Here is a 56,388-nt window from a genome sequence, read left to right as displayed (position 1 = left end):
AGCCACTCGATCGCCGCGGCGTACGGCTATGCCGACGGTGAGAACATCCCCGTCGAGCTCATGATCGAGGCCGTCGGCGGCATCGTCGCGGCCACCGACCTGCCCGTCACGGCAGACCTCGAGGCCGGCTACGGCAACCCCCGCGAGACGACGCTCAAGGCCATCGGCGTCGGCGTCGTGGGCGCCAACCTCGAGGACCAGCTGAAGCCGATCAACGAGGCGGCCGCCGCGGTCGAGGCCGTGCTCGACGCGGCACAGCAGGAGGGCATCGACTTCGTGCTCAACGCTCGCACGGACGCGTTCCTCAAGGCCGGCGACAAGCCGCACGACGAGGTGCTGGCCGACGCCATCGAGCGCGGCCGCGTCTACCTCGCCACCGGTGCCCCGGTCGTGTTCGTCCCCGGCAAGGTGTCCGAGGACGACATCAAGGCGTTCGTCGACGCGTGGGGCCCGCAGAAGCTGACCCTGATCGGCGCTCCGGGCTCGGTGCCGCTGGCACGCATGGAGGAGCTCGGCGTCGCCCGGGTGTCGTTCGGGCCGTTCAGCCAGTCCGTCGCCCTCATGGCGCTGCAGGACCTGACGACCGACATCGTCGCCGGTGGCGGCCTGCCCGCCGACTTCCGCGTCCTGAACTGACGGTGGTGGTTTACCAGGAGAACCTGGTAAACCACCACTTCACCAGGCACATTTGCCCGGAGGGGTGACTGTTTACCAGGTTCTCCTGGTAAACAGTCACCCCGTCAGGTCGTTGGCCTTGCGGATCTCGTCGACGATGCGGTCCATGATCGTGGTCATGCCGAAGTCCTTCGGCGTGAACACGGCGGCCACGCCGGCGGCCTCCATCTTGCGGGCGTCGGACTCGGGGATGATGCCGCCGACGATCAGCGGCACATCGCCGATGCCGGCCTCGGCCATCGCCTTCTGCACGTCCGGGACGAGCTCCATGTGCGAGCCCGACAGGATCGACAGACCCACGCAGTGCACGTCCTCCGCGACAGCCGCGGCGACGATCTGCGCAGGCGTCAGGCGGATGCCCTGGTAGATGACCTCGAACCCGGCATCGCGCGCCCGCACCGCGATCTGCTCGGCGCCGTTGGAGTGCCCGTCGAGGCCGGGCTTGCCCACGAGAAAGCGCAGCCGGGTGCCGAGCTCCTCCCCCGTGCGCTGCACCTTCTCGCGTACGGCTGACAGCTCGGCGCCTGCCTCGGCGACGCTGCCGACGCCGCTGACGCCGGTGGGTGCGCGGTACTCGCCGAACACCTCGCGCAGCGCACCGGCCCACTCCCCCACGGTCGCTCCCGCGCGTACGGCCTCGAGGGTCGCCGCCATCAAGTTGGTGTCGGACTTGGCCTCGCGCTGCAGCCGGTTGAGCGCCTCGTCGACGGCGGCCTGGTCGCGCTGCTCGCGCCATGCCTTCACGTCCGCGATGGCATTGGCCTCGGCCTCGGGATCAGCGGTCATGATCGCGGTGTCGAGATCGGCGGTCAGAGGTGACGGCTCGGTGCTGGTGAACGAGTTGACGCCGACGACCTTCATCTCGCCGGCCTCGATGCGGGCCCGTCGCTCGGAGTGCGAGGACACCATGGCCTGCTTCATGTAGCCCGACTCGACGGCCGCCACAGCACCGCCCATCGCCTGGACCCGGTCCATCTCGGCCTTGGCGCCGTCGATCAGCTCGGCGACCTTCGCCTCGATGACGACCGAGCCCTCGAAGATGTCGTCGTACTCCAGGAGATCGGACTCGAAGGCAAGCACCTGCTGCAGGCGCAGCGACCACTGCTGGTCCCACGGCCGCGGCAGGCCCAGCGCCTCGTTCCACGCGGGCAGCTGCACGGCACGAGCCCGGGCGTCCTTGCTGAGGGTCACGCCGAGCATCTCGAGCACGATGCGCTGCACGTTGTTCTCGGGCTGCGCCTCGGTCAGGCCGAGCGAGTTGACCTGCACGCCGTAGCGGAACCGGCGCATCTTGGGGTTCTGCACGCCGTAGCGCTCGCGGGTGATCTCGTCCCAGAGCCGGCCGAAGGCGCGCATCTTGCACGTCTCCTCGATGAAGCGGACGCCGGCGTTGACGAAGAACGAGATGCGCCCGACGACGTTCTCGAACTCGTCCGCCGGTACCTGGCCGGAGTCGCGGACCGCGTCGAGCACCGCGATCGCGGTCGTCAGTGCGTACGCGAGCTCCTGCGTCGGCGTCGCGCCGGCCTCCTGCAGGTGATAGCTGCAGATGTTGAGCGGGTTCCACTTCGGGATCGTGCCGACCGTGTAGGCGATCATGTCAGTCGTCAGGCGCAGCGACGGCGCGGGACCGAAGACGTACGTGCCGCGGGAGAGGTACTCCTTGATGATGTCGTTCTGCGTCGTGCCCGACAGTGCTGCCGGGTCGACGCCCTGCTCCTCGGCGGCGACCTGGTACATCGCGAGCAGCCACATCGCGGTGGCGTTGATCGTCATCGACGTGTTCATCTCGTCGAGCGGGATGTCGTGGAAGAGCTGCCGCATCGCGCCGAGGTGCGCAATTGGTACTCCGACTTTGCCCACTTCTCCTCTAGAGAGGGGGTGATCGGGGTCGTAGCCGGTCTGCGTCGGCAGGTCGAAGGCCACCGAGAGTCCGGTCTGGCCCTTCGACAGGTTGCGACGGTAGAGAGCGTTCGACTCCGCGGCCGAGCTGTGGCCGGCGTACGTACGCATCACCCAGGGCTTGTCAGGCACGTCCTTGTCTGGCATTTCGTCAGGTTACCTCCCCGTAACCTTTGGGGTCACTGCCTCCAGAGGGCGTTCCTGCTCACACTCGTAGAGTGTGGTCATGGTCAATCTGACGCGGATATACACGCGAACCGGCGACGACGGCACCACCAACCTGGGCGACATGAGCAAGACCAGCAAGCTCGACCTGCGCCTCGCCGCGTACGCCGATGTCGACGAGGCCAACAGCCACATCGGCTTCGCGATCTCCCTCGGCACGCTCGACGAGGACGTCGTCGCGGTCCTCACGCACATCCAGAACGACCTGTTCGACGTCGGCGCCGACCTGTCGTGCCCCGTCGTGGACAACCCGGAATACCCGCCGCTGCGGGTCGAGCCGGACTACATCGACCGGCTCGAGGGCTGGTGCGACCACTACAACGAGCAGCTGCCCAAGCTCCGGTCGTTCATCCTCCGGGGCGGCACGCCGGCGGCCGCGGCGGTGCACATCGCCTGCACCGTGACCCGCCGTGCGGAGCGCTCCGCGTGGGCGGCCCTCGAGGAGCACGGCGAGACCGTGAACGTGCTGACCGCGAAGTACCTCAACCGGCTCAGCGACCTGCTGTTCATCCTCGGCCGGTACGCCAACCACGAAGCCGGAGACGTGCTGTGGGTCCCGGGCGGTCCTGAGAGAGAGGCCGCCAGCGGCCGAACCTCGAAGGATGCTAGCGAAGCGGGAGCGTGACGCGGCGAAGCCGCCACCTGCGAAGCATGGTGACGTGACTTCCCACCGCGACCGAGGAGCGTTACGCCCCTTCGCTCGCAGAGCTCGCTCCCGGTCGGCCGCAGGCGGCCTCCCTAGGGGACGGGTGGAGTGCTGAGGGCATGCCAATGGCACTCACCGAGGTGAGTGCCATCAGAACCTATGTGGTCAGTCCCAGTCGATCGCGTGCTGAACGACGCGGGATCCGTGGTGCCCACCAGCAGCGCTCGCGGCTGGGGCAACTCCCACCACCGCCAGAATCGACACGCATGCTGCGGCTACTAGACGCTTGATCACGATGCACCTGCTCCCTGTAGAAACGGGAATCCGTTCCTTGTTCCCGATTCTCTCCCGGCCTCACGGACGCGTCAACCAGAACGGAAGAACCTGTACAGATGCCTCAAAGCACGTTGTTGACCCGTTGCCCCGGGGGCGAGGACTCGAGCCACGACAGCAGCCCGGTCAGCGCGTTGGCACTCATCGCGAACTGACGGACGCCCGCAGCGTTCTCGGTGGCCACGATCAGGTGGCCCGAATGGATCGCATGCACCTCGTGGCCGACCGGCTCACGGCGCCCGTCAATGATGACGTCGCCGCGGGTGAACCGGTAGGTCGGGCGCGGTGACAGCGAGAACGTGCGGAACCACTCGAGCTCGGTGTCCTTGTAGACCGCCAGGCCCAGCATCCAGCCCTTGGCCTGCGCCTCGGTCGACCGGTTGACGCTCATCTCGAAGGTGCCGCCGGAGCGCGCCAGGAAACGGCGGCGCACCAACAGCCCGACGATCAGCAGGACGAGCAGGGCGAAGACGAACACAAGGGAGTCGACGAACCACATCCACAGTGGCATCACGATCTCCCTCCGTTCGTCAGGACGCCTTGTCGATGAGGCGCAGCTTGGCCTCTGCGCGCAGGACTGCGTCCTGGTCGCCGTCGGACTGCGCCGCCTCGAGCTCGGCCCGCGTCGCACTCGCATCGACTTCCGATGCCAGGAACGCGTCCTCGCTCAGGATAGACACGTGGTTGTCGGCCACGGAGAGGAAGCCCTCCGCGACCGCAGCACGTACGACCTCGCCATCCGGCGGCTTGATCTCGACGACGCCCGGCACGAGCAGCGACAGCAGCGGCGCGTGACCGGACAGGACGCCGAGGTCACCCTCGACCGTACGGGCGATGACCTGGCTCGCCTGCCCCGACCACACCACGCGGTCGGCGGCGACGAGCTCGATCTGCAAGAGGTCTGCCATCAGAGGCTCTTCTGGATTTCTTCCCACTTCTTGTCGACGTCTTCGAGACCGCCGCACATGAAGAAGGCCTGCTCAGCCACGTGGTCGTAGTCACCGTCGCAGATCTTGGTGAAGCCGTCGATCGTCTCGTCGATGGAGACGGTCGAGCCCTCGATGCCGGTGAACTGCTTGGCCACGTAGGTGTTCTGGGACAGGAAGCGCTGGATGCGACGCGCGCGGGACACGAGCGTCTTGTCCTCTTCGCTGAGCTCGTCGACACCGAGGATCGCGATGATGTCCTGCAGCTCCTTGTTGCGCTGCAGGATGCTCTTGACCCGGTTGGCGGTCGTGTAGTGCTCCGCGCTGATGTAACGGGGGTCCAAGATGCGCGACGTCGAGGTCAGCGGGTCCACGGCCGGGTAGATGCCCATCGACGCGATCTCACGGTTGAGCTCGGTCGTCGCGTCGAGGTGGGCGAAAGTGGTGGCCGGGGCCGGGTCGGTGTAGTCATCCGCAGGCACGTAGATGGCCTGCAGCGACGTGATCGAGTGACCGCGGGTCGAGGTGATGCGCTCCTGCAGCACGCCCATCTCGTCGGCCAGCGTCGGCTGGTAGCCCACGGCGGACGGCATGCGGCCGAGCAGCGTGGAGACCTCGGAGCCGGCCTGCGTGAAGCGGAAGATGTTGTCGATGAACAACAGCACGTCCTGGTTCTGGACGTCGCGGAAGTACTCGGCCATCGTCAGGGCCGACAGGGCGACGCGAAGACGCGCTCCCGGCGGCTCGTCCATCTGGCCGAAGACGAGGGCGGTCTGTCCGAGGACGCCGGCCTCCTCCATCTCGGCGATGAGGTCGTTGCCCTCACGCGTGCGCTCGCCGACGCCGGCGAACACCGACACACCACCGTGGTCGCGAGCGACTCGGGCGATCATCTCCTGGATCAGCACGGTCTTGCCGACACCGGCACCACCGAACAGGCCAATCTTGCCGCCCAGCACGTAGGGCGTCAGGAGGTCGATGACCTTGATGCCGGTCTGGAACATCTCGGTCTTGGACTCGAGCTGGTCGAAGGCAGGAGCCTTGGCGTGGATGCCACGGCGCTCCTTGACCTCCCACTTCTCGCCCTCCTTGAGGTTCATGACGTCGCCGGTGGTGTTGAACACCTTGCCGAGCGTCTGGTCACCGACGGGGACCGAGATGGGCCCACCGGTGTTGGTGACCTTGGCGCCGCGCACGATGCCGTCGGTCGGACGGAGGCTGATCGCGCGGACCAGTCCGTCGCCGATGTGCAGGGCGACCTCGAGGGTCAGCGTCTCCGTGACGCCGTCCAGCTCGGTGTCGACCGTGAGCGCGTTGTACATCTCGGGGATCGCGTCGCTCGGGAACTCGATGTCGAGCACCGGGCCGATGACGCGCGCGACCCGGCCGTCGGCCAGGTTCTGGTCCGACGTGTCGGACTTCTGGGTGTCTGCGGTCTTCTTGGCGGTTGGCATCTCTCTCACTCACTCCCAGCGGTGGCGTCGGCAAGCGCGTTGGCGCCGCCCACGATCTCGCTGATCTCCTGGGTAATACCGGCCTGGCGGGCCTGGTTGGCGGTTCGGGTGTACTTCTGGATCAGGTCTTCGGCGTTGTCCGTTGCGGACTTCATCGCCTTCTGCCGTGAGGCAAGCTCCGAGGCGGAGGCCTGCAGCAGGCAGTAGTAGATCCGGCTGTGGATGTACTTCGGCAGCAGCGCGTCGAGCACCTCGTGGGCCGAGGGCTCGAACTCGTAGAGCGGAAGCACCTCGTGCTCGGTCGGCTCCTCGGTGCCCTCGACGACCTCCAGCGGAAGCAGCCGGATGACGTCGGGCTCCTGCACCAGCATCGACTTGAAGCGGGTGAACACCACGTGGAGCTCGTCGACCGCACGCTCGGGGTCGATGGCCTCCTCGTTGGTCTCGTCGGTGTTGAACGTCTTGACGAGGGTGTTGCCGATCGTACGGGCGTGCTGGTACTCGGGCTTGTCGGAGAAACCGGTCCACGACTCGACGAACTCGCGGCCGCGGAAGTTGTAGTAGGCCTCCGCCTTGCGACCAGAGAGGTAGAGGTCGACCTCCTTGCCCTCGCTACGGAGCTTCTCGACGAGCCGCTCAGCCTCCTTCATCACGGAGGACGAGTAGGCCCCCGCGAGCCCGCGATCGCTGGCGATCACCAGGATCGCCGCCTTCGTCGGGTTGTCCTTCTCGGTCGTCAACGGGTGGTCGACGTTGGAGAAGGTCGCGACGGCGGAGACGGCACGGGTCAGCTCGCGGGCGTACGGCGCTGCCGCCGCTGCCTTCTGCTGCGCCTTGATGATGCGCGACGCAGCGATCAGCTCCATGGCGCGCGTGATCTTCTTGGTCGCCTGTGTCGACCTGATCTTCGCGCGAAGCTCGCGTACGGACGCTGCCATCGTCAGCCCCGCTTCTGCTTGACGATCTGCTCCTGCTCGACGTCTTCGTCGGCCAGGGCCTCGAACTCTTCGTGACCCGCCTTGACGATGATCTGCTCACCCTCGTGGGTCTCGAACTGCTTGAGGAACTCGGTGTAGGCACCCTCGAGCGCCTGCTCGTTGTCGTCCTCGAACTTGCCCGACTCACGGATCGCGTCGAGCACGGGACCGTGCGAACGCTTGAGGAAGTCGAGGAACTCGGTCTCGAAGCGGCTCACGTCCTGCAGCGGCACGGGATCGAGCTTGCCGGTCGTGGCGGCCCAGATCGAGACGACCTGGTTCTCGGTCGGGAACGGCGCGTACTGGCCCTGCTTGAACAGCTCCATGATGCGCTGACCACGGGCGAGCTGCTGCTTGGACGCGGCGTCGAGGTCGGAGGCGAACATCGCGAACGCCTCCATCGCGCGGTACTGCGCGAGCTCGACCTTGAGCGAACCGGTGACGGCCTTCATCGACTTGGTCATCGCGGCACCACCGACGCGCGACACCGAGATGCCGACGTCGACGGCGGGACGCTGGTTGGCGTTGAACAGATCGGACTGCAGGAAGATCTGGCCGTCGGTGATCGAGATGACGTTGGTCGGGATGTAGGCCGACACGTCGTTGGCCTTGGTCTCGACGATCGGCAGGCCCGTCATCGAGCCGGCACCCAGCTCGTCGCTGAGCTTGGCGCAACGCTCGAGCAGACGCGAGTGCAGGTAGAAGACGTCACCGGGGTATGCCTCACGGCCCGGCGGGCGGCGGAGCAGCAGCGACACGGCGCGGTAGGCCTCGGCCTGCTTGGAGAGGTCGTCGAACACGATCAGGACGTGCTTGCCGGCGTACATCCAGTGCTGGCCGATGGCCGAGCCGGTGTAGGGCGCGAGGTACTTGAAGCCGGCCGAGTCGGACGCGGGAGCCGCGACGATCGTCGTGTACTCCAGGGCGCCGGCCTCCTCGAGCGCACCGCGGATGCCCGCGATGGTCGAACCCTTCTGGCCGATGCCGACGTAGATGCAGCGAACCTGCTTGTCGGGATCGCCCGACGCCCAGAACTCCTTCTGGTTGATGATCGTGTCGATCGCGATCGCGGTCTTGCCGGTCTGGCGGTCACCGATGATCAGCTGGCGCTGGCCGCGGCCGATCGGCGTCAGCGAGTCGATCGACTTCAGGCCGGTCATCATGGGCTCGTGCACGCTCTTGCGCTGCATGACGTTGGGAGCCTGGAGCTCGAGCGCACGGCGCTCGGTGGTCTCGATGTCGCCGAGGCCGTCGATCGGGTTGCCGAGCGGGTCGACGACGCGGCCGAGGTAGTTGTCGCCGACGGGGACCGAGAGCACCTCACCGGTGCGGCGTACGGTCTGGCCCTCTTCGATGCCGGAGAACTCACCGAGGATGACGACACCGATCTCACGGACGTCGAGGTTGAGCGCGAGGCCCAGCGTGCCGTCCTCGAACTCGAGCAGCTCGTTGGCCATCGCCGAGGGCAGTCCCTCGACGCGCGCGATGCCGTCACCGGCCTCGGCGACGACGCCGACCTCTTCGGTCGCAGCGGCGCTGGGCTTGTAGTCGGCCACGAACTTCTGCAATGCGTCGCGGATCTCGTCCGGACGGATCGTGAGTTCCGCCATGTTATTGCCTGCCTTCTTGGAGTTGAGGGGGTGCTGTCGGTGGGTGATCTAGCCTGCAAGTCGCCGACGGGCGACTTCGAGGCGAGTGGACATGGTGCCGTCGACGACCTCGTCACCGACGGAGACGGCAATGCCTCCGACGACCGAGGGATCGACGACGATGTTGAGGTGGACGTCGCGTCCGTACTTCTTGGCCAGGGCCTTGGCGAGACGGGTCTTCTCCGCATCCGCGAGCTCGTAGGCGACCCGCACCTCGGCGAGCAGCCGGCTGCGACGGGCGGCGACGGTGTCACCGAAGCCCGACAGGACCTTCTCGAACGATCCGGTCCGCGCTGCCGCTGCCTGGGTGGCCAGCGCCAGTGTCGACGCGGTGACCTTGCCCTCGAGCAGGGTCGCCAGCAGGCTGCCCTTGGCGTCGGCCGGGATGCCCCGGTCGGACACGATCTGGCGCAGGTCGGCGTCGGAACGCACGATCCGCTCGACCTCGAACAGCTCGGTCTCGAGCGCGTCGAGCTCACCGGCCGCATCAGCGGCGGCGACCTCGGCGGCGACACCGGCGGTCTCCAGTCCGTCGGTCAGGTCGCGCATCGACGCCCAACGCCCACTGACGGCGGCGTTGAGCACCGCGAGGGTGTCGGCACTGACCTGACCGCCGAAGACCTGCTTGGCAAGCCCCACCTTGGCCGAGGCCTCGGTGGACGGGTCGGTCAGCACCCGGCGAAGCGCCGGAGCGCCGTCCAGCGTCGAGACGACGCCGAACAGCTCGGCTCCGAGGTCGCCGGCCTTGCCCTTCGCCGCATCTACTGCGGCGAGGACGTCGACCAGGGACTTCGCTGAAATGCCACGCATCAGTTGGCCGACTCCTCGAGCTCGGCGATGAAGCGCTCGACCGTACGCTTCTGGCGGGCGTCGTCATCGAGGGACTCGCCCACGATGCGCCCGGCCAGCTGCGTGGCCATCGAGCCGACCTCGCCCTTGAGCTGCGCGAGCACCTGAGCACGCTCGGCCTCGACCTGCGCGTGCGCCGTCGAGGTGATGCGCTCGGCCTCGGCCTGCGCCTGCGCGCGGAGCTCGGCGATGATCTGCGCGCCCTGCTCCTTGGCCTCTTCGCGGATCGCCGCAGCCTCGTGACGGGCTCCGGCGAGCTGCTCGTTGTACTGGTCGAGAGCGGCCTTGGCTTCCTTCTGGGCTGCCTGGGCCTCCTCGATACCGCCCTCGATCGCGGCGGTGCGCTCGGCATAGGCCTTCTCGAACGCCGGGATGACGAGCTTCTTCAGGAGGAAGAAGATCAACCCGAAGACGATCAGACTGATGACGATCTCGGGCGTGTGCGGGATCAGAGGGTTGGTGTCCTCCGGTTCCGCCGCCGCGAGAGCGAGACGTGACGTGATCATGGGCGTGCCTTCTGTCGAGGTGTCGGGATCAGGTGTTCGTCGACTTGAGGACGAACGCCAGGGCCAGGCCGATGATGAAGAACTGCTCGGCGAGGACGAAGCCCAGGATGGCGATCTGGCGCAGCTTGCCCTCAGCCTCGGGCTGACGGGCGACACCGGTGACGAACGCGGCGAAGATCAGGCCGACGCCGATACCGGGGCCGATCGCGGCGAGGCCGAGACCGACCATGTTCAGAGTGCCGATGGACTCCACGGCATTTCCTTTCGTTGTGACGCTCTGGTGAGCATCGCTGGTGGGGCGTAACTGGTGAATCGTGTGGAACGTATGAAGTTGTGGGTCTGGGGTTTGCTCAGTGCTCGTCAGCGAGCGCTTCGCCGATGTACATCGACGAGAGCAGCGTGAAGACGTACGCCTGGAGGAACATGATCAAGATCTCCAGGAAGCTGATCGCGATCGCCAGCAGCGACGACACCAGGCCTGCCGGCAGGGCGAGCGAGTTGTCGGAGTGCAGCAGCAGGTAGGAGCCGCCGAGCGAGAACAGGATCAGCAGCAGGTGGCCGGCGAACATCGTGGCGAACAGACGCAGCGTCAGCGTGATGGGACGCAGCAGGATGTTGGACAGGAACTCCAGCGGGACGAGCAGGATGAGGATCGGGCCCTTCATGCCGCCGGGCACGGTCTCGTGCTTGAGGTAGCCGAGGAAGCCCTTCTTCTTGATGCCGGCGCCGTTGTAGACCAGCCAGCTCAGGATCGCGATCGCCAGCGGGTAGCCGATGTGGGACATCGACGGGAACTGGAGGAACGGGAAGAGGCCGTAGAAGTTGTTGACCAGCACGAACAGGAAGATCGTGAACAGGTAGGGCACGAACCGCATGAACTCGGCCGAGCCGATGTTCTCGCGAGCGATGCCGTTGCGGACGAAGCCGTAGACAAGCTCACCGGCGAACTGCATGCGACCGGGCACGACCGCGGCCGGGCGGGCCATGGTGCTGAACAGCCCCACGATCACGAACAGCGACAGGACCACGAGCAGCATCGGCTTGGTCACGCCGAACTCACCGATGTGGAAGACCGCGGGCAGATCGAAATCAGCGGGTCCTGGGCTGGGCGGCTCAGCCGATGCGGCAAAAGCGGTCAAGGCGAGAGTCACTCGGTCACCTTCGTGTCATGGCGTGGTCGCCTGCGACATAGCGTCGAGTCAGGCATAACGGCCAGCGTCATTGTCGTGCGACATGTTCTCCGGCCTCGAGGGCTGGATGGTTGGTCGCAATCCAGAGGTTATCAGGGCTACCTCACTCGTTGTTACCCAGGTCATAGGTGGGCACCCGCTCACGCTTGAATGCCCTGATCTGGAGCAGGGTCCAGGCGAGTGACGCGGCGATCGCGGCGATGCCGAACCAGCGCGAGTCGATGTGCGTCGCGACCCCGCCGACGTCGAACAGCAGCAGCAGGACGATCAACATCGCGACGGCCTTGGTCGTGAAGAAGCCGAGCGCCACGGGCAGCGACAGCGTCGCGCTGGCCTTGACCAGCGGGCTGAGCACGACCGGTGTCGAGCCGAGGAAGAGGATCACGACGAGCCCGCCGACAACGGCACCGAGCACGCCCTCCCAGCCGGCGAAGATGCCGGCGGCGATCGCCACGACAGCAGTCACCGCCAGCACGGGCAGGAGCACGGGGCGTAGCGCTTTCATGAGGACCAGACCTTCTCTTCGAGCTTGGGCAGCAGGAACACCGCTGCGATCGTGATGACGGCGAGGGTGGCGAACCCGGCGATCGACTGCCAGCCGCTGAACAGGCTGATGACGACGCTGCCGAACGCGACGAGGCCCGCGAAGGCGTACATCAGCAGGACGGCACGGCGGTGCGAGTGGCCGATCTCGAGGAGCCTGTGGTGGATGTGCATCTTGTCGGGGCTGAACGGCGACCGGCCCGCTCGGGTGCGACGGACCACGGCGAGGGCCAGGTCGACGAACGGCACGACGAGGATCGCGAACGGCAGGATCAGCGGGAGCAGTGATGGCAGGAAGCTGTTCTGCGCTCCCCCGATGCCCTCGGAGATGCTGGTCGCCGGGAACTGGCCCGTGAGGCTGATCGACGAGCAGGCCAGCACGAAGCCGATCAGCATCGAGCCGGAGTCGCCGATGAACATACGGGCCGGGAAGAAGTTGTGCGGCAGGATGCCGATGCACGCGCCGGCCAGCGCCGCGGTGAGCAGCGCGGCGGCGATCGCACGGGTCTCGCCGTTCTCGACCGCGAGCACGAACGCGTACGCGAAGAAGGCCACGGCACCGATGGCGACCATGCCGGCGGCGAGCCCGTCGAGGCCGTCGACGAAGTTGACCGCGTTGGCGGTGCCGACGATCAGCAGCACCGTGAAGATCAGGGCCTGTGCCTGGTCGAGCCCGATGTAGTTGCCGTAGAGCGGGAGGTAGACGAACTGCACGCCCTGCGCCACGACGATGACGCCGGCCAGCACCTGACCGGCGAACTTGCTCAGCGCGTCGAGCTCGTAGAGGTCGTCGACGATGCCCACGATGCAGACCACGGTGCCGCCCAGCACCACGGCTCGGGCGTCCTTGAACACCCCGTCGTCGGCGAGCGAGAGGAACGGCAGGTGGGTCGCCACCAGGTAGGCGGCGATCAGGCCGCCCAGCATCGCGGGCCCGCCGAAGTAGGGCGTCGGGATCGCGTGCACGTCACGGTCGCGGACCCGGGCCACGGCGCCGAAGCGGTAGGCCAGCATGCGGGCGATCGACGCGAGGAGATACGTCACCCCCAGGGCGATGCCGAAGACGACAAGATACTCGCGCACTAAGCGTCCTCGTCCGGCTCGTCGGGCGGCTCGATCGTGTTGTTGAACGCGTGGAGCTGCTCGAGCGTGATGGAGCCGGCGCGCAGCAGGCGCGGGGTCGATCCGGTGGCATCGAGGATCGTGGACGGTACGCCCGACGCACTGGGTCCGCCGTCGAGGTAGACCGCGACCCGCCCACCGAGCATGTCCTCGGCCTCGTCGATCGTCGTCGCCGCCGGGTCGCCGGTCGTGTTGGCGCTGCTGACCGCCAGCGGCCCGGTCTGCTTGAGCAGCGCGAGGGCGCGCGGGTCGGCCGGCATGCGTACGGCGACGGTGTTGTGGGTCTCGCCGAGGTCCCAGGTCAGTGAGGGCTGCTGGCGGCAGATCACCGTCAACGGACCGGGCCACAGCGCCTCGACGGTCGACCGGAGCCACGACGGGATGTCGATCGCGAGGGCGTCGAGCGTCGTGGGCGCGCCGACCAGCACGGGCGGCGGCATCTGGCGGCCGCGACCCTTGGCGTCGAGGAGGTTCTGCACGGCGCGGGGGTTGAAGGCGTCAGCCGCGATGCCGTAGACGGTGTCGGTCGGCAGGACGACGAGCTTGCCCTCCTCGAGGGCTGCCTGCGCCGCCGCGAGCCCGCGATCGAACTCCTCGTCCACGCTGCAGTCGAACTTCACCCGGTCATACTAGGCGGCGCGCTCAGAACCACGAGACTTGGTGGAGGAGGAACGCGATCGCGAGGAACTGGATCAACCGGCCGATGAACACCATCGTCAGGAACAGCCACTGCGGCTGCTTCGAGGCGCCGGCCAGGATCGTGACGATCGCCAGCGGCGGGACGCCGATCAGAGACGACATGAAGGCCGTCAGCCCTCCGGAGTACGGGCGGTCCAGCAGTGTGAGCAGCCAGTCGCTGCCCTTCTTGATCCACTTGGCGAACCGCGTCTGGGCAAACCTGTGCCCCACCTGCCGGGACATCGCCGTCACGCGATTGCGCGGCGGCTTGGGATTGACCATCCGGATCTTGTTGGTCCCTCGCCTGGCCAGCTGGAAGACGAATGCCTTGCCGACCGTCGTGGCCGCCACATGGATGAGGATCAGGAGGGCGAGGAACGGCCTGCTGTTGACCGTGGCGCCCATCGTGACGACGTAGACCTCGGCGTTGACGAAGACCGGCAGCAGAGCGGCGCCGATCCCGACGGCGATCGCAGCACCGATCAGTGCCAGTTCTTCGCCGCCCATGATGAGTGAGAGCCTATCCGCGTGGCTTGGCAGCCGTGACGTAACGGGGGCGCTGGGCGAGGTCGAGGTTGTCCTTGACGCCGTCCCAACGCGCGCGGAACACCTCGGGCGCAGACTCGCCCTGCACGTCCGCGTGCTCCGCCCCCACCACGCCACCGGGCCTGAGCAGCCGCCAGGCGACCTGCTCGACGACACGCATCGCGTCGAGACCGTCGTCCCCGGACCACAGGGCAAGCGCCGGATCGTGGTCGCGGGCCTCGGGCGCCACGCTCTCCCAGGCGTCGAGCGGGATGTAGGGCGGGTTGGCCACGACGACGTCGACCGTGCCGTCGAGGTCGCCGAACGCGTCGGCCATGTCGCCGAGTCGCAGGTCCACGCCCGTGCCGGCCAGGTTGCGCTGGGCCCACTCGTACGCCTTCTCGTCGAGCTCGACGGCATGCACCGACGCGCCGGGCACCTCGTGGACGACCGACAGCGCAATGGCTCCGGCACCGGCGCACAGCTCCACGACGACGGGCGAAGGGATCGTCTTGGCGTGGTCGATCGCCCACCCCGCGAGGACCTCGGTCTCGGGCCGCGGCACGAAGACGCCGGGGCCCACCTCGATGTCGACGTAGCGGAAGCCGGTCGACCCGGTCAGGTGCTGCAACGGGAACCGCCGGGCGCGAGCATCGACGAGTTCGAGGAACGCGTCACGCTGGAGTCCGTTGGGCTTCGCCCGGCTGACCAGGGAGGCTCGTGGCACCCCGGTGATGTGGCTCAGCAGTGACTCTGCGTCGTGGCGCGGCGAGCTGACACCGGCGGCCTCGAGCTTCTCAGTGGCCTCGGCAAGCAGCCGCTCGGCCAGCGTACGTACCGCGCTCACGCCGTCGCCTTCGAGGAGAAGCAACGGTACAAAGGCGACGGCATGAGTGCCCCATTGTTCACTCCCTGGCGCTCGCTCATTCACCCGACTCGACGGCGGCGAGGCGGTCGGCCAGCTCGGCATCGACGAGCGACTTGATGACGTCCTCGAGGGCACCGTCCATGACCTGGTCGAGGTTGTAGGCCTTGTAGCCCGTGCGGTGGTCGGAGATGCGGTTCTCCGGGAAGTTGTAGGTGCGTACTCGTTCAGATCTGTCCACAGTTCGGATTTGCGATTTTCGGGCCTGAGAAGCTTCCTCATCTGCAGTTGCCTGGGCCGCCTCGAGGAGCCGGGCGCGAAGGATGCGCATCGCCTGCTCCTTGTTCTGCAGCTGACTCTTCTCGTTCTGGCAGCTCGCGACGATGCCGGTCGGCAGGTGCGTGATGCGTACGGCCGAGTCGGTCGTGTTGACGCTCTGGCCGCCAGGACCCGACGAGCGGTAGACGTCGATGCGAAGGTCACTGTCGTGGATCTCGATGTCGATGTCCTCGGCCTCGGCCAGCACCAGGACGCCCGCCGCGGACGTGTGGATGCGGCCCTGCGACTCGGTGACCGGGACGCGCTGCACCCGGTGCACGCCGCCCTCGAACTTCAGCAGTGCGTGGGGCGCCTCGCCCGGCTCGGGCGTCCCCTTGGCCTTGACCGCCATCGTGACGGACTTGTAGCCGCCGAGGGCCGACTCGGTCGCGTCGAGGATCTCGGTCTTCCAGCCGCGGTGCTCCGCGTAGCGCGTGTACATCCGCAGCAGGTCTCCGGCGAACAGCGCCGACTCCTCGCCGCCCTCGCCGCCCTTGATCTCCATGATGACGTCCTTGGAGTCGGCCGGGTCGCGAGGCACGAGGAGGCGCTGCAGCCGCTCGCTCAGCTCGTGCAGGCGGGGCTCGAGCGTCTCGATCTCCGCGGCGAACGAGTCATCCTCGGCGGCGAGCTCACGTGCGGCCTCGAGGTCGTCCGTAACCTGCTGGTAGTCGCGGTACGTCTTGACGATCGCGGTCAGCTCGGCGTAGCGCTGCCCCAGCTTCTTGGCCAAGCCCTGGTCGGAGTGCACCGCGGGGTCGGACATGCGGACCTCGAGCTCGGCATGCTCGGCGACGAGCGTGTCGACGGCTTCGAACACGATGGCTCCTCGGACTCGGTGCGGGCAACGACTGGTGCGGACACGACAACGGCACCGACCCGTACGGCAGGCGTACGGGTCGGTGCCGGAGTGGAGCTACTTGCTCTCGGTCTTCTTGGCGTAGCGCTTCTCGAAGCGGGCGACGCGGCCGCCGGTGTCGAGGATCTTCTGCTTGCCGGTGTAGAACGGGTGGCACGCGGCGCACACATCGGCACGGAGGGTGCCGTCGGTGGCGGTGCTACGGGTGGTGAACGAGTTGCCACAGGTGCAGGTGACCTGGGTCTCGACGTACGCGGGGTGGATGCCTTGCTTCATGATGTCCTCTCGGCGGTCGCTGGGTCGTCTCGCGGGATGCGATCCGTGAACCAGAACCAAGGATTGATTGTGCCAGTCGGCAGTACGTATAAGGAAATCGAGGCGGGATAAATTCCCTGCCTGTCACAGGCTCCCCCCACGCTGACGGGTCACTTTTCACCCATCCGCGGGTCACTTGTGGACCTGGTCCTGCGCAGCTTCTGACCCGTCGGTGAGCAAGAAGTGACCCCTCAGCGGGCGAAAAGTGACCCGTCAGCGGAGGGCTACGCGGGCAGGAGGGCTTCGATGTCCGACTTGATGTCCTCAGGAGCCGTCGTCGAGCCGTAGCGCTTGACGACCTCACCGTCGGCGTTGATCAGGAACTTGGTGAAGTTCCACTTGATCTTGGTGCTGCCGAGCAGGCCGGACTTCTCGGACTTGAGCCACTGGTAGAGCGGGTGCGCATTGTCGCCGTTGACCTCGATCTCCGAGAACAGCGGGAACGTCACACCGAAGTTGCGCTCGCAGAACACCGCGGTGTCCTCGTCCGACTCCGGGTTCTGGTGGCCGAACTGGTCGCACGGGAACCCGAGCACGACGAGGCCACGGTCGACGTACTCCTGGTAGACCTTCTCGAGCCCCTTGAACTGCGGGGTGAAGCCGCACTGCGTCGCGGTGTTGACCACGAGCAGGACCTTCCCCTTGTAGTCGGCCAGCAGCCGCTCGGTGCCGTCGATCGCCGTCGCGGAGAAGTCAAATGCAGTCGTCATGACGCCAACCCTAGTTGCGAGCCACAACGACGGCTGGGTGAGTCCCGGACACCCGCTGTCATCCACGCCAAGGAGTCAGTCGCGGCCACCACCCCGGCACCGCGTCGCAGTACGCCTCGTAGCCCGCGCCGTACGTCCGTCGGAGGGTCGGTTGCTCGTACGCCGTGACGAACGCGAGGACCAGGACCATGAACCCCAGCAACCACACGAGGACGGCGGAGCTCTCGAAGATCAGAGCCTGTCCCCCGATGACGGCCGCAACGGCGAGGTACATCGGATTGCGGACATACCGGTAGAGCCCACCGACGACGAGCTGCTCGGTCGGCGCGATCGGGGCCGGCGTCCCTCGACCCTCACGCACGAACTGTGCGAACGCCGCGATCACGACCGCAAGGCCGATCGCGACGAGCCCGCCGCCGAGCACATCCGCGACTCGGAGCCCACCTGCAGGTCGGTCCCAGTGGGTGAGCAACCACGGCACGAGACCGGCGACCGTGCCGGGCGCAGCGAAGAAGAACGCTGTGGTGCCGAGCGTCGCTCGCCTCATGCCGCCAGAATATCAACGACTGTTGAATTCGGTCCAGCCCCGACGCGAAGCGCCCGCCGACCGCGAGGTCGACGGGCGCTCACTGACGGCGCTGGACTACTTGCCGTTGTTGGTGCCGTCCTGCGGCAGCGTCGTGTTGATCTGCATCAGGAACTCGACGTTGCTGGTGGTCTTCTTGAGCTTGTCGAGGATCAGCTCGAGGCCCTGCTGGCTCTCGAGGCCCGAGAGGACCCGGCGCAGCTTCCAGACGACAGCGAGCTCGTCCTTGCCCATGAGCAGCTCCTCGCGGCGCGTGCTCGAGGCGTCGACGTCGACCGCGGGGAAGATGCGCTTGTCGGCAAGGTCGCGACGCAGGCGGAGCTCCCAGTTGCCGGTGCCCTTGAACTCCTCGAAGATGACCTCGTCCATGCGCGAACCGGTCTCGACGAGCGCCGTCGCGAGGATCGTCAGCGAGCCGCCGTCCTCGATGTTGCGGGCAGCGCCGAAGAACTTCTTCGGCGGGTAGAGCGCCGACGAGTCGACACCACCGGACATGATGCGTCCGCTGGTCGGGGCCGCGAGGTTGTAGGCACGGCCGAGGCGCGTGATGCCGTCGAGCAGCAGCACGACGTCATGACCCAGCTCGACGAGACGCTTGGCGCGCTCGATGGCCAGCTCGGCCACGGTCGTGTGGTCGGTCGCCGGACGGTCGAACGTCGAGGCGATGACCTCACCCTTGACGGTGCGCTGGAAGTCGGTGACCTCTTCAGGACGCTCGTCGACGAGGACGATCATCAGGTGGCACTCGGGGTTGTTCTCGGTGATCGCGTTGGCGACCTGCTGCATGATCATGGTCTTGCCGGCCTTGGGCGGCGACACGATCAGGCCGCGCTGGCCCTTGCCGATCGGCGCGACCAGGTCGACGACGCGGCCAGTGAGTCCGCCGGCCTCGCCCTCGAGGCGCAGGCGCTCCGAGGGGTAGAGCGGCGTCAGCTTGGCGAACTCGACCCGCTTGAGGCTCTCGTCGAGGGTCATGCCGTTGACCGACTCGATCTTGACCATCGGGTTGAACTTCTCCTTGCGCTCGCCCTCGCGGGGCTGGCGCACCTGGCCGATGACGGCGTCGCCGCGGCGAAGCCCCCACTTGCGGACCATGGAGAGGGAGACGTAGACGTCGTTCTCGCTGGGCAGGTAGCCCGTGGTGCGGACGAACGCGTAGTTGTCGAGGATGTCGAGGATGCCGGCTGCGGGCACGAGGACGTCGTCCTCGGTGTAGGTCGTGTCGACCTCGGAGCCGCGTCCGCCGGAGTTGCGATTGCGTCCGCGGCGGTTGCGGCGGCGACCCATGCCGTTGTCGTCGTCGTCCTCGAACGAGCCGCCCTGGTTGCGGTTGCCGGCCTGGCCCTGGTTCTGGCCCTGGTTGCGGTTGCCACCGTCGTTGTCGCGGTTCTGGTTCTGGTTGCGATTGCGGTTGCCGGCCTGGCCCTGGTTGCGGTTGCCACCGTCGTTGTCGCGGTTCTGGTTCTGGTTCTGGTTGCGGTTGCGGCCGCCCTGGCCGCGGCCCGACTCGTCGTCGGAGGAGTCGTCGCCACGCGAGTCGCCCCGCGAATCGGCCTTGTCGGACGTGTCCGACTCGGTCCCGGGCTGGTCGTTCTTGTTGTCCTGGTCGTTCTTGGAGTCGCCGGCCGACTGGTTGCGGCTCCTGCGGGAGCCGGTCTTGGGCTCGGCCGCGGCGGGCGCCTCAGTGGGCTGCTCGGCCTTGGCTGCCGCAGTGGCGTCACCCTTGGAGGTGTCGACCTTGCTGGGCGCGGCCGCGGCGACCGCGGCCTTGGTGGAGGTGCCGGCGTCTCCGCGGGCGATCTTGATGGCGTCGATGAGGGCGCCCTTGCGCATCTTCTCGGCGCCGCTGATGCCCAGCTCGCCGGCAATCGCCTGGAGCTCGGCGAGGACCTTTCCGCCCAGTCCTCCCCCGGTCTTCCTGGGGGCGGTTGCCGCGGCGTCTGCCGCAGGCGTGGAGGATTCAGGTGTGGTGGTTTCAGTCACGTAGGTTCCTTTTGGATGAGGCCACAAGGCCTGATGTCCGGAGAGATCCGGATCGCATAAAGGCTTGCCCGTATCCGACGGGCGACTTGAATGGCACTGCTACTTGTCACTGTCGGGGAGTTTCGCACTCGACTCCGACTCGCCCACTGTAACACCAGAGGGTCATCCGGCATTCCCCTCGGGTTCATGTCGACAGGGTGTTCAGAGCGGGCGAGCACCCTCGACATCGACGTCGAGCTCGTGCACGGCCCAGCCGGCCGGGGCCCACTCACCGATGCCCCGCGCGAAGGACAGGACCGTGGGTCCGGCACCCGAGATGATCGTCGGAATGCCCTCGACCCGCAGCTGCCGCAGGAGCTTGTAGGACTCCGGCATCGCCTCGGCCCGGTACGTCTGGTGGATCCGGTCCTCGGTCGCCCAGATGAGCCGCTCGGGCGCCGTCGTGAGGGCGGCGACCAGCAGCGCGGCGCGACCGGCGTTGACCGCCGCGTCACGGTGCGGGACGGTCTCGGGCAGCAGGCCACGCGCCTTCTCGGTCGAGACCGCGTCGGGCGGCACGAATGCCGTGACCTGCACCCCGGTGCCGAGCCGCTCGACCTCTGCGGAGGCGCCGTCGATCCAGGCGATCGTCAGTCCGCCGAACATCGCGGCGGCGACGTTGTCGGGGTGCCCCTCGAGGTCGACCGCGAGCTGGAACGCGGCCCGGTCGTCGAGCCGCTCGTCGCCGTTCTCGACGAGCGCGCGGGCCAGCACGATGCCACCGACGATCGCCGCTGCCGACGAGCCGAGGCCCCGCCCGTGCGGGATCGCGTTGACACACTCGAGCCGCAGGCCTTCAGGCCGTACGCCGAGCAGGTCGAACGCTGCGGTCATCGCGGTGACGACCAGGTGGTCGCTGGTCCTCGGGACGTCGCGGGCTCCTTCGCCGGAGACCTCGATCTCGAGCCCGGGTGTGTCGACCGCCTCGGCGGTGATCTCGTCGTACAGCGTCAGCGCCAGGCCGAGCGCGTCGAAGCCGGGCCCGAGGTTGGCGCTGGAAGCAGGCGTGCGAACCGTCACCGGTCCGCTGACGAAGGTCACCTGAGGCCTGCGGCGGCTGCCGCGGCGTCGACGTCGGCCTCGATGATCGCGTCAACCAGCGCACCGGCTCCCGAAAGGGCCGTGTCGATGTCCTTGAGCCCGTGGCCCGTGACCGTGACGGCGATGATCTGGCCCGGCTCGACCTCGCCTTCGGACGCAGCGGCGAGCAGGCCTGCGACGCCGGCCGCCGACGCCGGCTCGACGAACACGCCGTCGTGCGATGCGAGGTCGCGCTGCGCCGTAAGGATCTGGTCGTCGGTCACGGCGGCGATGCGCCCACCGGACTCGTCCCGCGCCGCCTCGGCGAGATGCCACGAGGCAGGGTTGCCGATGCGGATCGCGGTCGCCACGGTCTCGGGGTGCGGGATCGGCGCGCCCTGGACGATGGGGTCGGCTCCTGCGGCCTGGAACCCCCACATGACCGGAGTCTTGGTGGCGATGCCGGCCTCGGCGTACTCGCGATAGCCCAGCCAGTAGGCCGAGATGTTGCCGGCGTTGCCGACGGGGAGCACGTGCAGGTCAGGCGTCGCCCCGAGTGCGTCGACGATCTCGAACGACGCCGTCTTCTGGCCCTGCAGCCTGACGGGGTTGACCGAGTTGACCAGGGCGACCGGGTAGTGGTCGGCCAGCGCCCGCGAGAGCTGCAGGCACTCGTCGAAGCCGCCCTTGACCTGGATGACCTCGGCTCCGTGCATGACCGCCTGGGCCATCTTGCCGGCCGCGATCTTGCCGTGCGGCACCAGCACGATGGGGGTCAGGCCGGCCTTGGCGGCGTACGCCGTCATCGAGGCAGAGGTGTTGCCGGTCGATGCGCACACGACGGCCTTGGCGCCCTCGCCTGCAGCGACCGAGACGGCCGCGGTCATGCCGCGGTCCTTGAACGAGCCGGTCGGATTGCTGCCCTCGACCTTGAGCCACACGTCACCGCGGACGATGCCGGACAACCAGGCCGAGTGGACGAGCGGTGTGCCGCCCTCGCCGAGGGTGATGACGGGGGTCTCGGGGGTGACCGGGAGCCACTCGCGGTACTCCTCGATCACGCCGCGCCACAGGTGAGCCATCAGGATCCTCCCTCGACGCGCATCACCGATGACACGTCGCGAACCATGTCGAGCCCGCGGAGGGAGGCGACCGTCGCGGACAGTGCTGCGTCGTCGGCCTCGTGCGTCACGATGACGAGCTGCGCGTCGTCGCCGCTGCCTTCCTGGCGCACCGTGCGGATCGACACGTCGAACTCCGCAAACGCCCCGGCCACCGAGGCCAGCACGCCTGCGCGGTCGTCGACATCGATCGACACGTGGTAGCGGGTGCGGGCCCGGCCGATGTCGAGCACCTCGAGCTGGGCATGCGTCGACTCGCCGGGACCGTGCACGTCGGCACGACGGTTGCGCGCGACCGACACAACGTCGCCGAGCACGGCGCTCGCGGTGGGCGCGCCGCCGGCGCCGGGCCCGTAGAACATGAGCTGGCCGGCGGCCTCGCTCTCGACGAACACCGCGTTGTAGGCGCCGTGGACCGAGGCCAGGGGATGTGAGAGCGGGATCATCGCGGGGTGCACACGCGCCGACACCGCAGGACCGTCGGGCGTCTCGCGCTGCTCGCAGATCGCCAGGAGCTTGACGACGCAGCCCATCTCGGCCGCGGAGCGTACGTCGGCCGCCGTGACCTCGCTGATGCCCTCGCGGTGCACGTCACCGATCGTGACGCGGGTGTGGAAGGCCAGACCCGCGAGGATCGCGGCCTTGGACGCGGCGTCGAAGCCCTCGATGTCGGCGGTCGGGTCGGCCTCGGCGTAGCCCAGGCGCTGCGCCTCGTCGAGCGCCTCGGAGAAGCCCTGGCCGGTCGTGGTCATGGCGTCGAGGATGAAGTTGGTGGTGCCGTTGACGATGCCCAGCACCCGCTGCACGCGGTCGCCGGCGAGTGACTCGCGCAGCGGCCTGACGATCGGGATCGCGCCGGCGACGGCCGCCTCGAAGTAGAGGTCGCGCTCGGCCTTCTGAGCGGCCTCGAACAGCGTGGCCCCGTCCTCGGCGAGCAGGGCCTTGTTGGCCGTCACGACGGAGGCGCCGTTGTCGAGCGCGGCGAGGATCAGCTCACGCGCGGGCTCGATGCCGCCGATGACCTCGATCACGACGTCGATGTCGCCGCGCGAGACGAGTCCGGCGGCGTCGGTCGTGAACAGCTCAGCGGGGACGTCGAGGTCGCGCTCGCGGCCGAGCCGGCGTACGGCGATGCCGACGAGCTCGAGCGGGGCGCCGACGCGCTGCGCCAGCTCTGCGGAGTCGCTCGTGAGCAACCTGGCTACTTCCGTGCCAACGACTCCACAGCCCAACAGGGCGACGCGGAGCGGACGGCCGGGGGTCCACGAGGATGCGCTCACCGGTCAAGGGTATCGGCGGCGGTCCCTCCGCCGGGACGAGGACCAGAACCCGAGCATCGGTTCCAGCTTGTCTCGTCATAGCCGCGAGACGGTCCGGTCGTTGATAGGTGAAGGTCCCTGGCCCCCCAACTCGGAAGAAGCGACGATCACCATGAGGCATCACTATCGATCCGACCGCCCGCGTCGCGTCGTCATCGCTCTGATCGTCGTCTCGAGCCTGGTCGCCGTGTTCGCCGGGGTGCAGCTCGTCCGCGGCGACGACGCGTCCAACGAGGTGTCGTCCGCGCCGCTGAAGAGGGATCTCGGCTCGCCCGACGACGACTTCGCCTCGTCTGACGACGACACCGTCCCGACCGACAAGGAGTCGCCGACGAGCGATGACCCGGTGGTGGCGACGTTGGGCGGCAACCAGCTCCTGTCCCCGTCGGACGACGTGTACGCCAATCCTCAGGGCCCGGTGCGGCGCCTGCGCGTGACGCTGACCCTGAAGTCCGACGGCCCGCTCTACGAGGCGTACGACTTCCGGGACGGCAAGCGCGGCGGGCCGAGCGTCATCGGCAAGACGCTCACCGTCACACGCACGTTGTACGGCCCGCCCCCGGTGGCGCGCCTCGTGGCCCAGGTGATGATCAACGCGACGTACGTGACGTGCCGCATCACGATCGACGGCGTCGTCGTCGCCCAGGACACCGCGCGCGGTCCCGGCTACGTCTCGGCGTGCCAGGGCTGACCCCAACACGCCGGCCGAGTCCGGCTCAGGCCGGTCCGTCACCGGCCTCGACGACCCTGACCGACACGAGAAGTGCACACAGCGCGGTCGCGGACGCCAACGCGAACACCAGGACGTACCCGGTCATCTCGTCCACGCCCAGCATGATCGCGAACACGACGCTCCCGATCGCGAGCACGAGTGACTGCACGACGGCGTCACTGGTCTGCATCGCAGCGCTGTTGGCACCCTGCTCACCGGGGGCCGAGTGGTCCAGGAGGAGCACACCGAGCGTCGACGCGCCCAGGCCCATGCCGAGACCGCCGACGCTCCAGCCCGCCGCGATCACGAGCACCGGGACGGCATCCGTGAGGGTGAGGAAACCCGAGCCGACCCCGACCAGCACGCAGGCCGCACCGAGGCGCACCCGCATCGCCTTCGACGCCAGCGCCGGCACGTTGGCAGCGACCCACGAGCCGCTGAACCACAGGACGGCGGCGCTCGTCAGCAACAGCCCGGCGTGCGACACGCTCAGTCCCCGGTGCTCGACCAAGGACAGCGGGACGTAGGTCTCGGCGCCGAAGAAGCCGGCCGCCAACAGGCTCCGGGTCGCGATGACGCTCGGCAGTCCCCGCCGCGCGTGCCAGGTGCCCTGAGGCAGGAGCCGCGGAGCGTACGACACGATGAGCGCCAGCGCGACGACCAACAGGACCGGCCACCAGTCGACGCCACGCTGTCCCGCCACGCTGACCGCGAGGATCCCGCCGGCGGTCAGGCACGCCCACCGGAGCCGCCGGCGATCGAACACGACGCCGGGATCGCCGTCGAGACGACTCAACGCCTCCCAGATCAGCAGGAGCGACCCGATCGCGATCACCGGGACGGACAGGAACACCCAACGCCAGCCGACCCGGTCGGCGATGAATCCGGCGATGACCGGGCCGACCAGGGCGGGCAGCACCCAGGCACTCGTCATGACGGTGAACACGCGCGCCCGCATGTGCTCGGGGAACACGTTGCCGATCACGACGTAGAGGCCGACGCCGACGAATCCCATGCCGAGGCCCTGGACGGCGCGGCCCGCCAGGAAGACCTCCATCGTCGGCGCGAGACCGGCGATGACCAGCCCTGCAGCGAAGATCACGACGCCGGCCCGCAGGGCGAGCCCGGGACCGCGTCGGTCCATCAACGGTCCGGCGATCGTCATCGACACGACGGCCACGGCGGTGGGCGCGGCGAACGACAGGGCATACAGGCTCAGCCCGTCAAGCTCGTCGGCCACGACGGGCATGACCGTCATCACGGCCAGCGACTCGAACGCCACGAGGAACGCCAGCGAGAAGATGCCCGCCACGACGCGGCCGTGCGGCCCGAGCCACAACCGTTCCGACGGGGCAGCGGGTGCGGTCACAGGAGCGAGTCTGGCATCAGGACGACCTTGCCGTACGTCTGCCGGGCCTCGAGCGCACGGTGCGCTCCGGCGGCATCCGACAGGGCGAAGACAGCGTCGACGAGCGGTACGCGGCTGCCGTCAGCCGCGCGGGCGAGCGCCTCGGCCTCCAGCGAGCGCAGGCCGCCTGGCCGGGCCAGCATCTGGGGTCCGAGCAGCATCGTCACGGTCCTGGCCGGGTCGTCATACGTCGCCGGCTCGTCGGTGAACCAGCCGTGCTGCATCAGCCGTCCTCCGGCGGCGAGCAGGTGGAACGCCGAGTCGGCCGTCTTGCCGCCGACCCCGTCGAACACCAAGGTCGCCACGTCTCCGCCGAGCTCGCGACGGACGACGTCGTCCCAGCCGTCGATGCGGTAGTCGACCGCCAGATCGGCACCCTGCGCCTTGGCGATCGCGACCTTCTCGTCTCCCCCTGCGAGCCCGATGACCGTCGCGCCGGCCGCCTTGGCCGCCTGGGTCAGGAGCACACCGAGTCCACCAGCTGCGGACGTCACGATCACGACGTCGTCGGCGGCGACGGGCGCCTGGTCCAGGATGCCGACCGCTGTGCGGCCCGTGCCGATCGCCGCGACGGCGACCGCGCACGGCATGCCTTCGGGCACCTCGTGGAGGCTCGCAACCGCCGCGAGTGCCTGCTCGGCATACCCGCCACTCGCCAGCCCCAGGTGGGCGACGGCGCGTTTGGTCAGCCACGACGGGTCCACACCGGCGCCGATGGCGTCGATACGCCCGGCAACCTCGCGTCCCGGCGTCATGGGCAGCTGCAACGGCTGGTGCACTGCGCTCGTGAAGCCCGTGCGGAGCGAGGTGTCGAGGTAGTGGACGCCACTGGCGCTGACCGCGATGCGTACCTGGTCCTCCCCCGGCTCGAGATCCGGTACGTCCTCGTAGAGGAGGACCTCGGGACCACCGAGCTCGTACTGCCTGATCGCCTGCATGCTGCTCCTTCGTCGTCGGTGGAGACAGTCCACAACCTCAATCGCACTTGAGGTCAACCCGTACCGTTGAGGTCATGACGATCTCGAAGCACCAGCCGCTGACTCCCGGAGAGGTGGCCGAACGAGCAGGGGTGGCCGTGTCCGCTCTCCACTTCTACGAGCGCGAAGGCCTGATCGAGAGCGACCGCACCACGGGCAACCAGCGTCGCTACCACCGCGACGTGCTCCGCAGGATCGCATTCATTCGAGTGTCCCAGGGACTCGGGATCAGCCTCGCCCGGATCCGGGAGGCGCTGGAGTCCCTGCCGGACGACAAGGTGCCGACCAAGGCCGACTGGGCGCGGCTGTCCCAGCGCTGGCGCGCCGACCTCGACTCCCGCATCGACCACCTGCAGCGGCTGCGCGACGACCTGGACGGCTGCATCGGCTGCGGCTGCCTGTCGCTCAAGAGCTGCACGCTCTACAACCCCGGCGACTGGCTGGCCAGCACGGGTCCCGGCCCGCGCCGGCTGCTCAAGCGCTAGCTGGAGAGGCTGACGGCGAGGTTGATCGTCGTGGCGACCACGACGGTGCCGAAGACGTACGACAGCAGGGCATGCCGCAGCGCCGTCGCCCGGAACGCGCTCGTGAGCAGGTTGGTGTCGGAGATCTGGAACGTCATGCCGAGCGAGAACGCGACGTAGGCGAAGTCGACGTAGCGCGGTTGCTCGTCCTTGTTGTTGAAGTCGATCCCGCCGGGCTCTCCGAAGTAGTACTGGCTGGCGTAGCGCAGCGTGAAGAGCGTGTGGATCAGCAGCCACGAGAGCGCCACGCTGCCCAGGGCCATCGCCGCGAGGACGCCACCACGGGTGTCGGAGGCCGACCTGGCGTCGACCAGCAGCATCGCGACTGCCGCCAGGCTCGCCAGGCTGGCGACCAGGATCAGCCCCTCGGCGACTCCACGGACCGGGTCCTCACGCGCCGCATGGCTGGCGGTCTCTGTCGGGTCCATGCGGGCGATCACGAGCCACACCCATGCGACATACACGAGGGAGGCGGACGCCCAGCCGAGCACGATCGACGACGTACCGCCGCCGCTCGCCCCGGCGACCCCGCCGACCACGAGCCCCGCCACCACCATCGCGACGAACCGAGCGGCGTAGCGGTGGGTCATCGCGGTCAGCCGATGTCGAGGGCGAGCAGGTCGTCCTCGGTCTCGCGCCGCAGGATGACGCGCGCCTCACCCTCACGCACGGCGACGACCGCGGCACGGGGTACGTGGTTGTAGTTGCTCGCCAGCGATCGGCAGTATGCGCCGGTGCCCGGCACGGCCAGGAGGTCGCCGGCCGCGACGTCACCGGGCAGGAACTCGTCCTTGACCACGATGTCACCGGACTCGCAGTGCTTGCCGACGACGCGGCTGAGCAGAGCCGGCGCGTCCGACGCACGCGACGCCAGGGTGCAGGAGTAGTCGGCGCCGTAGAGCGCGGGGCGGATGTTGTCGCTCATGCCGCCGTCGACCGAGATGTAGCGGCGCGATGCCCCGCCGTCGAGCGCCACGGACTTGGTGGTGCCGACCTCGTACAGCGTGAACGTCGAGGGCCCGGCGATCGCGCGGCCGGGCTCGATCGACAGATGAGGAATCGCTATCCCCAGTGCGGCGCACTCGTCGTCGACGATCTTGAGCATCCCGCGCGCGAGATCCTCGGGCGTCGACGGGTCGTCCTGGGTCGTGTAGGCGATGCCGAAGCCGCCGCCGAGGTCGAACTCCGGCAACGCGACGCCGAGCTCCTTCTCGATCTCGGCGTGCAGGCGCAGGAGCCGGCGGGCGGCGACCTCGAAGCCGTCGGTCACGAAGATCTGCGAGCCGATGTGCGAGTGGAGGCCCCTCAGCTCGAGCCCCGGCTCGGCGAGCACCCGGCGTACGGCGTCGAGCGCGTCGCCGCCGACGATCGAGAAGCCGAACTTCTGGTCCTCGTGCGACGTGGAGATGTACTCGTGGGTGTGGGCCTCGACGCCTGCGGTCACGCGGATCATGACCGGGGCCGTCACGCCGAGCTCGGCGGTCAGGTCGCGCAGCCGCTCGATCTCCTCGATCGAGTCGATGATGATGCGGCCGACGCCGACCTCGAGCGCGCGGCGCAGCTCGGCGACCGACTTGTTGTTGCCGTGCAGGCCGATGCGCGCGGGCGGGAACTCGGCCTTGAGCGCCACGGCCAGCTCACCGCCGGTGCACACGTCGAGGTTGAGCCCCTCCTCGGCGATCCAGCGGGCGGTAGCAACGCAGAGGAACGCCTTGCCGGCGTAGTAGACGTCGGCGTTCGGGAACGCGTCCTTGAAGCCGCGGGCCCGGCGGCGGAAGTCGTCCTCGTCGACGACGTACGTCGGCGTGCCGAACTCTGCGGCGAGGTCGGTGACCGACTCCCCCGCGACCGTCAGCACGCCGTCGACCTTGGAGACCGACGACGACCACAGGTGCGGGACGAGCTCGTTGGGGTCCTCGGGCGTACGCAGCCAGGCCGGCCCGCGATCGCCGGACTGACCGTGCAGGGCGCCTGCCTCGTGGCTCCGCATCTACATGCGCTCCGGGGCGCTGACGCCGAGCAGGCCGAGGCCGTTGGCGATGACCTGCCGCGTCGCCGCGACAAGCATCAGCCGGGCCCGGTGCAGGTCGGTGGGCTCTTCATCGCCCTTGGGCAGCACGTGCGCGACGTCGTAGAACTTGTGGAACGCCGCGGCCGTGTCCTCGAGGTAGCGCGCGACGCGGTGCGGCTCGCGCAGCTCGGCGGCCCGCGCGACGATGCGCGGATAGTCGGCGAGCGCTCGCAGCAGCGCACCCTCCTGCTCGACCGCCAGCAGGGACGGGTCGAACGTCGACTCGTCGATGACGACGCCGAGGTCGACTGCGTTGCGGATGATCGACGACAGGCGGGCGTGGGCGTACTGAACGTAGTAGACCGGGTTGTCGCTGTCCTGCTTGGCCCACAGGTCGAGGTCGAGGTCGATCGTGGAGTCCATCGAGTAGCGGGCGAGGGCGTAGCGCGACGCGTCGACGCCGATGGCCTCGACCAGGTCCTCCAGCGAGATGACGGTGCCGGCCCGCTTGCTCATGCGCAGCGGCTCGCCGTCACGTACGAGGTTGACCAGCTGGCCGATCAGCAGCTCGAGGTTGATCTTGGGGGTGTCACCGAACGCGGCGCACATCGCCAGCATCCGCGACACGTAGCCGTGGTGATCGGCGCCGAGCAGGATGATGCAGCGGTCGAAGCCGCGCTCGCGCTTGTTGAGGTAGTAGGCGAGGTCGCCGGAGATGTAGGCCGGCTGGCCGTCGGACTTGATGACGACGCGATCCTTGTCGTCGCCGAAGTCGGACGTGCGCAGCCAGGTGGCGTCGTCCTGCTCGTACATCATGCCGAGCTCGCGGAGCCTGGCGATGGCACGCTCGACCGCGCCGGACTCGTGCAGGTCGTTCTCGTGGAAGTAGACGTCGAAGTCGACCCCGAACTCGTGCAGGCTCTTCTTGATCTCGGCGAACATCAGGTCGACACCCTGGGCGCGGAACGTCTCGAGCGCCTCGGCGTCGGGCAAGGTGGCCGCATCGGGGTGCGTCGCGAGCACGTTGGCGACGATGTCGGAGATGTACTGGCCGCCGTAGCCGTCCTCGGGCGCCTCGTCGCCGCGCGCGTTGGCCAGCAGCGAGCGGGCGAAGCGGTCGATCTGGACGCCGTGGTCGTTGAAGTAGTACTCCCGCGTGACCTCGGCACCGATCGCGGTCAGGATGCGGCCGAGCGAGTCGCCGACCGCGGCCCACCGGACACCGCCGATGTGGATCGGACCCGTGGGGTTGGCGCTGACGAACTCGAGGTTGACCTTCTGCCCGGCATAGAGGTCACTGGTGCCGTACGCCGCACCGGCCGCGACGATCTGCGGGGCGAGCGCACCCTGGGCGCCGGCCTCGACGCGGATGTTGAGGAACCCCGGGCCGGCGATCTCGGCGCTCGCGATGCCGTCGGTCGCGCCGAGCTGATCTGCGAGGAGCTGTGCGAACTCACGGGGATTCATGCCGGCCTTCTTGGCCAGCTGCAGCGCGATGTTGGTGGCGTAGTCGCCGTGCTCCTTGACCTTGGGGCGCTCGACGAGCACCTCGGCCGGCACCCCGTCGGGCAGCGTGATCGTCCCCGCCTCGCTGAGGGAGGTGAGGGCACCGACGATGGCCGCAGAGAGCTGCTCGGGAGTCACCCGCCAAGACTATCCGCCCTGGGAATGCCCCCGGAACGTGGACGACCCGCAGGGCTGCGCTCGCCTCCGGAGAGTAGGAGCGCGGTCGAGTGGACAACTCGACGCCCTGCGGGTCGGGTGGCTGCGGTGTATTCGCTGCCACTAGCTGAGCCTTGCGGCTAGCGGACAGCCACCTCACAAGTCCAAGAGCTATTCATATCCTCGAACCACCTCCAATCCGTGTACAGCAACCGTACGTCTCGGGGTGGCACCACTCAAGGACTTCGTTCACTCGTCGCCACGATTCTTTGCGAGCTCGATCGCCTCGGAGACCGTGGCCATCAGGGCGTCGGGGTCGAACGGCTTCGTGACGTACGCATCCACGCCGGCCTGCTTGGCCCGCTGGATGTCGGCCGGATGCCCCTGTGTCGTCACCATCACGATCGCGATGTGCCGCGTCCTGGGATCGGCGCGGATCGCCGAGACCGTCGCGATGCCGTCGAGCCGCGGCATCATGACATCGACCGTGATGGCGTTGGGAATGACCTCGGACGCGCGCAGGAACTCGAGACAATCGGCACCGTCGACCGCCTCATCCACGTCGAATCCGGCGAGCTCCAGATTGGTACGTATGAGGAATCTGATCGAGGCGGTGTCGTCGACGACAAGCACTCTGGGCACCGGCAACACGGTAGCGCCTGTGGGGTAGGCTCACACCGCAGTTGGCCGTATTGGCCCCCGTAGCTCAGGGGATAGAGCGCCGCCCTCCGGAGGCGGAAGCGCAGGTTCGAATCCTGCCGGGGGCGCAGTGTGAAACGCGAGATCACCTCGCAAATCCCCGGCGTTCAGGATTCGGGGAGGAGGGCGCTCAGCGCCCGACGGAGTCCTGCCGGGGGCGCAGTGTGAAACGCGAGATCACCTCGCAAATCCCCGGCGTTCAGGATTCGGGGAGGAGGGCGCTCAGCGCCCGACGGAGTCCTGCCGGGGGCGCAGTCTGAAACGGGAGATCACCTCGCAGCTCCCCGGCGTTCAGGATTCGGGGAGGAGTGCGCTCAGCGCCCGGCATCGTCACACAGCCTTCGCTTTTGGCGGCCGCGTCGCACGCCGGAAATGTTCACGAGACTTCCTTTCAAGAAAGGTTGACGCGCTCGTCTGCCGCTGCCACAGTGAGCGCACATCTTGCGGCACTCGCCGCAATCTCATCGGGGGTAGTACATGTTGCGAAGAATCATCACGGCCGGCGCCACCTGCGTCGCGACCATCGCCCTTGGCGGCGCGGCGGTCGCCGCCGACTCGCCGGACACCGGAGTCGTGGTCAGCGAGTCAGGGGCCGTCACCATGAGCGGGTCGACAGCCGCGACCTACACGCGGAACGTGACCGACTCCGACTGCGCGGAGACCGCGGACACGGCCGGAAGCTGCACCGTGGCATCCACCGTCTCGGTCGGCGCCATCGGCAAGGCCACGAGCACTCAGCTCGCAACCGACGCCAAGGCCACTAGCACGGACGGCACCACCCTCGCGGCGGCGGCTGCCGCTCGTACGATCTACACCCGCACATTCGAGCAGTCGCAGCGTGGCCTCTACTACATCAACTGGGTCGAGAAGCACATCGGACGCGTGTACTTCGACAAGGCCGGGCACGTCTGGTCGACCACCACGACGTACGGCTACAAGGGCTATCACACGTGCGACCTCGGTTCGGGGATCGGATACAGCATCAAGGTCACGTCCTGCAGCGTCGAGAAGCGGTACGACCTCAATGGGCCGGCCATCTCGCTGTGGGACCGTTACCAGGTGCACGTGGTGGCCAGCGGAATCCCCATCTACCAGTCCCACAACATGCACGCCAACGCCTATGACGGCGGAACCATCACCTTCCCGTGAGGCCAACGACATGAACAGTGCAACGATCGATTCCCAACATTCCGTCAAGACATCCGAGTACGTCCTGTGGGCGGCTGCAACGCTTGTCGCCGGGTTCTTCGTGCCAGGTCTCGGCATCGTGATCGGCCTCGTCCTGGCCTACACGCGGCTCCGCTCCGAGAGGTCGTGGATGCGCTGGTCGCTCGTCGCGGTCGGCGCGGTGCTCCTGGTGCTCCAAGTCGCCGGGATGGCGACGGGTGGCGGCGACCATGACGTGTCCCCGGTGTCTCGCGTCACCTGACACGGCCGACACCAAGGCTGCCTGAGAGTCCCGGATCCGCGACAGCGGGTCCGGGACTCTCTGTCGTGGTCGGAGCTGCAGACCAACCAGCTCGCGGGCAGTCTCTGACACCAAATGTGCGATTTGTCGTCATCCTGCCAATACGGCTAAAAGATGGTCCGAACGTGGGATTATGCCGTCCCATGCCTGCGCCTAACGTCGGTGAAAACCACCCGTGAGGCCCTGTCTCCATGACACCTCACGTCAGAAATGGAGACGGCGATGGACGAGACGGAAATTGCGGTGATCGGGGCCGGTCCCCATGGCTTGGGAGCCACTGAGCGCCTTCGGGCTGCCGGGCGTGAAGTATGCGTGATCGGCGACCCCATGTCGTTCTGGCACACCATGCCGCAGGGGCTGTGGATGCGTTCACGCCGCAACGGTTCGTCGATCGGCGAGGTCACCGGCCCGCTGTCGATGGAGGGGTACACCGAGGACACCCAGGCCGTGGTCGAGCGGCACCTGTCGCTCGAGACCTTCATCGAGTACGGCCACTGGTACCAGCAGCGCGTCGCTCCCGACGTCATCCGCCGACAGGTCGTGCACCTCGAGCGCACCGACGCCGGCTTCCAGCTCACGTTCAACGACGGCACCCACCTGCGGGCCGGCCGCGTCCTCGTGGCTGCCGGCATCGCCGAGTTCACCCGGCGGCCGGCGATGTTGCGCGACCTGCCGAGTGACCTCGCCTCCCACGTGGCCGACCACGGCGACTACGAACCGTTCCGCGGCAAGAGCGTCGCGATCATCGGGGCCGGGCAGAGCGCGCTGGAGTCCGCAGCGCTGATGCACGAAGGTGGTGTGGACGTCGAGGTGCTGGCGCGCCAGCCACAGGTTCACTACCTGCACGGCGACGGCCTGATCGACGGCCTCGGCCGGTTCTCACCGCTGTTCTATGCACCCACCGACGTCGGCCCGATCGGGATCTCGCGACTCGTCGCGACTCCCGAGGTGTTCCGTCGCTTCCCCCGGCCGATCTTCGACGTGATCGCCGCCCGCGCGATCCGGCCGGCCGGCGCGTCCTGGCTCAAGCCGCGACTGCCCAACGTGCCGATCACCCCGGGCGCGGTCGTCAAGAGCGCGGTCCCGAACCAGGGCAAGCTCGACCTGGAGCTGTCGGACGGCACCCGTCGCCGGGTCGACCATCTGCTGTTCGCGACCGGGTACGACGTCGACATCCGTCGCTACCCGTTCCTCGACAAGACGCTGGCCGACCAGGTCCGCTGCGCCGACGGCTACCCGATCCTCAAGCGTGGCCTGGAGTCCTCCGTGCCCCGGCTGCACTTCCTGGGGGCTCCGGCCGCCCGGTCGTACGGCCCGGTGATGCGGTTCGTGGCCGGCAGCTGGTTCAGCTCCAAGGCGGTCGCCAAGACCGTCGCGGCGCAGGATCGGCGTACACCTCGACGGGCACCGCGTCACCAGGCTGTCGCCTGATGTCGACGACCGCGACCAGCCGAGCCTCCAGACGCGCGGCATCGAGCCGCACGCCCGGAGCGCTCGTGATCGGCGGCGACTACCAAGGACTCGGCATCGCCCGAAGCCTTGGCAGGCGCGGCATCCCGGTCGCGGTCCTCGACGACGAGGTCTCCATCTCGCCCCGGTCTCGGTACGTCCAACGTTCCCTTCGGGTGCCTTCACTGCGCAGCTCGGAGGCCACCATGGACGCCCTCCACGAGGCGGCCCGCCGGTTCGGCCTGGACGGCTGGGTGCTGTTCCCGACGCGCGAGGAGACCGTCGCCGCCGTGGCACAGAACCGGGACGAGCTGGCTCGTACGTTCAGGGTCCCGACGCCGACGTGGGAGACGGTCGAGGTCGCGTGGGACAAGCGGCAGACCTACCAGGTGGCCGAGCGGCTCGGCATCGGTGTGCCCCGGTGCTGGTTCCCGCGAAGCGAGGCGGACCTGGCCGAGATCGCGCTGGACAGCCCGGTGATCATCAAGCCCGCGATCAAGGAGCACTTCTTCTACGACACCGGCGCCAAGGCGTGGCGAGCGAACGACCGGGCCGAGCTGGTCGAGAAGTTCCGCCTGGCGACCAAGATCATCCCGGCGGACGAGGTGATCGTCCAGGAGCTGGTCCCCGGCGGCGGTGACCGCCAGCTGGCCTACTGCGCGTTCGTGAAGGACGGCGAGCCCGTGGGGTCGATGACTGTCGTGCGACGACGCCAGCACCCCTCCGACTTCGGCCGCGCCAGCACGCTCGTCGAGACCGTCGACCTGCCCGAGCTGGAGGAGCCCTCCCTGCGGCTGCTCCGCGAGATGAACTACTACGGCCTGGTCGAGCTGGAGTACAAGCGGGACGAGCGCGACGGCGCCGTCAAGCTGCTCGACGTCAATGCCCGTACGTGGGGCTACCACAGCCTCGGCGCCGCGGCCGGCGTCGACTTCCCCACCCTCTTGTTCCGCGACCAGATGGGGCTGTCGGTGGAACCCTGCCGCGCCCGCGCCGGGGTGCGGTGGGCCCGCTTGGCCACCGACATGCCGAACGCCGTCCGGGACATCAGCAAACGTCGTCTCCGCGCCCGTGACTACCTCCGCTCGTTGCGCGGCATCGACGTGGGCGCTGTCTGGTCGACCGACGATCCCCTGCCGGCGGTGGCCGAGGTGGGGCTGCTGCCCTTCCTCGCCGTCCGTCGCGGACTCTAGACAAGAAGGTGCACATGTTCACGTCATCGGTCCCCTTCGCGTTCGGCGACTACATGCGTGTCCCGATCACGGTGGACGAGAGCATGGGCCGCAACCTGCCCAAGCACGTCGGCGCACTGCACGCCTCCTCGTCGCCGCTCGGGCCGAGGCTCCTCTGGGCCCGCTCTGACGCGGGCCGTCACGCGCCGGGCACCAAGCCCGGCCACCACAAGCTCGATGGCATCAACCTCGTGTGCCCGGTCTTCACCGGGTCGCCCGAGGATCTCGGATGCCGTCGGTGGACCGGGGGTGAGGGGTGGCGGCCCCTCACCCCCGTCCAGAATCCCCAAGGCACCGCCGTGGGGCACGTCTGGACCAACGACCAGGGCAGCATCTTCCTCCCCTTCGATCCCGGCGAGGCGATGTCGTGGCTGTGGTCGGAGCGCTACACCATGCTCGGCGACGCGCGCCTGCGCAACCGGCTCCGTCACCTGCTGGTGACGATCTACTACACGATCCGGCCGGCGCTTCCGCGCAAGGTGCAGCTCCTGCTCCGTCGCCGTCACGCCGCACACCACACGTACCCGGACTTCCCCGGCTGGCCCGAGGAGAACGCCCTGCACGACCTGTACGACTGGCTGCTGGGCCGGCTCGAGCGGGTCGCCGGCGAACCCGTCCCGTACGTGCATCCGTGGCCCAACGGGCACACCTCTGCCTTCGTGCTCACGCATGACGTCGAGACCTCGACGGGCCGGGACTCGATCGAGGCGCTGCGAGCACCCGAGCGGGCTCGGGGTCTCCGGTCCTCATGGAACCTCGTGCCGGAGCGCTACCCGGTCGCCGACGAGCTGCTCGACGGGCTGCGCTCCGAGGGCTGCGAGATCGGCGTGCACGGCCTGCGCCACGACGGCAAGGACCTGGCGTCCGGGCGCATGCTGCGCAAGCGGCTCCCGGCGATCCGGGAGTGGGCGGACCGGTGGGGTGCCGTCGGCTTCCGGTCTCCGGCCACCCAGCGATCCTGGGAACTGATGCCGCTGCTGGGCTTCGACTACGACTCGTCCTACACCGACAGCGCGCCGCACGAGCCGACGCCCGGTGGCTGCTGCACGTACCTGCCGTTCTTCATCGACGACCTGGTCGAGCTCCCCCTGACGCTGCCGCAGGATCACACCCTGTTCGAGATCCTCGGCATGACCGACGGCTCGGTGTGGCAGTCGAAGGTCGAGGCAGTTCGGGCCCGGGGCGGGATGGTCCTGATGATCGCCCATCCCGACTACGTCCACTGCCCAGGGATGCTGACGGCGTGGGAGGAGCTGCTGGACCAGCTCCGCGCCGACCCCGGCGCATGGCATGCGCTCCCCCGGGAGGTCGCCGCCTGGTGGCGCCGCCGGGCCGAGTCGACCCCGGTGCTGGCCGACGGTGCCTGGACCGTTCACGGTCCTGCCGCCGGCGAGGCGGTGGTGGCGTGGTCGTCACCGCCGGTCGGTCGCCATGGCAGGGTGATGGTTCCCGACACGTCCGTCGCCGCACATGACTGACAACCGGCCGCCGCACATCGCGGCGATGGTGCAGAACGTCTCGCTGGCCGACGACAACCGGCTGTGCAAGCAGGTCGAGGCGCTGTGCTCCGCGGGCTATCGCGTCACGGTGATCACCCGTCACGACGACGCCAACGAGCCATGGCGCAACCGCCCGGGTCTGCGGCTCGTCGAGTACCGGGCACCCGTGGACGGCGCGTCCATGAAGGGTCACCTTCGTGAGTACGTCACCTCCCTGATGCGGCAGATCCCGCGCCTGGTGCAGCTGCACGTGCGCGACCGCATCGACGTGCTGCAGATCTGCCAGCCGCCCGACCTGTACTTCCCGGCGACGGCGGTCGCTCGCCGGCTCGGCATACGTGTGCTGCTCGACCAGCGCGACCTGATGCCCGAGACCTTCGCACAGCGATACGCCTCCGCGCCCGCGAAGGCCATGCGGGTGCTGCACTGGCTGGAGCGGCGCACCCAGGCCAACGTCGACGCGAGCGTGACCGTCAACGACCACCTGCGCGACCGGTTGATCGCTGCCGGCGGCCGTCCTGAGCGCATCCATGTCGTCCGCAACGGCCCGGTCCTCGACCGGCTCGACCGGGCTCGGGATGCCGAGCACCTGGCGAACCGGACCGAGCTGCGCCGGGGTTTCCCGTGGGTCGTCACGTGGGCCGGGAAGATGGGCCGGCAGGACCGGGTCGACGACGTCATCAGGGCCGCCGAGCTCATGGTCCGTGAGTGGGGCCGCGACGACGTGGGGTTCATGCTCCTCGGCAACGGGGAGTGCCTCGAAGAGCTGCAGGCCATGGTCGAGAAGCGGGGCCTGAGCGACAACGTCTGGTTCCCCGGGTGGCTGCCCGAGCTGGATCTCTACCGTCATCTCGCTGCGGCCGACATCGGCGTCGACACCTCGTTGCAGCTGGAGGTCACGCCCGTGAAGGCGATGGAGTACCTCGGGGTCGGCCTGCCGCTCGTCGCGTACGACGTGCAGGAGACCCGTCGGCTTGCCGAAGGCGCCGGCGTCCTGGTCACTCCCGGCGAGACCGAGGTCATCGCCCTCGAGCTGATCCGCCTGCTCGACAACTCCGCCGAGCGTTCGCGCCTCGGTGAGGTGGGCAGCGAGCGCGTCCGGCTCCACCTGGCGTGGGAGCGACAGAGCGAGGTCTACCTGTCGATCATCGCCGACCTGGCCGGCAGCCGCAGGCGCGGCCGTCGCCTAGTCCGCGAAGCTCGGCTGCAGCCAGATCCGGTCGTTCATCAGTGACTTGACCCTGGCCGTGTAGTCGCGGGCCGCCGGGATCTTCCAGTCACCGGCGTACCAGACCCCGACGCATCCCCAGACGTCACCTTTCTCGAACCCGTCGCGCCTGCTCAGCCAGCTGATCCAGCCCTCCATGCACCCGCGCAGGTGGGAGGCGGCGTAGTCGAGCGCGAATGCCGTCGAGTCCCGGTTGAACGGGAACGTCCCGTTCTGGTTCTCGTCCATCGGGCCCCAGTCGGGGTCCTGCCAGGACATGACACCGATGATCGAGAACGTCCGGGGACAGATTCCCTCGCCGTAGTCGCGGCTGTAGTCGTACCCGAACCGGTTGAGCTCGTCGCAGAACGTCCGGGACGCGGGTGTGGCCTCGTCCACCATGTCGCCACAGCCACGCTTCTCGACACAGGAGCCGTCGCCTTCGTGCAGGTCCTGGTACCAGGTCGACTCCGCGGCCGCCATGGCTCTGAGGAGGTTGTCGGAGATCCCCCACTTGCAGGCCGCCCACTGGATGTTCTCGTCCGTCGTGCCGGTGTTCTGCCCACTCACCCTCGGGAGCAGCCACGTGTTGTAGCGGGCGGCGTACGTGTCCTTGTTGCCCCGCGGCCGCGAGGTCAGCGACTGGTGCACGGCCGCGGCGTCGGGCTTGGCGTGATTCGCCTTGGCGTTGCTGGGTCGCGGCTCCCACGGTGAGTGGTGAACTTCCCGGGAACACTCCTCGTCCGAGGGCAGGTTCTTCCATGAGCCGGCCGGTTTCGTCTTGAAGTATCCGTCCGGATCGGGTGCCACCGTGGAACCCGGCGTGTCTCGCCGGTCCGTCGCCATGGTCGAGTCGCGCAGGCTGACGGCCACCAACGCGATGACGGCCGTGAGCAGCAGCACCACGACGAGGACGGCCCAGAGCCGCCCCTTCCCCACCGTCGCGTTGGTCGACATCACGACAACACTGAGCTCGTCGGCTCACCGCTCGGTTTGGATTTCGGGCGACGTGCGACGTTGGCGGGCCGGCTCGACTTGGTGGCACTCGACCGCACCGCCTGGATCACCTTCTTCTCCGTCCAGGTCGGTGCGGGCGGCGCCGCGAGCCCTGACACGCGACCGGCCATCGACTCGGAGTCCACGGTCGGTGGCGCGACCCGGAAGACGACCTTCTTCACCTGGCGCGCGGCCCATTCCTTGAGCGAGCCGAGCTGGGGTCGTCCACGCCGGCCGCGCGGCGTGACGACGAGGCCCATCATCTTCTCGGCGCAATGATCGAGCGCCTGCACCGCCAACGCCAACGACTTGCGCGAACCGCGTCCCAACGCCACGACCAGCAGGATCTCGTCCACCCGCAGGGCGATTCCCGCGCTGTACCACGCCGGCGGGCCGTCGATGACGATCAGCGCCTCGGGCAGCCGCTGGTGGAGCTCGGGCAGCAGGTTCGTCAGCCGGGCCGCTGCGACACCGGCTGAGTCCCACTCCGCCACGGAGACGAGGTGGAGTCCGTCCTGCTCGGCCGGCCGGGCATCGGGCCACAGGTCCCGCGGGGGCCGCTCGTTCTTGCGCTTCGGATCGCGCTCACGTGACATGCGCGTGACGACCTCGTCGTCCGCCGTCACCAGCACCACGACCCGCCCCATCCGTGCCAGGGCGACTGCAGTCGTCGCGGCGACCGCCGTGCTGCCACAGTCGGTGGCAGCCCCGGTCACCAAGAGGCTGGACTGGTGGCCCTCCTCCACCTGGCCGAGCACCCGTGCCGCCAGCGAGGTGAGCTGTGATCGGCCAGCGAGGAATCGCGGATGACGATCGATCGACCTCCGCGGCAGGAGCGGCGTCACGACCAGCGCATCCAGGTCGGCGCACCGCTCGGCGTCGGCGACGGTGCGGATCCGGCCTCGGACCCGGTCCCAGGCGCGCGCCAGACCGAATCCGACCAGGAGACCGGCGACGATCGCCGCACCCAGGATCACCGGATAGTTGGTACCCACCGGGGTGGACGGCCGTTCCGGTGGACTGACCATGCTCGCCACGGGGTTCTTGCCGTCCTCCGGGTTTCGGGCCCGCAGGTACGACTCAGCGATGGCCTTGGCGCCCGAGAGTGCTGCTCCCGGGGAGTCATCGGTGTAGGTCATCACGAGGATCTTGGTGTCCACCGGGACCGTCACGGACACGTGCTCCGTGGCCTGCGTCGACGTCACCCCCAGCTTCGCCGCCGCGTTGCCGATCACGTCCGCGGATGTCGCCACCCGCTGCTCGGTCGGCATCGAGGGCTCGATGTAGTTGCCGCTCGACGTGATCGTCGGGCCCACCAGCACCTCAGCGCTCGTGGAGTACTGCGGGATGGTCCGGGTGCCGAGCAGCGCGACGCCGACGGCCAGGCCAACGGTGACGATCATCACCCAGGCGTACAGACGGACCATCCCCGTCTCGCGGTCACTCGGAAGTGTCGATGCCTTCACGGTGCTTCTCCTTGGGTAGATCGTTGCTGTCGTCGTCGGTTCTGCTCCACGACCTGGTGTCCGCATGCGGACAGGGCCAGCAGGCCGAACAACGCGTCGGCCGAGCCGCGGTAGGTGATGTGCGGATCGAAGATCATGAGGACGACGCACGAGACCAGGCCCGTGTACGCCGCCAGGCCCGCGACTGCCGACGAGTCAGCCAGCAGCCGCGCGGCCGGCCCTGTCGCCCGCAGGCTCGTCCAGACGAACCAGCAGAAGGCCGCGAGCAACGGCAGACCGCCGCCCCACAGCAGCCAGAGGTAGCCGCTCTCGATCCAGATGAACCCGAAGGCACCCTCGTCGACCGGCACCCGCGCGGCCGGCCGCACCCCCACCAGGAAGTTGGTGCCGTCGACGATCGGCGGCCAGAAGTACGTCGACAGGTTGTGGTAGCGCACCAGCCAGCTCGTCGGCATGCCGTGCAGGGACGAGAAGTCCTCGATGCGCGGCGCGATCGTCGGCCACAGGGCCACGATCGCCACGGGCAGGGCCACGACGGACCACTTGAGCAGGTCGAGTCGGCGCAGCCGCACCGCGACACACACGAGGGCGATCAGGAGGCCGAGGGCGCTGGAGAACTCCGCGGCCGAGAACACGGCCACGACGAACACCAGGGTCATCGGCGCGAGGCACCAGGCCAGCGACGGCTTGCGGTAGAGCATCCCGAGGGCGATCACCAGGTTGAGCACCATGAGGTCCGCCGTGGCGGCCGGCAGTCCGACCGTCGAGCCGGCCCGCGCCGACGACACGACGTCGGTGTAGCCGAACGGGGCGAACAACGGCTCGAGCATCGCGCGTACGCCCAGCAGGTCGAGCGACTGCAAGATGCCGATCGCGCCCACGAGCACGCCGGCGATCATCGACACCCACAGGGCGATCCGGACCTCGCGCTGGTTGCGGATCGTCACGCGCACCACCGCGTACAGGAGCAGGAACTTCCACATCACGGCGGCGTACGTCAGGTCGTCCATCTCGATCGGGCGCGCACGAACCGCCATGAAGACGAGCGGGAGCAGCGACGCAGCGATCGCGAACCAGACGAATGCGCGGGACACCGGGTCGAGTCGGAGGTGGAAGCGGCCCGCTCGCGGCCGCACAGCGGCACGCGCGCACAGGACGCCCACGAGGAACACGGTCAAGGCTTCGTTGACCCGCATCTGCGGAACGAGCCTGCCCCGGTCGATCCCGACCACCAGCGGCGTGATGCCGACGATGGCGTAGGCGGCAACCGCCGGGCGTCGCCAGACGGCAACCGCCAGGGCAGCGCCGAGCAGCAGTCCGAGGCATGCCACGGGTTGCTGCACCGCGAGCAGGCCTGTCCCGGCCGCGACCCCGACGCCCAGCACCAGGACGACGAACGCCCGCAGCCGATCGACCCGGTCTGCCCGGGCCAGGACCGCGCCGTAGTCGTCCGCGATGAGGACACTCATGCCGGACTCGATTCGGGAACGGCCCGGCCACGTGCTCCGTCGCGCAACCAGGTCAGCTCGGCCGATCCGAGCGATCGGTGGACACCCAGATAAGACACGCCACCGGCCAACGTGCCCGCGGCACTGGCCGTGAGCCAACCGGCCGAGCCGTCGAGCGTCGCCATCGCGACGGCCGCGACCGACCCGGCGACCGCGGCCATCGCGAGGCTGGCGACGATCGTGCGTACGACGGAGGGCCACAGCCGGTTCGTCGCAGGAGCCAGCCCGCGGCGTACCCGGAGCGACAGGTGGATGCCACCGACCATCGAGGCAGCGGCGAATGCGCCACCCAACGCCGTGATCAGCGCTCGACCGTCGACGAACGCGGCCGGCACGACCAGGGCCAGGCAGACGACCGCCTGGAGCATCATCGAGCGCAGCGGCGACCTGGCATCGCCTCGCGCGTACGCGGCCTGGGTGGAGATGACGAACAACGTCTCCCCCACGAGACCGATCGCCAGGGCACTCAGCGATCCGGCCACCATCGCGACACCCGCAGTGGTGGACATCTGCCCGGCCGCCACGACGTTCGCGAAAGGCACCGCGAGCACGAGGTAGCCGAGTGCCGCCGGGACGACGAGGAACAGGGCCAGCCCGACAGCGCGCTGATACGCGTCCGAGAAGTCACGCGCCGCGTCCTCGCCGGTCATCCTGGACAGCCGCGGCAGCAGCGCGAGACCCACCGGGGCCGCCGCGAGCGCGAGCGGCAGGTGGTAGAAGCTCAGGGACATCTGCAGCGCCACGGTCCCGCCGGCCACCTTCCCGGCCATGGCCAGCAGCAGCAACGTCTGGGCGGCCAGCAGCCCGGCCTGTGCCATGGACAGGACCGCGCGGCGTACGACCTGCCGGACGTCCGCGTCGCGCCAGCCCGCGCGCGGCACGAGCGTGACGCCGCACCGGCGGGCACCCCACCACTGGACGCCGGCGTGCACCACCACCGCGATCGTGGATCCGCCGCCGATCAGCAGCACCGCTCCCGTCGGCACGTGTCCGTTCGCGGGATCGGCATAGATGGAGCCGGCCAGGACCAGGACGGCGATGACGCCCAGGTTCTCCAGGGCCGGCGCGGCCGCGGCCAGCAGGTAGCGGCGCTTGGCGTACATCACGGCGGTCGCCGAGGCGACCATCGCGTAGCAGAAGACCTGGGGGATCGCGAGAACCGCGAGGGCCAGCGTCGCCTCACCGTTGGGCAGGAACAGCGGTACGGCGAGGACCGCCACCGGAGCCGCGAGCAGGAGGATCGACCACTCGACGCCGAGGAATCCGCCGGCCACTCGTCCGGTCTCCTCGCCGTCGCCGACGTCGATGTGCCGCACCAGGGCGGGGACCAGCAGGGATGACAGCAACGACCCGGCCAGGAAGCCGTAGAAGACGAGGTTCGGCAGCACGTTGGTCAGCTGGTACGAGTTGCCGAAGAACGTCGGCCCGAGCACCGCGCCGATCACGATGACCCGGGCCAGCCCGGTGATCCGGCTGATCATGGTCCACACCGCGACCGTCATGGTGTCGCGTGCTGCACCGGCACCGATCGAGAGGTCCTCGGAGGCGAACGGCGGATCGCTGACGTCTCGCTTCATCGAGCGCCCCCACGCAGCATGGTCACGGGCGTGGAGCACATGATCAGCAGGTCGGTGGCCAGCGCGCACCGTTTGACGTACTCGACGTCGAGGCGCAACCCGTCGAGCATCGTGAGCCGGTTGCGGCCGCTGATCTGCCACAGGCCGGTCAGCCCGGGTCGCACGAGGAACCGGACCGAGGCCGAGATCGGGAACAGCTCGACCTCCCACGGCAGGGCGGGACGCGGGCCCACCAGCGACATGTCGCCGCGGAGCACGTTGATCAGCTGCGGAAGCTCGTCGATGCTGGTGCGCCGGAGAACGCGCCCGACCGGGGTCACGCGCGGGTCGTTGACCAGCTTGTAGATGCCGTCGCGCTGCCGGGGATCGTCTCCGGCCATCATCTGGCGGACGAAGGCCTCGTGCGCCTCGTGCGAGCAGTCCTGCGCCATCGTGCGGAACTTCAGCAGGACGAACGGCTGCTTCAGCGCTCCGACCCGGACCTGGCGGAACACCGCGCCGCCGGGACTGGTCGCGCGTATCGCCAGGAACGCGACCAGCATCACCGGCGACAGCACGATCAGCAGGAGCGATGCCATCACGACGTCGAAGGTGCGTTTGCCCACGTACTGGCGGACCTCGCGGTGGTACTCCCGTCGCGAACGGTGGGCACCGACGTGCTCGGCCAGCCAGGCATTCATGGGACCGCCTCTTCGGCGGCCGGCACATCAGGCTTCCGGAGCGAGAACCGGTGCCCGGCGGGACGTACCGCTCCGTCGACCCGGTCCTCGACCGGGACCAGGTCCTCGACCCGCCCACGCGGCTGGGCCGGGTTGCCGAACGCCACCGTGCCGGGTGCCACGTCGCGGGTCACCACCGAGCCGGCGCCGATGATGGCGCCCTCCCCGATCCGTACGAAGGGCAGGACGGTCACGTTCACGCCGAGCTGGGCACCCGCGCCGATGTACGGCCCGGACATCATCTCGCGCGAGCTGTCCTGCCCCGGGTAGAGATCGTTGGCGATGCTCACACCCGGGGCGAGGAACGCGCCGTCACCGATCTCGGTGTACTGCGCGACGTAGCAGTTGCAGTGGATCTTCACGCCGTTGCCGATCACGGTGCCGTAGTCGATCACCGTGTTGCTCCAGATCGACACGTCGTCCCCGAGCTCGCAGTCCTCGCGGATCACGACGTTGTGGCCGGTCTCCAGTCGCTCGCCGATCGTGCACCCGCTGTAGACGACCGTCCCGCAGCGCAGGAATCCCCGCCCCCACGGGCCGTACGCCCAGCCGTCCTCCTCGGAGAGGAAGACCTGCCGGGGCTCACTCTCCGAGCCGGTCACCGACGGGCTCCAGATCGGCCGTGACGTGTGCAAGCGCTTCGCAGACGCGAAGCACGTCGCTGTCGGGCAGGCGGGGATACATCGGCAGGGACACGATCTGTCCCGACAGCCTCTCCACGTTCGGCAGCTCGCCGGGAGACCAGTGCCGATAGGGCTCCAGCTGGTGGCACGGCGTCGGGTAGTGGACCCCAGTGCCGATGCCGAGCGCGGCGAGCTCAGCACGTACCCGGTCCCGCTGCGGCACCCGGACCACCATCAGGTGGTGGGCACCTCGGCAGTGCGGGAGCTGGCCCAGCGGCACGACCGTCGGCGGAAGCTCGGTGGCGTACAGGCGAGCCAGGCGGCGGCGGTCCTCGTTCCACTGGTCCAGGTGCCGCAGCTTGGCCGACAGCGTCACGGCCTGAACCGTGTCCAGCCGGCTGTTCGTGCCGATGCGGACGTGGTTGTAGTGCCGGTCCTCGGAGCCTCCGGGCCTGCCGTGGTCGCGCATCGACCGGATGCGCTCGGCGATGCCGAGGTCAGAGGTGACCACCGCGCCGGCGTCGCCGAACGCCCCGAGGTTCTTGCCCGGGTAGAAGCTGAAGCAGCCGACAGCGCCGAAGGCTCCCGCCCGGATGCCGCGCCACGTCGCCCCATGAGCCTGGGCGGCGTCCTCGATCAGCACCAGTCCGTGTCGTGTCGCACATCGCCCGAGATCCTCCATGTCGGTGAGCTGACCGAAAAGATGAACCGCGATGATCGCCCGCGTCCGCTCCGAGATCGCGGCCTCGACCTCGTCCGCACCCATCAACCCGGTCTCCAGGGAGACGTCGACGAACCGCGGGGTCGCGCCCACGAGGACGACGGCCTCTGCCGTGGCGACGAACGTGTTCGCCGGGATGATGACCTCGTCGCCGGGGCCGAGATCCAGGGCGCGCAGGGCCAGGACCAACGCATCGGTCCCGTTGCCGACCCCCATCGCGTACTCGGTGCCGCAGTAGGCAGCCCACTCCTCCTCGAACGCCTCGACCTCCTCGCCGCCGACGAAGCGGTTGGACGCGATGACCTTCTCCCAGCCGACCCGGACCTCGGTCGCGACCACGGCGGTCGTGGTGCCGAGATCCAGGAAGGGCACGGAGCTCGACGGGGGCAGGTGCGGCGGTGCCATCGCCTCGATGCGCGCGCTCATCCGGCCCACTCCGCCTGTGCGGCGCCGCTGAGGGCGGGCTTGACGACCTCGCTGGTCGGGGGTGCCAGGGGCGACGGCGCGGGAGCGAGATCCCGTGCTCGGCCGGGCAGACGGACAGCGACTCCTTCGCTCATGGCGCGCTGCGCTGCCTCCAGCACCCGTACGACCTCGAGGCCGCTCTCGCCATCTGAGAGGGGGCGCAACCCGGTCTGCACGCAGTTCAGGAAGTGCTCGTCCTCGACGCGCAGCGGCTCGTTCATCTCCAGGTAGGGCGACACGATGTCGCCGTGCCGGTAGGACATCGGGATCGCGGTGAGGTCGGCGCCGTCCGTCAAGGCAGTGACGCCCTTGTCGTGCACCTTGACGCGCTGCTCGGCCTTGAGGTCGTCGAAGACCACCATCTTGTTGCTGCCGACCATCGTGACCTCGCGAACCTTTTTCGGGTTCAGCCAGCTGACGTGCACGTTGGCGAACACGCCGGGGTCTTCGTAGTAGAGCCGCAGCTGTGCGACATCCTCGAGCCTCGGGTGCGCGTTGCGCGCTCCCCAGCACTCGACCATCGACGGCGTCGATCCGAGGACGTAGTTCAGGATCGACACGTCGTGCGGGGCCAGGTCGAAGACGACATTGACGTCGCGTTGGTAGAGACCGAGGTTGAGTCGGGCCGTGTCGAGGTAGTACAGCTCGCCGAGATCGCCTCGCTGCACCATCGACCGGAGCTCCCACACCGCGGAGTGGTACTCGAACGTGTGGCCCACCATCAGGGTCACGCCGGCCTTCTCGGCGGCCATCACCATGGCCTGCCCCTCCTGCACGGTCGGCGCCAGTGGCTTCTCGACCAGCACGTGGACGCCGTGTGCGATGGCCTCCAGCGCGAGCGGCGCATGCAGCGTCGGCGGCGCGGCGATCACCACCGCGTCGATCTGTCCGAGCGCCTCACCGAGGGTCTTGTACTCCTCGACGCGCGGGTACACGCGAGTGACCGCGCCGCGTCTCTCGTCGCTCGGATCGATCACGCACACGCGTGAGACCGCTTCCAGCGACAGGAGGGTCCGGACGTGCTTCGAACCCCAGTATCCACACCCGACGACTCCGACCCGAAGTCCTTGATCTGCCTTCATCACTCACTCGCATTCTGGCGGCGAGCGGCTTGGCGGAGCCGTCTCATGGGCTTGCTGACAACGACCACTTCACTCCTGCGACCGGCTGTCCGCAATGGCACGAATGGTGGGTACGCAACTGCCGAAATCGCCGGTCCTGAACTCTTCGCCGATCGAGACCATCGGTCGATTTCCGAATTCTCCGGTTACTGCGGTTTCCGCGGCACTGGAAACCAGAAACTCTGGAATCCGGCGTCATTTGCGGGGCAAGATACGCGAAAGGGGGGAAATCATGTCTCATGTTGCGTGATGATGGCGTCACGAGGAGCGGAGTGGCGTCCTCCACGACTGTGTGGATGACGTGGAACTGATCGATGGTCCGATCGCGCCGGCAGGCGCGGTCGACCATGAGGAGGGAATGCGAATGCACTCATCCATGGGCGCACGTGCACCGGCCGCGACCGGTGCAGTCGTGGCACGACACACCAGTGTGAGGAGCGACGACGAATGGAGGCGATCAGTCGAGCCGACGCGCTCGCGACGCTAGCCGCGCTCCCGGCGGCGACCGAGGAGAGGGCCCTGCTCGTCATCGGCGAGCACGGCATCGGCAAGAGCCATCTCCTGGCCACCGCTCACGCCGAGCCGGCCACCCCGACGGTTCTCGTCCGGGTCCATCCCGCGGAGTCGCGCTTCCCGCTCGCGGGCTTCGCGTCCCTGTTCGCGGCGATCGGCCAGGACCCGGCCTCTGAGTCCCACCGCTACTTCTCGGTCGAGTCCGAGGACCCTGCCGCACTCTTCGCGGCCAGCTACGACCTGCTGGACCTCATCCGCGGCTTGAACCTCCCGCCGACACTGGCGCTCATCGACGACCTCGACCGGATGGACAGCGCCAGCCGCACGGTCCTCGACACCATCGCCTCCCACCTCGCCGGAACCTCCTTGTGGCTCGTGGCGACCGCAACCGACATGGAGTCGACCGAGGTCTTCTCCGGATTCACCCCCCTCGAGTTGCTCCCGCTCCCGGACGGCGAGGTCGTCGAGATCACCGCCAAGGACCACGACCTCGACGAGTCGATGTTGCGCATCCTGGCCACGTACGCCGGCGGGAACCCGCGAATCCTCGCCGAGCAGGTCGCCCAGCTGCAGGACGACCAGCAGCACGGGTCGGCCTCGATCGTCCTGCCGCCACGCGCCACCCGGACGATCGACCAGGTGGCCGCCAGCACCCTCGACACCCTCGGCTCCACCTCGCGCGAGATCCTCCAGCTGGCCGCCCTGTCTCCGCTGTGCCACCTCGCTGCGCTCGGCCGGGTCCTGCCGGATGCAGCGGACGACATCGAGGACCTCATCGACGCGGGCCTGCTCAAGCGCCGGGGGCCCTACCTGACGTTCACCGACCAACGGCTGCGCAGCTGCCTTTACTGGGACCAGACCTCCAAGTCACGCCGCGAGCATCACGCAACCCTGGCGGACGCGTGTGAACCGCATGACGAGCGATTGGCGACATGGCACCGCAGCTCGGCCACCCGCGGGCCGCAGAGCGCCGACGACCTCCTCGCCGCGGCCACGTCGCTCGCGGACGAAGGCCACATCGGGTCTGCCGTGGAGTTCGCCGAGCGTGCCCTGAGTCGAGCCGAGCACGTCGAGGACCACACGCTCCTGTTGATCCGGTTGTGCAACCACCTGTTGAGGGACGGCCACCTCATGCTGGCCGACCGCTACAGCGCCCGCGCCCGCGCATCGCCGTCAGCTCCCGAGCAGTCGATGGACATCCTCAACATCCGGCTCATGGCCCAGCTGTTCAACAAGAAGAACCTGGTCGACGACGAGCTGTCGACGCTCGCCGACCTGCATTCGGCCGCCAACCCCGAAGGCGCGAGCGCGATGCTCTGCCTCGTGGCCGCGTACCGGTCGGAGCGCTGGGAGACTGACGAGGCCCGCCGCCTGGTCGAGCACGGCATGCTCCTCGCCGACAACGTGTCGGAGCAGACCCGGCTCAAGCTGCTGGCCATGAGAGACCTCATCGACGGCCTGGAGGGCACCGCGATCGAGGCTGCCCCCACCGCCGGGCTCGACGACACCATGACCGCTGACACCGACCTCCTCCTGCTCCGGGCTCGTGGCCTGACCGTGCGCGAGGCCTACTCCGAGGCGAGGCAGCTCTTCACCGTCGTCCAGAACCGTGGGGCGACCCAGCATGCGCTCCGGCACGACCTCGCGACGTACGGAACGATCCGCAACGAGTTCAAGGCGACCGAGTACCGGCTGGCCCGAGCGGCAGTGGACTCATCGGAGGGCAGATCGCCGTCGCTCAGCCGCGGCACGTCCGCCTTCGCGTACATACAGGCGTGGTACGCGTACTCCCTCGGCGAGGTGGACGAGGCGGACGAGCTCATCGACACGTGCCTCGAGCTCGCGTCGCTCGAGGCCAGTCCAGCGCTCCGGGCGCGCGCCATCGCACTGCGCGGTGCCCTGCGCCTCATGACCGGCGACACGGACGCGGCGGTCATCGAGCTGCGTCTGGTCAGCGCCGCCTCGACCCGTTTCCGCAACCCCACCCTGCTGCGCCACTGGGCGGACTACACCGAGGCGTGCGTCATGACCGGTCGTACGCAGGAAGCAGCGGCCGCCGCAGCGGCTCTCGAGCGCCGGCTCTCCTCGCACCGATCGAGGTGGGGGGACCTGGCCCTGCTGCGTGCCCGCGCCCTCGTCGAGCCCGGTCGACCGTCGCTCGCACTGTTCGACGCGGCCGTCAGGGCCTTCGGCCGCGACGAGCTGCCCTACGAGCTGGGCCGGACGTTGAGGAGCCTGGCGATCCGCCAGGAACATCTGGGCATGCCGGTGGAGAGCCGCCACACCCGCATGGCGGCCATCGCAGCGTTCCAGGCTTGCGGAGCCGACGGCTGGGCGGCGCGCACGGACCAGCTCGTACCAGCACGCGCGGCCGCACCGGCCACGGGAGGTGGCGCCGGGATGCTCGAACAGCTCAACGAGGACGAGCGTGAGGTCGCGAGGCGCGTCGTGCACGGGTTGCGCAACCGCGAGATCGCCGAGGAGCTGTCCGTGTCGGTCCGCACGGTCGAGCTGCGGCTCACCCACATCTACCGCTCGCTCGGTGTGCCGTCGCGAGCGCAGCTCGTGGCCGTGCTCACCGGCGCCAACGTCGCCGACATCTCACCACCGAACGGGACGTCGTCGGACTCCTGAGGCGCTGACCTGCGGGTGAGCCGTCGTGCGGCACACCCCGGCCACCCCGTCACGACATGCGATGGCGGCTAGCCGCAGGTGTTGTGGACCCCCGCAACCCTCCATTTCGGGCGATTGCGGACCCCCGTAGCACTTCGGCATTTCTGGTGTTGGTCAGTTCAAAGGGCTGCATTGTTCTCGATATCCCGGCACAGCGTGAGAACCGCCGGCGGGGACAGGAATCTTCAGGCGCGAACCAACTACAGGGGAGTTTTTTCATGGCCGTCAAACGCATGTCCGCAACACCGTCGCACTCAGCACAGGACCAGGGGGTTCTGGGATGAAGGTGGTCAACCAGCCTGACGTGTTGATGCGGCCCGCCGAGGTCGCTGCGATCTTCGACGTGCACACCAAGACCGTGTGCGAGTGGGCCAATGCGGGAAACCTGACGGTCATCCGGACCATGGGCGGGCACCGGCGCTACCTGCGAGCCGAGGTCATGGCCCTGCGGAACGCCAAGGTCACACTCCGCCGCTGGAAGGTCTGACCTGTCGACCGCGGAGTCGTCGCTGCCGGTGGCGCGGCTCGTGGGTGGCCTCCTTGTCGCCCTGCTGGTGATCCCGACACTCGCCATCACGACGGCACGGTTGCTGCCCGGGGACACCCTCCAGTGGGTCATCCTGCGCGCGTTCACGCCGGTGGCGATCATTCCTTACACGCTGGCGGTGGCCGTGCTGGTCGCCTTGTCCTGGGACCTTCGCAGCACGGCCCGGCCTGTTGCCGCGCCGGCCCTGGCCCTGGTCACATCGCTGCTCCTGCTCCACATGTGGTGGTTCGTCGAGCCGTTCCTGGCCAACGCACCAGGGTCCGCGACGGACAAGGCCATGACCGTCATGACGGTCAACCTGCACATCGGTCGCGCCGATCCCGATGCCCTGCTCGAGGCGGTTGACCGCAACGGCGTCGACGTCCTCGTCGTCGAGGAGATCACCCCGTCCGCCCTCGCCGAGCTGGACCAGCGCGGGCTCGCACGACGGCTGCCACATCGGGCCGGCGCACCGGAGGGCAATCGTGACGGGATCATGGTCTTCACGAACGATCCGCTGAGCGACCAGACCGAGATCGACACCAGCTCGCCGGGATTCGGCATCGAGATGGCCACGGCCGGTGGGCCGCTGCGCCTCCTCGCTGTGCACCCGATTGCGCCCAACAACGGCGTTCGGCAGTGGTCGAAGGACCTCGACCTCATCCTCGCGACGGCCAAGGAGTCGCGAGGCCCGACCATGGTCGTCGGCGACTTCAACGCCACGCTGGACCATCCGCAGATCCGCCGACTCCTGGACTCCGACTACCGCGACGCCAGCGCCGACGCCGGGCTCATCTGGCGGCCGACCTGGCCGTCGCCGTCGCAGCGAGTCCGGATCGTCGGCATGAAGTTGCCATCGCTCTTCGGGCTCGACCACATCTTCATGCGCGGCCCGCTGACGACCACGGACGCCCATGTGCGAGCCGTGCCGGGCACCGACCACCGCGCGCTGGTGACCCGCGTCGCGTGGACCGATGCTTCGGCTCACGCGTCCGACTAGGACGTCACGCCGGTGCGCCGGGCCGCGGCGCCGCCGTCAGCCGACCGCCTCGCCGTAGCGGCGGCTCAGCACCTTCATCCGCTCCACGAGCTCCGGTGGCTCCTCGACCCGGATGTCCATGTCGAGCAGCCCGGCGTACACCGCCAGGGTCGACACGCTGTCGGCGCCGGTGATCAGCACGCAGGTCTCATCGTCGATCGGCTCGACGATGCCGACGGCCGCGTTGATCTGCTCCCTGACCGCCGACGCAGGGGCGAGCACGGTGATGCGCGCGTGCACGGCCCAGCCCTCGTACGCGACGGCCCGCATGACGTACGCGCTGACGTCCTCGTCCGGGAGCGGCTGCGGCGTGAACCGGCGGCCCGTACGCATGCGCAGCACGACCCGGTCGAGCCGGAAGACCCCCCATGTGTCGCCCTCCGGGTCACGGCCGAGGAGATACCAGCGACGCTCCCAGCTGACCAGCCGGTACGGCTCGACCAGCCGGGGCTCGCCGTCGTACTCGAAGCGCAGCCACTCGACGTCCCGGATCGCGGCCGCGACGGCTGTGAGGATCTCGGGGTCGAACCGCGGGTCCGCGTCGGGGACGCCGGCATCGTCAGCGACCTGGGTCGTGACCTGCGACAGCGTGTTGACCCGCCGCCGCAACCTCGACGGCAGCACCTGCTCGAGCTTGGCGAGAGCGATCGCGCTGCTCTCGGCGACCCGCTCGATCGAGCTGGTCGACGCAGCTCGCAGACCCAGGACGACCGCGATCGCTTCGTCGTCCTCCAGCAGCAGGGGCGGGAGGGCCGCGCCGGCGCCGAGCCGATAGCTGCCGTGCACCCCACGCTCGGCGTTGACCGGGTAGCCGAGGTTGCGAAGCCGATCGACGTCGTTGCGGATCGTGCGGGTCGTGACCTCGAGTCGCTCGGCGAGCTCGGTGCCCGACCATTGCGGACGGGACTGCAGGAGGGAGAGGAGAGCGAGGAGCCTCGCAGACGTTCCAGACATGTTTGAAAACTATCTCAAAACTAGGAAAGAACTGTTCCTATATCGATTCTACGGTTGTCTCATGACCACATCGCGAAGCACCTCATCCGACATCCGCCCCTTCGTCATCGACATCCCCCAGAGCGATCTCGACGACCTCGACAACCGGCTCGCCCGCACCCGCTATCCCGCGGCGGCACCCGGCGACGACTGGACGTACGGCGTGCCCAACCACTACCTCCAGGAGATGGTGGCCCAGTGGCGCGGCGAGTTCGACTGGCGTGCGCAAGAGGCGCGCATGAACGAGTTCCCGCACTACCTGACCGAGATCGACGACCAGACGATCCACTTCATCCACGTGCCGTCGGCCGAGACCGGCGCGACGCCGCTGCTGCTGCTCCACACGTACCCCGGATCGTTCGTCGACTTCCTCGACATGATCGGCCCACTCACGGACCCGGTCGCTCACGGTGGCAAGGCCGAGGACGCGTTCTCGGTCGTCGTGCCGTCGATGCCCGGCTTCGCGTTCAGCACGCCGGTGACCGACCACGGCTGGACCATGGCGCGGGTCGCTCGTACGTACGACACCCTGATGCGCCGGCTGGGCTACGACTCCTACGGCGCCCACGGCAGCGACGGCGGTGCGATGGTCGCCCGCGAGCTCGGGCTCCTGCAGCCCGAAGGCTTCCTCGGACTGCACGTCCTGCAGCTCTTCTCGTTCCCGTCGGGCGACCCCGCGGAGTTCGAGAAGCTGGAGCCCAAGGACTACGCGGCGCTCGAGCACATGAAGTGGTTCCAGTCCGTCGGCGGCTACAACGCGATCAACGCATCGCGACCGCAGACGGTCGCCGTCGGGATCTCCGACTCCCCCGTCGGACAGCTGGCCTGGAACGAGCTGTTCATGTCGTTCGGCAACGGCACGAGCCTGGTCACTCCCGTGCAGATCCTCACCGAGGTGTCACTCGAGTGGTTCACCAACACCTCCGCGACGGTCGGCCGCTACCACTACTCCGAGGCCCACGCCGGGACGGAGCCTGCGGTCAACCACGCACCGACGGGTGTCGCGGTGTTCGCCGACGACTTCAAGTCGATCCGTACGTTCGCCGACCGCGACAACAGCAACGTCGTGCACTGGACCGAGCACGAGACCGGCGGCCACTACGCCTCGCTGGAGCGTCCCGACGCCGTGACCGCCGACCTGCGCGAGTTCTTCGGCAGCCTGAAGGGATAGGCAGAGGACGACGAGAGCGCCGCGGCCAACCGGCCGCGGCGCTGTCGTTCACCCTCCGTAGGGGCGAGTGATGATCTCCAGGTTGTGGCCGTTGGGGTCGGACCAGTAGACCCCGCGGCCGCCGTCGTTGTGGTTGATCTCGTTCGGCTGGCCGTGGAACGGATCGGCCCAGTAGGACAGCCCGCGATCCTTGATGCGAGCCAGGACCTCGTCGAACTCCTCGTCGGTCACCAGGAAGGCGTAGTGCTGCGGGTGCACCGACCCTTGGGCGTCGATGAAGTCGAGCGAGACCTCGTTACCCGTCTGCAGGACGAGGAACGGCCCGTATGCCTGAGGGTCGGGCAGTCCGAGGATCTCCGCGAAGAACGTCGCGGCCTCTCGCTTGTCCCGGGACTCCACGATCGTGTGGTTGAGCTGAACTGTCATGACGCTGCTCCTTCTTTCTTGATTGTCGGGCGGATCAGTCGGCGTCGCCAGAGGTCCGGCGTGCGCGGGGCAGGAGCGCCGCCGGCACGATCGCCATTGCGGCAAGGGCGAGGGGCCACCAGAACGTGCTGCCGAAGGCATCCGCAGCCGCCTCGACGACGTCCGCTCCACCGGTCCGTGCCTGGCTGAGCTGGTGCTGCAGCACGGCCGCGAAGATCGCCGTGCCGATCGCGCCACCGATCCGCTGGGTCACGTTGAGCGTGGCGGTTGCTCCGGGCATGGCGGCCCGGTCGACCGTGGCGTACGCCGACGCCATCACGGGCGCCATGACGCAGCCCGTGCCGATGCCGATCACGAGCAGGGCCGCGGACATCACGACATAGCTCGTGCCAGCGGTCGACGCGGTGTAGACGGCCAGGCCCGCCACCATGAGCGGCAGCCCGGTCAGCACCGCGACCCGCCCCTTGCCCTGGTCGGCGAGCCGGCCAATGACGGCCATCGCCAGAGCCGCACCGACGCCTTGCGGCACCAGCAGCAAGCCCGTCGCGCTGGCCGACTCGCCCCGGACGACCTGGTAGTAGAGCGGCAGCAGGAGCATCGAGCCGATCAGCACGGCACCGAGCAACACCTGGATCGTGACCGCGAGAGCGAAGGTCCGATGGGCGAACAGCCGCAGGTCGAGCAACGGCTTGTCGGCCCGCAGCGCATGTCGTGCGAAGGTCGCGATCAGCGCGGCGCCCGCTCCGACGGCCCCCAGGCCCTGACCTCGTCGAGTCCGCCGCGCTCCGCGAGCACCGACAATCCGTACACGAACGCCACGACGCAGGGGGTCAGCACCGAGAGCCCGAAGACGTCAAGCCGCTCCGCACGCATGCTGGGCTTGCGCTCGATGACTCGGTACGACAGCCACAGCGCGGCGAGGCCGAGCGGGATGTTCAGGACGAACATCCACCGCCATGACACGTTGGAGACCACGAGACCACCCACGACCGGTCCGAGCACCGGCCCGAGCATCATCGGGATGCCGACGATGCTCATCGCCCGCCCCATCCGCTGGGGGCCGGCGGCCTGCGCGACCAGCGTCATGCCGACCGGCATGACCATGCCGCCGCCGAGGCCCTGCAGGACGCGGAACGCGATGAGGCTCTCGGTCGACCATGCCGTCGCGCACAGCGCCGAGGCGCCGATGAAGAGGGCGAGCGAGAAGAGCCACACCTGCTTGCCCCCGAACCTCGCCGCGGCCCAGCCGGTCAGCGGGATGACCGCGGCCAGGGCCAGCATGTAGCCCGTCATGACCCACTGGATGGTCGGCAACGGCGAGCCGAAGTCGCGTCCCAGGGTCTCGATCGCGACGCTGACGATCGTGGAGTCGAGCACGGTCATGACGGCACCCAGCACGACCACGGCGGCCACCGCCACCACGTGTCGTTCGAGGGGTCCCGTCTCGGATACATCGGGGGGCATTGGTGCGGTACTGGTCATGAGCTTCTCCTGTCGGCGTTCCGGTCTCGGTCGATATTTAGGGTCACTCTAAGTTTGGTCTCACCCCAATGTCAACTGGTATGCTCGGGTCATGACGATCGAGACCGGGCTGCGGGAGCGCAAGAAGCAGCAGACGAGGCAGCGGATCCAGGACTGCGCGATCGCGCTCTTCGCCGAACGCGGCTT

56 protein-coding genes and 1 tRNA gene (2 of these 57 only partly in view) are annotated in these 56,388 nt (G+C 68.6%); 16 read left to right on the top strand and 41 right to left on the bottom strand.

What is annotated here, in order from left to right:
• On the top strand, window positions 1–636 hold the 3' portion of the coding sequence (locus tag BOSE46_RS03125; RefSeq protein ID WP_159538187.1) for an isocitrate lyase/phosphoenolpyruvate mutase family protein. The gene continues 141 nt to the left of window position 1, outside the view; only the last 636 of its 777 coding nucleotides appear in the window; its start codon lies beyond the left edge, outside the window; its stop codon occupies window positions 634–636.
• A 96-nt stretch (window positions 637–732) separates the two neighbouring features.
• Here the strand turns inward: BOSE46_RS03125 and BOSE46_RS03120 are convergent, their stop codons facing one another.
• A complete protein-coding gene (locus tag BOSE46_RS03120) occupies window positions 733–2,724 on the bottom strand; it encodes a protein meaA (RefSeq protein WP_159538185.1) in 1,992 nt (663 codons plus the stop codon).
• A gap of 79 nt (window positions 2,725–2,803) precedes the next feature.
• Here BOSE46_RS03120 and BOSE46_RS03115 point away from each other — a divergent pair, with 79 nt between their 5' ends.
• A complete protein-coding gene (locus BOSE46_RS03115; RefSeq protein ID WP_159538183.1) occupies window positions 2,804–3,427 on the top strand; it encodes a cob(I)yrinic acid a,c-diamide adenosyltransferase in 624 nt (207 codons plus the stop codon).
• A 418-nt stretch (window positions 3,428–3,845) separates the two neighbouring features.
• Here BOSE46_RS03115 and BOSE46_RS03110 read toward each other — a convergent pair whose 3' ends face one another.
• The 22 genes from BOSE46_RS03110 to BOSE46_RS03005 form a co-directional block, all read right to left on the bottom strand.
• A complete protein-coding gene (locus BOSE46_RS03110) occupies window positions 3,846–4,292 on the bottom strand; it encodes a DUF2550 domain-containing protein (RefSeq protein ID WP_159538181.1) in 447 nt (148 codons plus the stop codon).
• A 19-nt stretch (window positions 4,293–4,311) separates the two neighbouring features.
• Window positions 4,312–4,689, bottom strand: coding sequence for a F0F1 ATP synthase subunit epsilon (locus BOSE46_RS03105; RefSeq protein ID WP_159538179.1), 378 nt, complete (start codon window positions 4,687–4,689; stop codon window positions 4,312–4,314).
• Window positions 4,689–6,161, bottom strand: a complete 1,473-nt coding sequence (gene atpD / locus BOSE46_RS03100) for a F0F1 ATP synthase subunit beta (protein WP_201299544.1) — start codon at window positions 6,159–6,161, stop codon at window positions 4,689–4,691. The genes BOSE46_RS03105 and atpD overlap by 1 nt, the downstream gene beginning before the upstream one ends.
• 5 nt (window positions 6,162–6,166) lie before the next feature.
• A complete protein-coding gene (locus tag BOSE46_RS03095) occupies window positions 6,167–7,099 on the bottom strand; it encodes a F0F1 ATP synthase subunit gamma (protein WP_159538177.1) in 933 nt (310 codons plus the stop codon).
• 2 nt (window positions 7,100–7,101) lie between these two features.
• Window positions 7,102–8,748, bottom strand: coding sequence for a F0F1 ATP synthase subunit alpha (atpA, locus tag BOSE46_RS03090; RefSeq protein ID WP_159538175.1), 1,647 nt, complete (start codon window positions 8,746–8,748; stop codon window positions 7,102–7,104).
• A 48-nt stretch (window positions 8,749–8,796) separates the two neighbouring features.
• Entirely contained in the window at window positions 8,797–9,597 is an 801-nt protein-coding gene (locus tag BOSE46_RS03085; RefSeq protein WP_159538173.1) for a F0F1 ATP synthase subunit delta, read from the bottom strand.
• Window positions 9,597–10,142 (bottom strand): F0F1 ATP synthase subunit B, encoded by a 546-nt coding sequence (locus BOSE46_RS03080; protein ID WP_159538171.1) that lies wholly within the window; start codon window positions 10,140–10,142, stop codon window positions 9,597–9,599. The genes BOSE46_RS03085 and BOSE46_RS03080 overlap by 1 nt, the downstream gene beginning before the upstream one ends.
• Window positions 10,143–10,170: 28 nt before the next feature.
• Entirely contained in the window at window positions 10,171–10,371 is a 201-nt protein-coding gene (locus tag BOSE46_RS03075; protein WP_256366706.1) for an ATP synthase F0 subunit C, read from the bottom strand.
• A 121-nt stretch (window positions 10,372–10,492) separates the two neighbouring features.
• Complete coding sequence (gene atpB, locus BOSE46_RS03070) at window positions 10,493–11,293, bottom strand: F0F1 ATP synthase subunit A (RefSeq protein WP_159538167.1); 801 nt, start codon at window positions 11,291–11,293, stop codon at window positions 10,493–10,495.
• Between the two features lie 142 nt (window positions 11,294–11,435).
• Window positions 11,436–11,837, bottom strand: coding sequence for a hypothetical protein (locus tag BOSE46_RS03065; RefSeq protein WP_159538165.1), 402 nt, complete (start codon window positions 11,835–11,837; stop codon window positions 11,436–11,438).
• Window positions 11,834–12,958 carry a glycosyltransferase family 4 protein gene (locus BOSE46_RS03060; protein ID WP_159538163.1) on the bottom strand — a complete coding sequence of 375 codons (1,125 nt, stop codon included), beginning with the start codon at window positions 12,956–12,958 and terminating at the stop codon, window positions 11,834–11,836. The genes BOSE46_RS03065 and BOSE46_RS03060 overlap by 4 nt, the downstream gene beginning before the upstream one ends.
• Window positions 12,958–13,617, bottom strand: a complete 660-nt coding sequence (locus tag BOSE46_RS03055; RefSeq protein WP_159538161.1) for an L-threonylcarbamoyladenylate synthase — start codon at window positions 13,615–13,617, stop codon at window positions 12,958–12,960. The genes BOSE46_RS03060 and BOSE46_RS03055 overlap by 1 nt, the downstream gene beginning before the upstream one ends.
• A gap of 22 nt (window positions 13,618–13,639) precedes the next feature.
• Window positions 13,640–14,182, bottom strand: coding sequence for a VTT domain-containing protein (locus BOSE46_RS03050; RefSeq protein WP_159538159.1), 543 nt, complete (start codon window positions 14,180–14,182; stop codon window positions 13,640–13,642).
• A 13-nt stretch (window positions 14,183–14,195) separates the two neighbouring features.
• Window positions 14,196–15,047: a peptide chain release factor N(5)-glutamine methyltransferase gene (prmC, locus tag BOSE46_RS03045; protein WP_236551599.1), complete on the bottom strand. Its 852-nt coding sequence runs from the start codon at window positions 15,045–15,047 to the stop codon at window positions 14,196–14,198.
• Window positions 15,048–15,123: 76 nt separating this feature from the next.
• Window positions 15,124–16,203 carry a peptide chain release factor 1 gene (prfA, locus tag BOSE46_RS03040; RefSeq protein ID WP_159538155.1) on the bottom strand — a complete coding sequence of 360 codons (1,080 nt, stop codon included), beginning with the start codon at window positions 16,201–16,203 and terminating at the stop codon, window positions 15,124–15,126.
• Between the two features lie 96 nt (window positions 16,204–16,299).
• Entirely contained in the window at window positions 16,300–16,518 is a 219-nt protein-coding gene (rpmE, locus tag BOSE46_RS03035) for a 50S ribosomal protein L31 (RefSeq protein WP_159538153.1), read from the bottom strand.
• 263 nt (window positions 16,519–16,781) lie between these two features.
• Window positions 16,782–17,267: a glutathione peroxidase gene (locus tag BOSE46_RS03030; protein WP_159538151.1), complete on the bottom strand. Its 486-nt coding sequence runs from the start codon at window positions 17,265–17,267 to the stop codon at window positions 16,782–16,784.
• 58 nt (window positions 17,268–17,325) lie between these two features.
• Entirely contained in the window at window positions 17,326–17,814 is a 489-nt protein-coding gene (locus tag BOSE46_RS03025) for an isoprenylcysteine carboxylmethyltransferase family protein (RefSeq protein ID WP_159538149.1), read from the bottom strand.
• A gap of 96 nt (window positions 17,815–17,910) precedes the next feature.
• Window positions 17,911–19,836 (bottom strand): transcription termination factor Rho, encoded by a 1,926-nt coding sequence (gene rho / locus BOSE46_RS03020; protein WP_201299493.1) that lies wholly within the window; start codon window positions 19,834–19,836, stop codon window positions 17,911–17,913.
• A 201-nt stretch (window positions 19,837–20,037) separates the two neighbouring features.
• On the bottom strand, window positions 20,038–20,916 hold the full coding sequence (gene thrB / locus BOSE46_RS03015; protein WP_159538145.1) for a homoserine kinase: 879 nt from the start codon (window positions 20,914–20,916) through the stop codon (window positions 20,038–20,040).
• The gene (thrC, locus tag BOSE46_RS03010) at window positions 20,913–21,977 is read right to left on the bottom strand and encodes a threonine synthase (protein ID WP_159538143.1); all 1,065 of its coding nucleotides are present in this window, start codon (window positions 21,975–21,977) and stop codon (window positions 20,913–20,915) included. Before thrC ends, thrB begins: the two co-directional genes overlap by 4 nt.
• Entirely contained in the window at window positions 21,977–23,296 is a 1,320-nt protein-coding gene (locus BOSE46_RS03005; protein ID WP_159538141.1) for a homoserine dehydrogenase, read from the bottom strand. The genes thrC and BOSE46_RS03005 overlap by 1 nt, the downstream gene beginning before the upstream one ends.
• 151 nt (window positions 23,297–23,447) lie before the next feature.
• Here BOSE46_RS03005 and BOSE46_RS03000 point away from each other — a divergent pair, with 151 nt between their 5' ends.
• Complete coding sequence (locus BOSE46_RS03000; protein WP_159538139.1) at window positions 23,448–24,026, top strand: hypothetical protein; 579 nt, start codon at window positions 23,448–23,450, stop codon at window positions 24,024–24,026.
• Between the two features lie 25 nt (window positions 24,027–24,051).
• Here the strand turns inward: BOSE46_RS03000 and BOSE46_RS02995 are convergent, their stop codons facing one another.
• Window positions 24,052–25,416 (bottom strand): MFS transporter, encoded by a 1,365-nt coding sequence (locus tag BOSE46_RS02995; RefSeq protein WP_159538137.1) that lies wholly within the window; start codon window positions 25,414–25,416, stop codon window positions 24,052–24,054.
• On the bottom strand, window positions 25,413–26,393 hold the full coding sequence (locus tag BOSE46_RS02990; protein WP_159538135.1) for a zinc-binding dehydrogenase: 981 nt from the start codon (window positions 26,391–26,393) through the stop codon (window positions 25,413–25,415). The genes BOSE46_RS02995 and BOSE46_RS02990 overlap by 4 nt, the downstream gene beginning before the upstream one ends.
• 74 nt (window positions 26,394–26,467) lie before the next feature.
• Here BOSE46_RS02990 and soxR point away from each other — a divergent pair, with 74 nt between their 5' ends.
• Window positions 26,468–26,917 carry a redox-sensitive transcriptional activator SoxR gene (gene soxR, locus BOSE46_RS02985; RefSeq protein ID WP_159538133.1) on the top strand — a complete coding sequence of 150 codons (450 nt, stop codon included), beginning with the start codon at window positions 26,468–26,470 and terminating at the stop codon, window positions 26,915–26,917.
• Here the strand turns inward: soxR and BOSE46_RS02980 are convergent.
• The 4 genes from BOSE46_RS02980 to BOSE46_RS02965 all read right to left on the bottom strand — a co-directional run bounded on the left by BOSE46_RS02980 (window position 26,914) and on the right by BOSE46_RS02965 (window position 31,271).
• The gene (locus tag BOSE46_RS02980; RefSeq protein ID WP_159538131.1) at window positions 26,914–27,546 is read right to left on the bottom strand and encodes a DUF1345 domain-containing protein; all 633 of its coding nucleotides are present in this window, start codon (window positions 27,544–27,546) and stop codon (window positions 26,914–26,916) included. The genes soxR and BOSE46_RS02980 overlap by 4 nt on opposite strands.
• Before the next feature lie 5 nt (window positions 27,547–27,551).
• Window positions 27,552–28,946: a diaminopimelate decarboxylase gene (gene lysA / locus BOSE46_RS02975; RefSeq protein ID WP_159538129.1), complete on the bottom strand. Its 1,395-nt coding sequence runs from the start codon at window positions 28,944–28,946 to the stop codon at window positions 27,552–27,554.
• On the bottom strand, window positions 28,947–30,611 hold the full coding sequence (gene argS / locus BOSE46_RS02970; RefSeq protein WP_159538127.1) for an arginine--tRNA ligase: 1,665 nt from the start codon (window positions 30,609–30,611) through the stop codon (window positions 28,947–28,949).
• Window positions 30,612–30,878: 267 nt separating this feature from the next.
• Complete coding sequence (locus BOSE46_RS02965) at window positions 30,879–31,271, bottom strand: response regulator (protein ID WP_159538125.1); 393 nt, start codon at window positions 31,269–31,271, stop codon at window positions 30,879–30,881.
• A 53-nt stretch (window positions 31,272–31,324) separates the two neighbouring features.
• Between BOSE46_RS02965 and BOSE46_RS02960 the strand changes: the two genes are divergently transcribed.
• From BOSE46_RS02960 to BOSE46_RS02930, 7 genes are all read left to right on the top strand, one after another.
• Window positions 31,325–31,396 (top strand) — tRNA-Arg (locus BOSE46_RS02960).
• A 409-nt stretch (window positions 31,397–31,805) separates the two neighbouring features.
• Window positions 31,806–32,477: a hypothetical protein gene (locus tag BOSE46_RS02955; RefSeq protein ID WP_159538123.1), complete on the top strand. Its 672-nt coding sequence runs from the start codon at window positions 31,806–31,808 to the stop codon at window positions 32,475–32,477.
• 10 nt (window positions 32,478–32,487) lie between these two features.
• A complete protein-coding gene (locus BOSE46_RS02950) occupies window positions 32,488–32,757 on the top strand; it encodes a hypothetical protein (protein ID WP_159538121.1) in 270 nt (89 codons plus the stop codon).
• Between the two features lie 249 nt (window positions 32,758–33,006).
• Window positions 33,007–34,227 (top strand): FAD-dependent oxidoreductase, encoded by a 1,221-nt coding sequence (locus BOSE46_RS02945; RefSeq protein WP_371415495.1) that lies wholly within the window; start codon window positions 33,007–33,009, stop codon window positions 34,225–34,227.
• Window positions 34,227–35,438, top strand: a complete 1,212-nt coding sequence (locus tag BOSE46_RS02940; protein WP_159538117.1) for an ATP-grasp domain-containing protein — start codon at window positions 34,227–34,229, stop codon at window positions 35,436–35,438. The genes BOSE46_RS02945 and BOSE46_RS02940 overlap by 1 nt, the downstream gene beginning before the upstream one ends.
• A gap of 14 nt (window positions 35,439–35,452) precedes the next feature.
• On the top strand, window positions 35,453–36,955 hold the full coding sequence (locus tag BOSE46_RS02935) for a hypothetical protein (protein ID WP_201299491.1): 1,503 nt from the start codon (window positions 35,453–35,455) through the stop codon (window positions 36,953–36,955).
• Entirely contained in the window at window positions 36,948–38,210 is a 1,263-nt protein-coding gene (locus tag BOSE46_RS02930; protein WP_159538115.1) for a glycosyltransferase family 4 protein, read from the top strand. The genes BOSE46_RS02935 and BOSE46_RS02930 overlap by 8 nt, the downstream gene beginning before the upstream one ends.
• Here BOSE46_RS02930 and BOSE46_RS02925 read toward each other — a convergent pair.
• From BOSE46_RS02925 to BOSE46_RS02890, 8 genes are read right to left on the bottom strand one after another with little or no spacing between them, the layout of a single operon-like run.
• Entirely contained in the window at window positions 38,163–39,140 is a 978-nt protein-coding gene (locus BOSE46_RS02925) for a hypothetical protein (protein WP_159538113.1), read from the bottom strand. The two genes, BOSE46_RS02930 and BOSE46_RS02925, sit on opposite strands and share 48 nt — an antisense overlap.
• On the bottom strand, window positions 39,140–40,645 hold the full coding sequence (locus tag BOSE46_RS02920; protein WP_159538111.1) for a hypothetical protein: 1,506 nt from the start codon (window positions 40,643–40,645) through the stop codon (window positions 39,140–39,142). The genes BOSE46_RS02925 and BOSE46_RS02920 overlap by 1 nt, the downstream gene beginning before the upstream one ends.
• Entirely contained in the window at window positions 40,642–42,114 is a 1,473-nt protein-coding gene (locus tag BOSE46_RS02915) for a hypothetical protein (RefSeq protein WP_159538109.1), read from the bottom strand. Before BOSE46_RS02915 ends, BOSE46_RS02920 begins: the two co-directional genes overlap by 4 nt.
• Window positions 42,111–43,730, bottom strand: a complete 1,620-nt coding sequence (gene murJ, locus BOSE46_RS02910) for a murein biosynthesis integral membrane protein MurJ (protein ID WP_159538107.1) — start codon at window positions 43,728–43,730, stop codon at window positions 42,111–42,113. Before murJ ends, BOSE46_RS02915 begins: the two co-directional genes overlap by 4 nt.
• On the bottom strand, window positions 43,727–44,410 hold the full coding sequence (locus BOSE46_RS02905; RefSeq protein ID WP_159538105.1) for a sugar transferase: 684 nt from the start codon (window positions 44,408–44,410) through the stop codon (window positions 43,727–43,729). The genes murJ and BOSE46_RS02905 overlap by 4 nt, the downstream gene beginning before the upstream one ends.
• Window positions 44,407–45,051, bottom strand: coding sequence for an acyltransferase (locus BOSE46_RS02900; protein WP_201299490.1), 645 nt, complete (start codon window positions 45,049–45,051; stop codon window positions 44,407–44,409). Before BOSE46_RS02900 ends, BOSE46_RS02905 begins: the two co-directional genes overlap by 4 nt.
• Entirely contained in the window at window positions 45,032–46,219 is a 1,188-nt protein-coding gene (locus BOSE46_RS02895) for a DegT/DnrJ/EryC1/StrS aminotransferase family protein (protein ID WP_201299489.1), read from the bottom strand. The genes BOSE46_RS02900 and BOSE46_RS02895 overlap by 20 nt, the downstream gene beginning before the upstream one ends.
• A complete protein-coding gene (locus BOSE46_RS02890) occupies window positions 46,216–47,340 on the bottom strand; it encodes a Gfo/Idh/MocA family protein (RefSeq protein WP_159538103.1) in 1,125 nt (374 codons plus the stop codon). Before BOSE46_RS02890 ends, BOSE46_RS02895 begins: the two co-directional genes overlap by 4 nt.
• A gap of 486 nt (window positions 47,341–47,826) precedes the next feature.
• Here BOSE46_RS02890 and BOSE46_RS02885 point away from each other — a divergent pair, with 486 nt between their 5' ends.
• The 3 genes from BOSE46_RS02885 to BOSE46_RS02875 all read left to right on the top strand — a co-directional run bounded on the left by BOSE46_RS02885 (window position 47,827) and on the right by BOSE46_RS02875 (window position 52,091).
• Entirely contained in the window at window positions 47,827–50,526 is a 2,700-nt protein-coding gene (locus tag BOSE46_RS02885; RefSeq protein ID WP_159538101.1) for a LuxR C-terminal-related transcriptional regulator, read from the top strand.
• A 319-nt stretch (window positions 50,527–50,845) separates the two neighbouring features.
• On the top strand, window positions 50,846–51,052 hold the full coding sequence (locus tag BOSE46_RS02880; RefSeq protein ID WP_159538099.1) for a BldC family transcriptional regulator: 207 nt from the start codon (window positions 50,846–50,848) through the stop codon (window positions 51,050–51,052).
• Between the two features lie 40 nt (window positions 51,053–51,092).
• Window positions 51,093–52,091 (top strand): endonuclease/exonuclease/phosphatase family protein, encoded by a 999-nt coding sequence (locus BOSE46_RS02875; protein ID WP_159538097.1) that lies wholly within the window; start codon window positions 51,093–51,095, stop codon window positions 52,089–52,091.
• 36 nt (window positions 52,092–52,127) lie between these two features.
• Here BOSE46_RS02875 and BOSE46_RS02870 read toward each other — a convergent pair whose 3' ends face one another.
• A complete protein-coding gene (locus tag BOSE46_RS02870; protein ID WP_159538095.1) occupies window positions 52,128–53,084 on the bottom strand; it encodes a YafY family protein in 957 nt (318 codons plus the stop codon).
• A 61-nt stretch (window positions 53,085–53,145) separates the two neighbouring features.
• On the opposite strand from BOSE46_RS02870, the gene BOSE46_RS02865 reads away from it, so the two are divergent.
• Window positions 53,146–54,294, top strand: coding sequence for an epoxide hydrolase family protein (locus BOSE46_RS02865; protein ID WP_159538093.1), 1,149 nt, complete (start codon window positions 53,146–53,148; stop codon window positions 54,292–54,294).
• A 48-nt stretch (window positions 54,295–54,342) separates the two neighbouring features.
• Here BOSE46_RS02865 and BOSE46_RS02860 read toward each other — a convergent pair whose 3' ends face one another.
• Genes BOSE46_RS02860 through BOSE46_RS02850 form a run of 3 tightly spaced genes read right to left on the bottom strand, consistent with a single transcriptional unit; the run spans window position 54,343 to window position 56,133 of the window.
• Window positions 54,343–54,720 carry a VOC family protein gene (locus BOSE46_RS02860; protein ID WP_159538091.1) on the bottom strand — a complete coding sequence of 126 codons (378 nt, stop codon included), beginning with the start codon at window positions 54,718–54,720 and terminating at the stop codon, window positions 54,343–54,345.
• Between the two features lie 34 nt (window positions 54,721–54,754).
• A complete protein-coding gene (locus BOSE46_RS02855) occupies window positions 54,755–55,405 on the bottom strand; it encodes an MFS transporter (protein WP_159538089.1) in 651 nt (216 codons plus the stop codon).
• A 41-nt stretch (window positions 55,406–55,446) separates the two neighbouring features.
• Entirely contained in the window at window positions 55,447–56,133 is a 687-nt protein-coding gene (locus tag BOSE46_RS02850) for an MFS transporter (protein WP_236551598.1), read from the bottom strand.
• 160 nt (window positions 56,134–56,293) lie between these two features.
• On the opposite strand from BOSE46_RS02850, the gene BOSE46_RS02845 reads away from it, so the two are divergent.
• Window positions 56,294–56,388, top strand: the start of a protein-coding gene (locus BOSE46_RS02845; protein WP_159538085.1) for a TetR/AcrR family transcriptional regulator. The gene runs 544 nt beyond the window's last position; the window shows 95 of its 639 coding nt (coding positions 1–95); it begins with the start codon at window positions 56,294–56,296; its stop codon lies off the right edge, out of view.

It is taken from the genome of Aeromicrobium sp. 9AM, assembly GCF_902506105.1.
Classification (GTDB): domain Bacteria; phylum Actinomycetota; class Actinomycetes; order Propionibacteriales; family Nocardioidaceae; genus Aeromicrobium.
The sequence above is the reverse complement of the archived record's forward strand: the minus strand, read 5'-3'. Positions and strand labels throughout refer to the sequence as shown.

Excerpts from the sequence above, each read along its gene's own strand:
- BOSE46_RS03115 (WP_159538183.1), top strand. The coding sequence starts at position 2,804 with ATGGTCAATCTGACGCGGATATACACGCGAACCGGCGACGACGGCACC.
- BOSE46_RS03075 (WP_256366706.1), bottom strand. The coding sequence starts at position 10,371 with ATGGTCGGTCTCGGCCTCGCCGCGATCGGCCCCGGTATCGGCGTCGGC.
- BOSE46_RS02955 (WP_159538123.1), top strand. The coding sequence starts at position 31,806 with ATGTTGCGAAGAATCATCACGGCCGGCGCCACCTGCGTCGCGACCATC.
- BOSE46_RS02945 (WP_371415495.1), top strand. The coding sequence starts at position 33,007 with ATGGAGACGGCGATGGACGAGACGGAAATTGCGGTGATCGGGGCCGGT.
- BOSE46_RS02940 (WP_159538117.1), top strand. The coding sequence starts at position 34,227 with ATGTCGACGACCGCGACCAGCCGAGCCTCCAGACGCGCGGCATCGAGC.
- BOSE46_RS02990 (WP_159538135.1), bottom strand. The coding sequence starts at position 26,393 with ATGCAGGCGATCAGGCAGTACGAGCTCGGTGGTCCCGAGGTCCTCCTC.
- soxR (WP_159538133.1), top strand. The coding sequence starts at position 26,468 with ATGACGATCTCGAAGCACCAGCCGCTGACTCCCGGAGAGGTGGCCGAA.
- lysA (WP_159538129.1), bottom strand. The coding sequence starts at position 28,946 with ATGCGGAGCCACGAGGCAGGCGCCCTGCACGGTCAGTCCGGCGATCGC.
- BOSE46_RS02890 (WP_159538103.1), bottom strand. The coding sequence starts at position 47,340 with ATGAAGGCAGATCAAGGACTTCGGGTCGGAGTCGTCGGGTGTGGATAC.
- BOSE46_RS03065 (WP_159538165.1), bottom strand. The coding sequence starts at position 11,837 with ATGAAAGCGCTACGCCCCGTGCTCCTGCCCGTGCTGGCGGTGACTGCT.
- atpD (WP_201299544.1), bottom strand. The coding sequence starts at position 6,161 with ATGCCAACCGCCAAGAAGACCGCAGACACCCAGAAGTCCGACACGTCG.
- BOSE46_RS02865 (WP_159538093.1), top strand. The coding sequence starts at position 53,146 with ATGACCACATCGCGAAGCACCTCATCCGACATCCGCCCCTTCGTCATC.
- BOSE46_RS02930 (WP_159538115.1), top strand. The coding sequence starts at position 36,948 with ATGACTGACAACCGGCCGCCGCACATCGCGGCGATGGTGCAGAACGTC.
- BOSE46_RS02895 (WP_201299489.1), bottom strand. The coding sequence starts at position 46,219 with ATGAGCGCGCGCATCGAGGCGATGGCACCGCCGCACCTGCCCCCGTCG.
- BOSE46_RS02915 (WP_159538109.1), bottom strand. The coding sequence starts at position 42,114 with ATGAGTGTCCTCATCGCGGACGACTACGGCGCGGTCCTGGCCCGGGCA.
- BOSE46_RS03085 (WP_159538173.1), bottom strand. The coding sequence starts at position 9,597 with ATGCGTGGCATTTCAGCGAAGTCCCTGGTCGACGTCCTCGCCGCAGTA.
- BOSE46_RS02880 (WP_159538099.1), top strand. The coding sequence starts at position 50,846 with ATGAAGGTGGTCAACCAGCCTGACGTGTTGATGCGGCCCGCCGAGGTC.
- BOSE46_RS03110 (WP_159538181.1), bottom strand. The coding sequence starts at position 4,292 with ATGCCACTGTGGATGTGGTTCGTCGACTCCCTTGTGTTCGTCTTCGCC.
- BOSE46_RS03000 (WP_159538139.1), top strand. The coding sequence starts at position 23,448 with ATGAGGCATCACTATCGATCCGACCGCCCGCGTCGCGTCGTCATCGCT.
- BOSE46_RS02905 (WP_159538105.1), bottom strand. The coding sequence starts at position 44,410 with ATGAATGCCTGGCTGGCCGAGCACGTCGGTGCCCACCGTTCGCGACGG.
- rpmE (WP_159538153.1), bottom strand. The coding sequence starts at position 16,518 with ATGAAGCAAGGCATCCACCCCGCGTACGTCGAGACCCAGGTCACCTGC.
- BOSE46_RS02935 (WP_201299491.1), top strand. The coding sequence starts at position 35,453 with ATGTTCACGTCATCGGTCCCCTTCGCGTTCGGCGACTACATGCGTGTC.
- BOSE46_RS03025 (WP_159538149.1), bottom strand. The coding sequence starts at position 17,814 with ATGAGGCGAGCGACGCTCGGCACCACAGCGTTCTTCTTCGCTGCGCCC.
- thrC (WP_159538143.1), bottom strand. The coding sequence starts at position 21,977 with ATGGCTCACCTGTGGCGCGGCGTGATCGAGGAGTACCGCGAGTGGCTC.
- murJ (WP_159538107.1), bottom strand. The coding sequence starts at position 43,730 with ATGAAGCGAGACGTCAGCGATCCGCCGTTCGCCTCCGAGGACCTCTCG.
- BOSE46_RS02885 (WP_159538101.1), top strand. The coding sequence starts at position 47,827 with ATGGAGGCGATCAGTCGAGCCGACGCGCTCGCGACGCTAGCCGCGCTC.
- BOSE46_RS02870 (WP_159538095.1), bottom strand. The coding sequence starts at position 53,084 with ATGTCTGGAACGTCTGCGAGGCTCCTCGCTCTCCTCTCCCTCCTGCAG.
- atpA (WP_159538175.1), bottom strand. The coding sequence starts at position 8,748 with ATGGCGGAACTCACGATCCGTCCGGACGAGATCCGCGACGCATTGCAG.
- BOSE46_RS03120 (WP_159538185.1), bottom strand. The coding sequence starts at position 2,724 with ATGCCAGACAAGGACGTGCCTGACAAGCCCTGGGTGATGCGTACGTAC.
- BOSE46_RS02950 (WP_159538121.1), top strand. The coding sequence starts at position 32,488 with ATGAACAGTGCAACGATCGATTCCCAACATTCCGTCAAGACATCCGAG.
- BOSE46_RS02860 (WP_159538091.1), bottom strand. The coding sequence starts at position 54,720 with ATGACAGTTCAGCTCAACCACACGATCGTGGAGTCCCGGGACAAGCGA.
- BOSE46_RS02980 (WP_159538131.1), bottom strand. The coding sequence starts at position 27,546 with ATGACCCACCGCTACGCCGCTCGGTTCGTCGCGATGGTGGTGGCGGGG.
- BOSE46_RS02925 (WP_159538113.1), bottom strand. The coding sequence starts at position 39,140 with ATGTCGACCAACGCGACGGTGGGGAAGGGGCGGCTCTGGGCCGTCCTC.
- BOSE46_RS03095 (WP_159538177.1), bottom strand. The coding sequence starts at position 7,099 with ATGGCAGCGTCCGTACGCGAGCTTCGCGCGAAGATCAGGTCGACACAG.
- BOSE46_RS03050 (WP_159538159.1), bottom strand. The coding sequence starts at position 14,182 with ATGGGCGGCGAAGAACTGGCACTGATCGGTGCTGCGATCGCCGTCGGG.
- BOSE46_RS03030 (WP_159538151.1), bottom strand. The coding sequence starts at position 17,267 with ATGACGACTGCATTTGACTTCTCCGCGACGGCGATCGACGGCACCGAG.
- BOSE46_RS03080 (WP_159538171.1), bottom strand. The coding sequence starts at position 10,142 with ATGATCACGTCACGTCTCGCTCTCGCGGCGGCGGAACCGGAGGACACC.
- BOSE46_RS03105 (WP_159538179.1), bottom strand. The coding sequence starts at position 4,689 with ATGGCAGACCTCTTGCAGATCGAGCTCGTCGCCGCCGACCGCGTGGTG.